Here is a 45,173-nt window from a genome sequence, read left to right on the forward strand (position 1 = left end):
TTGCTCGGCGCGATTGGTGCACCACTGTCCTATTACGGCGGCGCGCAGATTGCTGGCGTCGGCCTGCCCTACGGCACCTGGCAAAGCCTGCTGCTGATCGGCGCCATCTGGGCGCTGGCGATGCCCGTGCTGCACGGCTTCGCCAAGCTCTATCGCAGCCAGTACGAACAGAGCCTGCGCGCACGCCAGTCGGTGTAACAAACAGGCTCAGCGTAGGGCTGGATGGATAAAACGCCAGCCACCCTACGTCGGCAGCAGACGCCGCAATAACACCGATGACGTACACTGCGCGGCATGAGTCAGAACATCCCCCATACCCAACTCGCGGACGAACCCGCAGTCAGCTGCAGCAACTGCGCGGCCTGCTGCTGTCAGCTGGAAGTCATGCTAATCACCGACACCGGCGTACCGCCGCGCTATATCGACACCGATGACTGGGGCGGCGAAGTGATGCTGCGTTTGGACGACGGCTGGTGCGCCGCGCTGGATCGCGACAGCATGCGCTGCACCATCTACGAAGTACGCCCACTGATCTGCCGCGAATTTGAAACCGCCTCGCCTGAATGTCTGGACGAGCGCAAGGGCATGAGCAGCATCTACCGCTAGCGGTATTTCCGTTACAACGCCCGCACCGCCTGCCAATCCAGCCCAAAACGCGTCAGGTATTTGCGCAGCCGATCCGCATCGTTGGGCTGGCTTTTGCCCTGGCGCGATTGGGCGAACAACTGACGACCGGCATCCGACAGGCTGGCAGCCTCGCGACAGAGCGCCACCACTCCCGGCAATTGCAACTGATCGAATAGATCCAGCGTCTGCCAGCGCTCGCCCAGCAGGCGTTCCAATTCCTGTTGAATGCCTGTCTTGGCCAGCCCTTTACCGCTCCAGGCGCGTTGCAGGCGGAGGATTTCATCCTCCACCTGAGCCTCGTCGATCCGCCCGCTGTCGGCCAGAGTCGCCATGCGGGTGATCGAGGCCGACAACTCGCGGAAGTTGCCGCTCCAGGCTGCCTCACGGCTGGCGGCGAAGGCCAGGTAACGCTGCCGCGCCTGCAAATTGAAGCGCACCTGGCGGCCCTGCTCGCGGGCATAACGCTCCAGCTCGAACTCCAGGTTCGGCTCGATATCCTCCCGCCGCCCGGCCAAACCCGGCAGTTCGAAGGTCCAGAGGTTGATACGGGCGAACAGGTCCTCGCGAAACAGACCTTGCTGCACCCGCTCGCGTAGGTCGCGGTGAGTGCCGGCGATCAGCAGAAAGTCGCTCTCCACCTCCTTGTCGCTGCCCAGGGGAAAGAAGCGCTTCTCCTCAATGGCCTTGAGCAGCATCGCCTGTTCGTCCGGCCCCAGCTCGCCGATCTCATCGAGAAACAGCATGCCGCCATCGGCCGAGCGTAACAGCCCTTCGCGCGCCGTCTGCGCGCCGGTGAACGCGCCTTTGCTATGACCAAACAGCGCGGACATAGCGCCGTCGCCGCGCAAGGTGGCGCAGTTGACCTCGACGAAACGCCCCTGCAACAGGTGCCGGGCGCGCTTGAGCTCATAGATGCGCCGGGCCAGAAACGACTTGCCCGAACCTGTCGGCCCGACCAGCAGCATCGGCGCCCGCGAGCGCACCGCCACCCGCTCGATCTGCTCGATGCTGCGGTTGAACGCCGGATTGCGCGTGGCGATGCCGGATTTGAGGAAGGCCAGAGTTTCCTGCTGCTCACGGCGAAAGCGCGTGGCGATGCCGTCGTAGCGTGACAGGTCGAGGTCGATCAGGGTGCAAGTGCCGCTGTGGGTGGTTTCTTCCGCGCGGCGCCCCGGCGAGGTCTGTGCCAGGCGCGCCGGCAGGTAGCGCGCCTCGGTCAGGAGGAACCAGCAGATCTGCGCGACGTGGGTGCCGGTGGTGATATGCACCAGGTACTCCTCACGCTCGGTATCGAAGGCATAGCTGCTGACGAACTCGTGCAGGGCGCCGTAGACCTCCTGAAAATCCCAGGGATCGCGCAAGGCCATGGCATGCAAACACACCTCGGTTTCCGGCGAGACCGCGACGATATCGTCGCGTATGCGCCCAGCCAGGCCGGCATCGCGGGGGCTGTGGATCAATTCGAGGCGGTCGATCAGCAAATCCTGCTGCTGGCACAGGCCGACGCTAGGCCGCCACTTGCTCCAGCGATTGGCACCCTTGCCGACCCTATCCAGGGTGGCACCGACAAAGCCGATGGCGACGGTTTTCTTAACGAACATTCTTATACCAAAAGATAAATAGCGATATCCAAATATAGCAATACGGGAAATAAAGCCTGAACAGATTTTATCGATCGCTTAATAATAAAAATATTTACCTTATAAATTAATGACTTATAAAAATATTCCGAAAACCTGAATATTCTGGCACGCCCCTCGCTATATCCCTCTCGACCACAGCGCCAGGCAGGCCAACGGGTCGGGAGTCATATCCCGCCGGTGCGGGGATCCACCTTCGGGTTCGGGTGCCCCGTATGCCGCCACCGCAACGCTCGGTCACTGGCTTGGTAGCTCAGTTTGGTAGAGCTCTCTTCTCCGGAAGAACGGTCGCAGGTTCGAGTCCTGCCCAGCCATTCGATAGCTCAACTGGTAGAGCAGTCTTCTTCGGAAGACGGGTCGCGGGTTCGACTCCCGCTCGATTACTGCCCTTCAACCGGCAGTTAAGCAACAACACAGCAGTACCCGTTGGCGTGGCAGAGCTTTTCGCTGCCGCCGCCGATCCGCCCAGCCCCGTGCTCGGGCGGCGGGCAGAGTCAACGTCGGGCCAAGGCAGGCCACACGACCAGGACGGTCGCGACCCACGCTCACCCCGCTGCCCCAGCACGGAAGCCCGACGGATCGGCGAACGCCGACACCAATATCGATAAAAAGCGAAAAAGGAATTAACGATGAACATGCTCAAACGCTTTGTGGTGAAAAAGAACGAACGCGCCCTGCTATACGCCGAAGGCGATTTCCAGGCCATCCTGGAGCCCGGCCTGTACCGCCGTTTCGATCCGCGCAACCGCCTGAGCGTTGAAGTTTTCAGCCTGAACTGCCCGCGCTTCGAGCACCGGTTGGCCGGTTACCTGCGTAAAGAGCAGCCGGCATTGGTCGAGCGCTGCTTCGAGCGTTTCGATACCGCCGAGCACGAGGCAGGTCTGCGCTATGAAGACGGCATGCTGGTGGAAATATTGCCGCCCGGCAGCCGTCGCCTGTACTGGAATGGCCAGAACGAACAGCGCCTGGAGCGCATCGATCTGAGCCAGGAGTACCGCCTGAAAGCCGCATTGGTCGCCCTGCTCACCCAGCCTGGTCTGCGCAGCCAAACCCTGCTGGGCCTGGATGCGGTGTTACTGACCCAGGTGCCGGCGTTCCAGGTCGGCGTGCTCAAGGTCAATGGCGAGGTGATCGAACTGTTGCCTGCCGGCCACTACGGTTTCTGGCGTTTCAACCGGCAGATCAACGTCGAGTTGGTGGATATGCGGATTCAGGCGCTGGAAGTCAGCGGCCAGGAAATCCTCACCCGCGACAAGATCAGCCTGCGTCTGAACCTGGCGGCCAACTGGCACTACAGCGACGTGTTGCTGGCCCATTCGCGCCTGGCCAAACCCCAGGAGCACCTGTACCGCGAGCTGCAATTCGGCCTGCGTGCAGCGGTGGGCACTCGCACCCTGGATGAGCTGCTGGAGAACAAGCAGTTGATCGACGAGGCAGTGAGCAGCCATCTCGCCACCAAGCTGCCGGGCTGTGGCCTGGAAGTCAGCAGCCTGGGCGTACGCGACATCATCCTGCCCGGCGAGATGAAAGCGCTGCTGGCCCAGGTGGTAGCAGCGGAGAAAGCGGCCCAGGCCAACGTGATCCGCCGCCGCGAGGAAACCTCGGCGACGCGCTCACTGCTCAACACCGCCAAGGTGATGGAAGACAACCCGACGGCATTACGCCTGAAGGAGCTGGAAACACTGGAGCGGGTGGCCGAACGCATCGACCGGATTTCCGTGTTCGGTGGTTTGGATCAGGTGCTTAACGGCCTGGTGACCCTGGCGCCGCGCTGAACCAGCCGCCTGCACTCAGTGCAGGCGGCCTGAATAAACATGCAAGGATAGGCAGCATCATGAAAAGCGGAAAACAACGCCGCCGGGAAATCAAAACGGCTCGCCTGTTGCGGGCTACCAAGGCGCAGCGAGCACTGGATCAGTACCTGCCGCTGGGCTTTAGACCGACCGAGGCGATAACGGTCAACCCAGCGCTGCTGGCGTCCTACAACAGCTACGGCGAGCCGCTATTTCTCGCCCGCGGCTGGTATCAGGATCAACCGTTTCGCTGCGTCGATTGCGATAAAGACGAAGTCTGGACCGCCGCGCAGCAGCAATGGTGGTACGAGGTGGTACAAGGCTCGGTATACGCCCATGCGGTGCGCTGCCGGCCCTGCCGCCTGATCCGCCGCCTGGCTGGCCGCGCCCAGCCAACCATTTAAATGCGCACGGCGCTTATTGAATACAGAGACAAGACCATGAAAGACACAAGTTACCAACTGCTGGAAGTCGCCAACGGCAAGCCGATCAAGCTCTGGACCCAGGGCGTGCCGGTGGAAGCCGAGGCGCAGCAGCAGCTGATCAACACCGCCAAGCTACCGTTTATCTTCAAGCACCTGGCGGTGATGCCGGATGTGCACCTGGGTAAGGGCTCGACCATCGGCAGCGTGATCCCCACCCTCGGCGCGGTGATCCCCGCTGCGGTCGGCGTGGATATCGGCTGCGGGATGATGGCCGCGCGCACCTCGCTGACCGCCAGCGATCTGCCGGATAACCTGAGCGGGCTGCGCGATGCCATCGAGCGCGCCGTGCCCCACGGCCGAACCAACACACGCGCAGGCCGCGATAAAGGCGCCTGGGAGAATGTGCCCGACGCCACCGACCAGGCCTGGGCGAATCTGGCCGGGCGTTTCAAGCTGATCACCGATAAACAGCCGCGGCTGGAGAAGACCAATAACCGCAAACACCTGGGAACCCTGGGAACCGGTAACCACTTTATCGAGGTCTGCCTGGACGAGGCCCAGCGCGTCTGGTTTATGTTGCACAGCGGTTCGCGCGGCGTGGGTAACGCCATCGGCAGCCTGTATATCGAGCTGGCCAAGGCCGATATGCGCCAGCACATCGCCAACCTGCCGGACAAGGACCTGGCCTACTTCGAAGAAGGCAGCAAGCACTATCAGGACTATGTGGAGGCCGTGGGTTGGGCCCAGGACTTCGCCCGGCAGAACCGCGAACTGATGATGCAAGCGGTGATAGCCGCAGCGCGCCAGGTAATCGGCAAGCCTTTCGAGGCCAACCTGCAGGCGGTCAACTGCCACCACAACTATGTACAGAAGGAGCGGCACTTCGGCGAAGACGTACTGATCACCCGCAAGGGCGCGGTGTCGGCGCAGAAGGGCGAACTGGGCATCATTCCCGGCTCCATGGGCGCAAAGAGCTTTATCGTCCGCGGTCTGGGCAACGAGGAAGCGTTCAGCTCCTGTAGCCACGGCGCCGGCCGGGTGATGAGCCGTACCCAGGCGAAGAAACAGTTCAGCCTGGACGACCAGATCCGCGCCACCGCCCACGTGGAATGCCGCAAGGACCTCGACGTAATCGACGAGATCCCCATGGCCTACAAGGACATCGAAAAAGTCATGCACGCCCAACGCGAGCTGGTGGAAGTGGTACACACCCTGCGCCAGGTGGTGTGCGTTAAAGGATAAGGGGTGACAGCACCCCGACTGAACAGAAGGTAACAACAGATGGACCTGCACCAACAACGCCATCCCCTCTCGGCAGAAATGCGCGAGTGGGTGTTGCGCGAACTGAAAGAAATAGAAGCACAGCATGACGTCACCGTGCTCTACGCCTGCGAGTCGGGCAGCCGCGCCTGGGGCTTTGCCTCGCCGGACAGCGACTATGACGTGCGCTTCGTCTATGTGCAGCGCCAGCCCTGGTACCTACGCGTGGACGCGCCGCGGGATGTGATCGAGCGGCCGCTGAGCGACGAGCTGGATATAGGCGGCTGGGAGCTGCGCAAGACCCTGCAACTGCTGCGCAAATCCAACCCCACGCTGCTGGAGTGGCTGGACTCACCATTGGTTTACCGCAGCGAGCCGGATGCCGCCGAGCAGTTGCGCGACCTGGCCGAGCAGTTCTACTGCCCGACCGCCGCGCGACATCACTACCTGTCGATGGCCAAAAAGAACTTCCGCGGCTACCTGCAGGATGAGCAGGTGCGCTTCAAGAAGTACCTCTATGTGCTGCGCCCGTTGCTGGCGGTGCGCTGGATCGACCAGGGCCTGGGTCGTCCGCCGATGACCTTCGCAGCGCTGCTCGACGCCACAGTCCGCGATCCTGCCCTGCTGGCGGAGATCGATGCCCTGCTGGCACTCAAGCGCCAGGTAGTGGAGTCGGCCTATGGCCCACGCCGTGCAGCGATCCATGGGTTTATCGAGCAGGCCTTGCAGCAAGCCGAAGCACAGCCGGCACTGCCCAAGGCGGGTGGCGATACGGCCGACCTCGACCGCTACCTGTGCGAGACGGTGCTGCGCTATTCGTAAGGAAGCAGCAATGCAAAAGGAAATTACCCGGTCGCTCCCAATCTGCCGACTGACCGTCAGGTTCGCTCGAAAAGCCCCCGTCGCCGTTCTGCTGCGCCGGGGGCCATCCAGATGGGTGCAATTGATTACCTGGCACCTGGATAACGATCGCCTGGAGCCAGGTCAATGGATCAAAGCCCGAATCTACGAAGACCTGTGCGATCTGTCTGAAGACGGCGAACTGTTTGTCTACTCAGCCAGAAAAGGCAGCGCCTGGACCACAAGCCATCGCGACAGGGTAGGCGAAACCTGGACCACCATCAGCCGACCACCGTTCTTCAGTGCATTGGCGCTTTGGCCAAATGGCTGCTGGGATGGCGGGGGTATGTTTACGGCCCAGAGAAGCGTGACCCTGGGCCTACCCACACCGCGCGCCCACCCGGACTATCCAGCTACGGGCATTGATGTTCACGGCTATCCGATGCCCAAATACCAACCGCAAAGCCTGTCGACGCAGATAGCCCTGCGCGACGGCTGGCAACCTCTAGCTTGCTCGACCGAAGAACTTCAGGGTTATTACTGGCGACTCCAATCGCCCTTGGAAAAGCTCGGCTGCAAGGGCTCTGTACGAATCCTCAGAACAACGACGCGCGACAAGCGTTACAAAACAACCGATCACTTCCGCGTGCTCAACGTGCATGGAGAAACCGACCTCGGCGCAGCCGATTTCGTCGACTTCGACTCTAAGGGTCGCCTGACTCAAGGGCGCTCGGGCCGCCTGCTGGTTTGCAGTGATCCCACTGGGCAGCAGTTGGAATGGCAAGAACTGGCAGATCTTTCGAGCTCAGTCCCCACCCCACTGCCACCTGCCGACTGGGCAAAACAATGGCCCGCATAACGCCCCGTGATCATGACAACTGGAGCAACAAGACCAATGAACAAGGATTTCCTCGAACTGGACGGCGCCATCGGCGGTGGCCAGGTATTGCGCAGCGCGCTAAGCCTGTCGATGGTCAGCGGGCGGCCGTTTCGGATCGTCAATATTCGCGCTCAGCGCAGCCGACCGGGTTTGTTGCGTCAGCACCTGACTGCGGTGCTGGCTGCGGCCGAGGTTTGTGGCGCTCAGGTTGAGGGTGCGCAGCTGGGTTCGATGAACCTGAGTTTTCGCCCCGGTGCTATCCAGGCCGGCGACTACAGCTTCAGCATCGGCACCGCCGGCAGTTGCACCCTGGTATTGCAGACGCTGCTGCCGGCCTTGCTGCGCGCCCCCGATAACAGCCGCCTGCGGATCAGCGGCGGCACCCACAACCCAGCCGCGCCGCCGAGCGATTTTCTCCAGCATGCCTGGTTGCCGCTGTTACGGCGCATGGGCGCCCAGCTGGAATTGACCCTGCTGCGCCATGGCTTCGCTCCGGCCGGCGGCGGGCAGTTGGAGTTGCATGTACAGCCCAGCCAACTGCAACCGCTGCACCTGGAACAACGCGGCGCGGTGCTCGACCAGCAGGCGCGCTGCCTGCTGGCCGGTGTGCCCGGCCATGTCGGTGCAAGGGAACTGGAACGTTTGGCCAAACGCCTGAAATTGCCGGAAGAGGCGCTGCATTTCGTCCACCTGCCACAAGAGCACGGCCCGGGTAACGCATTGCTGCTGGAAGTACGCTGCGAACATGTCAGCGAGCTATTCGCTGCCTTCGGTCAGCCGCGCCTGCGCGCCGAGAACGTTGCCGATCAGGTGGCGAAACAGGCCCGCGACTGGCTCGGCGGCGAGAGCGCCGTAGCCGAGCACCTGGCCGATCAGTTGCTGCTGCCCATGGCATTGGCCGGCGGCGGCAGCTTTACCACACCGCGGCGTACGGAACATCTGGATAGCAATATCCAGGTGATCGAAACCTTTATGCCGGTACGTATCCACTGCGAAACCCTCGGGCCGGAGCGGGTAGGGGTCAGTTTGCTGACTGCCTCCATAATCAACTGACAAACCAATAAAAAGCCGGATAACAATCCGGCTTTTAACAGCTCAATCCGCTAGAAACTCATGCGGTAATGCAGGCTATAACTCTCGACCCCGTCGTTAGGCTGTTTAAGCCCGGCGTTGGAGTAATGCAGGGCACGCACGCCAACTTCCTGCCCGGCGAAACGCACACCAAAACCGATGCGGTCTTCAAACTGGAAAGACGAGCCCAGGTCGTTGTCTTCCAGCTCGGTGCTGCTGAACGCGGCAATGCCGATACCAGCTTCGATATAGGGCTTGAAGCGCTGGCCGGCAAACTCGTAGACGAACACCGGGCTAAGCGAAAGACTGTGGTTGCTGGAGGCTTCGTCACCGTCCCAATAGGTGTACGCAGCATCCCAATAGCCGGTCAGGCGACCGACATCACTGACAAACCAGCTCTGGTTGAAATCGAACTGGGTGCCCAGGCGATAGGTCATGGTCGAGTCGCCCGTCTGGCCGACCGCCACGCTTAGATCCATCGCCTGCACTGCACTGACTTGCCCCCAAGCCAAGGCTGCCAACGCAGCCAGAGTCACGACTTTTCTCATGGTAATAATCCTTATCCGCCCAAGTAGAAGCTTGCTGACGCTGCTTGAGAGTATAGAAATTTTTAGCTGACGAAAAAGCCGACTTATGGCTAAACCGTTCCAGGCAGGCCACTGACCAGCGCCGCCTCGCCCCACAGCAACGGCAACACCTGCTGCATGGCAGCCGGATCACCACTCGACCAGAACTGTGCTTGCTGAGCCGGACCACTGGCCAGCAGATCATGGCTGGTCAGCAGGCGCTGGACTTGCCGCGCCACCGCTGCGCCCGTGTCGATCAGGCTGATCGAGTCCGGCACCAAACTGCGCAGCAACGGTTTGATAAAGGGGTAATGGGTGCAGCCGAGAATCAGCGTGTCGCAGTCCTCGGCCAGGAGCGGCGCGACAAAGCCCTGGAGCAACTCGCGGGTAGCATCGCTATCCAGCTCACCGGCCTCAATGCGTTCGACCAGCCCAGGACAAGGCTGAGTAATCACCCGCACATCGTTGGCAAAGCGGTCGAGCAAGGCGGCGAATTTGGCGCTTTTCAGTGTGCCGGTGGTGGCCAACACTCCGACCACACCAGATTGAGTCGCTGCCGCTGCAGGCTTGACCGCCGGCTCCATGCCCACCAAAGGCAAGTGCGGATACAGCTCACGCAGCTCGGCCACCCCGGCCACCGTGGCGGTGTTGCAGGCCAGCACCAGCGCCTTGGCCCCCTGAGCCAGAAGAAACTCGGCCAACACCCGGCAGCGCTCGCGAATAAATTCCGGGCTCTTCTCGCCGTAGGGCACATGGCCGCTGTCGGCGACATACAGCAGCGACTCATTCGGCAGCAGCGCGCGAATCTCGCGCAGCACCGACAAACCGCCGACGCCGGAGTCAAATACGCCAATCGGCGCGTTACTCACTGCTGGCCACTCCACACACGCTGCAACCCGGATCACGCTTGACCCGCAGCTCACGGAAACGACTGCCCAGCGCATCGATCAGTAGCAAGCGACCAACCAGCGGCTCACCAAACTGCGCCAGCAGCTTCAGCGCTTCCAGCGCCTGCAGACTGCCGACCAGGCCCACCAGCGGGCCGACCACGCCGGCTTCGCTGCAGGTCAGCTCGGCTTCGCTGCCGTGGCCGTAGATGCAGTGGTAGCAGGGGCTGTCATCGCGACGCGGGTCAAATACCGAGAGCTGGCCTTCCAGGCGAATCGCCGCGCCACTGACCAGCGGCACCTTGGCGGCGACACAGGCAGCGTTGACCGCCTCGCGGGTGCTGAAGTTGTCCGAGCAATCCAGCACCAGGTCCACCGCCGCCACAGCTGCTGCCAACGAGTCGCTGTCCAGGCCCTGACGATGAGCCTGCAGGCGCAGCTGCGGGTTAATCGCCAGCAGGCGCTTGCTCGCCGAATCGACCTTGCTCTGACCGATGCTGGCCGTGTCGTGGGCGATCTGTCGTTGCAGATTGGTCAGGTCGACCGTGTCGAAGTCCGCCAGATGCAACTCACCGACACCGGCGGCGGCCAGGTACAGCGCCACCGGCGAACCCAGGCCGCCGAGGCCGATGATCAGCGCACGACTGTTTTTCAGGCGCAGCTGGCCGGCGATATCGATCTGTTGCAGCAGGATCTGCCGGCTGTAGCGCAGCAGCTCCTCGTCATTCAGCATGTCCTGCGCACTCATGGCATCACTCATTATCGAAGCGTCCCAGACTGATGCGCTCATGGCCGCCGAGGTCACGCCGGCTTTCTACCGCGCTAAAGCCACGCGCGCTAAGTAGCTCACGCACAGCCGCGGCCTGATCGAAGCCATGCTCCAGCAGCAGCCAGCCGCCTGCTTCAAGATAGTCCGGGGACTGCTGGATGATCAGGCGAATATCGTCCAGCCCATCCGCGCCCGCCACCAAGGCGCTGCTCGGCTCGAAGCGCACATCGCCCTCGGCCAGATGACGGTCATCGGCGGCGATATAGGGCGGGTTGCTGACGATCAGCTGATAGCGCTGCCCGGCCAGGGCGCTAAACCAGTGGCTTGCAACAAAGCTGGCATTGGCCAGTTTGAGCCGTGCGCGGTTGCGTTCGGCCAGGGCCACCGCCTCCACCACACGATCCACACCGGTGAGCCGCCAGGCCGGGCGCTCGCTGGCCAAGGCCAGAGCAATCGCACCGGTGCCGGTGCCTAGATCGAGCAGCGCGGCAGGCGTGGCTGGCAGCAGCGCGAGCACGGTTTCCACCAGCAGCTCGGTGTCCGGGCGCGGAATCAGGGTATGCGACGCCACCTCCAGCTCCAGGCTCCAGAAGCCCTGCTGACCAAGGATATAGGCCACCGGCTCACCGGCCTGACGCCGCACCAGCGCAGCCTGATAACGCTCAAGCTGCGGCGCATCGAGTTCGCGCTCCGGCCAGGTGTGCAGATAACTGCGCGACTTGCCCAGGGCGTGGGCGAGCAACAGCTCGGCGTCCAGACGCGGGGTCGGCGAGTCGGGTAGTTCGGCGTGGTTGAGCAGGGATTCGATAGTGGCCATGGGATTTATTTCCGTAGCCCGGATGCACTCCGGGACATGCTCAAACCCGCATCAATCGCCCAGCGCGGCCAGCTGATCGGCCTGATATTCGACCAGCAGCGGCTCGATAATCGCTTCGACGCCGCCGGCAATCACTTCGTTCAGCGAATACAGGGTCAGGTTGATACGGTGATCGGTGACTCGCCCCTGCGGAAAGTTGTAGGTGCGAATGCGCTCGGAACGGTCACCGGAGCCCACCAGCAACTTGCGCGAGTCGGAAATTTCCTTGTGCGCGGCGGCTTCCTGCTGGTCTTTCAATTTGGCCGCAAGCCAGGCCATGGCCTTGGCGCGGTTCTTGTGCTGCGAACGTTCTTCCTGACACTCCACCACGGTACCGGTGGGAATGTGGGTGATGCGGATCGCCGAGTCGGTGGTGTTGACGTGCTGACCACCGGCACCGGAGCTGCGGTAGGTGTCCACGCGCAGGTCGGCCGGGTTGATATCGATGGCCATCTGCTCATCCGGCTCGGGCAGCACGGCGACGGTACAGGCCGAGGTGTGGATGCGCCCCTGGGATTCAGTTTCCGGCACACGCTGCACACGGTGCGCACCAGACTCGAACTTGAGCTTGCCATAGACGTTGTCGCCCTCGACCCGGGCAATCACTTCTTTATAACCGCCGTGCTCACCTTCGCTGGCCGACAGCACCTCAACCCGCCAGCCCTGCTTCTCGGCATAGCGCGAATACATGCGGAACAGGTCGCCGGAGAAGATCGCCGCCTCGTCGCCGCCGGTGCCGGCGCGCACTTCGAGGAATACATTACGGCCGTCGTTGGGGTCTTTCGGCAGCAACATGCGTTGCAGGCTGGCTTCCAGTTCGATCAGCTGCTCCTTAGCCTCGGCAACTTCTTCCTCGGCCATCTCGCGCATGTCCGGGTCGCTGTCTTTGAGCAGCGCCTGGGCACCTTCGAGGTCGGACTGGACTTTACGGAACGCACTGAACGCCTGGTACACCGGCTCAATCTCGGCGTACTCCTTGGAGTAGGCGCGAAACTGCGGCTGGTTACTGATCACTTCGGCATCGCCGAGCAGCGCGGTCAGCTCTTCAAAACGATCCTGCAACAGGTCGAGTTTATTGATCAGTGACGCTTTCATTGCAGACCTTTATTTATTAGCCGAACTGCTATGGGTAGAAGCAGGCGGCGCGCCCTCGTCGAGGGCAAACAGTTCTTGAGCCACGCCCAGCGCATCGACGCGGCCGTCAGCGGAGAATTTTTTCAGCTGCACGCTGGGCGCATGCAGCAGCTTGTTGGTCAGACCGCGGGCCAGCAGCGCCAGGACGTCCTCGGCCGAGCTACCGTTATTGAGCAGGCGCAAAGCCTTGTTCAGCTCCTCATCACGCAAACGCTCGGCTTGCTGACGGTAGGCCTTAAGCACATCCACCGCCGCCAGCTCGCGCAGACGCTGCATAAAGTCGCGGGCGCCAACGCTGACCAGCTCTTCGGCGGCCTGAGCGGCGCCCTGGCGGCTTTTGAGGTTTTCCGCGATCACCTCATGCAGGTCATCGACGGTGTAGAGGTAAACGTCGTCCAACTCGCCGACTTCCGGCTCGATATCGCGCGGCACGGCGATGTCGACCATAAAGATCGGCTTGTGCTTGCGCTGCTTCAGTGCGCGCTCGACCGCGCCCTTGCCGAGAATCGGCAGCTGGCTGGCAGTGGAGCTGATAACAATATCGCTGTTAACCAGCTCATCGGGGATTTCCGAGAGCAGCACGGCGTGGGCGCCGAATTGTTCGGCCAGACTGCTGGCGCGCTCCAAGGTGCGATTGGCGACTACGATGCGCTTGATACCCTGATCGTGCAGATGGCGAGCGACCAGGCTGATGGTTTCACCCGCGCCGATCAGCAGCGCCTGGCTGCGGTGCAGGTCAGCGAAAATCTGCTTAGCCAGGCTGACTGCGGCAAAAGCCACGGATACCGGGTTTTCGCCAATCGCGGTATCAGTGCGCACGGTCTTGGCGGTGCTGAAGGTGGCCTGAAACAGGCGGCCGAGCAGCGGGCCGAGGGTGCCGGCCTCACGGGCTACGGCAAAGGCCGATTTCATCTGCCCGAGAATCTGCGGCTCGCCCAACACCATCGAGTCCAGCCCCGAAGCTACGCGCATCATATGACGCACAGCTTCGTCATCGGCATGGATATAGGCACAAGCGCGCAGTTCTTCGAGGCTTAGCCGGTGATAGGCAGCCAACCAGGCCAGCACTTCATCGGCGCTCAGGTCATCCTGTTCGAGGTACAGCTCACTGCGATTGCAGGTCGAAAGAATCGCCGCCTCGCGACTGCTGGTGCGCTGACACAGCTGCTGCAATGCCTCAACCAACTGCTCAGGAGTGAAAGCCACGCGTTCGCGGACGTCCACCGAGGCGGTCTTGTGGTTGATACCGAGGGCAATAAAGGCCATGCACGTCGCTGACAGGGAGTGGAAGCCGGCAATTGTCCTACTTCGGCAAAGCGAGAACAACCACTGCGGCCTATTGTCCCAATAGCCAGGTTTATCTCTTAATCCGCATCATTACAGCCCATGGGCTTGCCCCAGCGCTTGTGTCATGATGCCCAAACCGCAGGTTGGCCACATACTCTTCCTATGAATAGATCCTTCGCGTTGCTGACTGCCGCTGCCTTTTTAAGTGGCTGCCAGACCTTTGCTCCCTCTGCCCCGGATGGCACGCCACCGGTGGAAGACCCCGCTGTTGTTGCTGCAGAAACCCAGCCGCAGGTTTACCGCAACTTCAGCCAGGAAACCCTGCTGTCGCTGCTGGTCGCGGAACTGGCCGGCCAACGCAACCGCTTCGACATTGCCCTGGAAAACTATGTAGAGCAGGCCAATGCCACCCAGGATGCCGGCGTCGCCGAGCGTGGCTTTCGTATAGCCGAGTACCTGGGGGCCGAGCAGCCCGCGCTGGAAACCAGCCTGCTGTGGGCCAAGACCGCACCCGAAAATATCGACGCGCAGCGCGCAGCTGCCGTGCAACTAGCGCGCGCCGGTCGCTATGACGAGTCCATGACCTTTATGGAGCAGGTGCTGCAGCGTCAGGGCGATACGCATTTCGACTTCCTCGCCCTGTCCGCCGCTGAAACCGACCCGGATACCCGCGCCGGCCTGCTGCAGAGCTTTGATCGTTTGCAGGCCAAATATCCGGACAATAGCCAGCTGCAATTTGGCAAAGCCCTGTTGCTGCAACAAGACGGCCGCCCGCAGGAAGCCCTGGAACTGTTGGAGCAACAACCCAGCAAAGATCGCCCCATCGCGTCGATCCTGCTGCACGCGCGTCTGCTGCAAAGCCTTGAGCGCAACGACGACGCCCTGCCGCTGCTGGAAAAAGGCATCGAGCAGCACCCGGACGACAAACGTCTGCGCCTGACCTACGCCCGCCTGCTGGTGGCAGAAGATCGTCTGGATGAAGCCAAGGGCGAGTTTGCCTCGCTGCTGCAGCAACACCCCAACGACGACGACCTGCGTTTCTCCCTGGCGCTGGTCTGCCTGGAAGCCAAAGCCTGGGAAGAGGCGATTGTCTACCTAGAAGAGCTGGTCGAGCGCGGTAGCCATGTCGAAGCGGCGCACTACAACCTGGCTCGCGCCTATGAAGAACTCGGCGACACCCCCAGCGCGCTGATCGAATACGCCATGGTCGGCCCTGGCAACGACTACCTGCCCGCCCAGGCTCGGCAGAGCGATTTGCTGTTCAAGGAGCAACGCGCCGAAGAGGCCTCCGAACGCCTGCGCCAGGCCCGCGAAAGCCAGCCTGACTACGCCATCCAGCTTTACCTGATCGAGGCCGAGGCCTGGTCCAAGCAGCAGGACACCGAGCGCGCCTGGAAGCTGATCCAGCAAGCCCTGGAGCAGTTCCCGGAAGACCTCAACCTGCTCTACACCCGCGCCATGCTCGCGGAAAAACGCGACAATCTGGCCCTGCTGGAGCAAGACCTGCGCTTTATTCTCGAGCGCGAACCGGACAACGCCATGGCCCTCAACGCTCTGGGCTACACCCTGGCCGACCGCACCACGCGTTACGCCGAAGCCAAACAGCTGATCGAGCAAGCGCACCAGCTCAATCCGGAAGACCCGGCGATTCTCGACAGCCTCGGCTGGGTAAATTACCGCCTGGGCAATCTGGACGAGGCAGAACGCCTACTGCGTCAAGCGCTGCAGGAATTCCCCGACCACGAAGTAGCCGCCCATCTGGGTGAAGTACTGTGGGCTCAGGGCAAACAGAAAGAAGCGCGCAAACTCTGGCGTGAAGCTCTGAAACAGCAACCCGACAGCACAATCCTGCGCAGCACCCTGTTGCGCCTGACCGGAGCAGAGACACTCTGATGTTTGCGCGCCACCTGATAGTTTTCAGCCTGATCACATTATTGGCCGGCTGCGCCGGCCTGACCTCCCGCGAAGCCCTCGAAGGCCAGGGCGATGCGCAAAGTTGGCAAGCCCACAAGCAGCAGATCAGCAGCCTGGACGCCTGGCAGATCAACGGCAAAGTCGGCATCCGCGCACCGAAAGACTCCGGCAGCGGCACCCTGTTCTGGCTGCAGCGCCAGGATTACTACGACATCCGCCTGTCCGGTCCACTGGGTCGCGGCGCTGCACGCCTGACCGGCCGCCCTGGCGCAATCCAGCTGGAAGTCGCCAACCAGGGCCGCTACCAGGCAGAGTCACCGGAACAGCTGCTGCAAGACCAACTCGGCCTGAACCTGCCGGTATCGCACCTGCTCTGGTGGATTCGCGGCCTACCCTCCCCCGATAGCAAAAGCCGCCTGAACCTCGACAGCCAAAGCCACCTGGCGCAACTGAGTCAGGACGGCTGGCACGTCGAGTACCTGAGCTATGCCGAACAGAATGGCTTCTGGCTGCCTGAACGCATCAAGCTCAGCGGTTTCGACCTGCAAGTCACCCTGGTGATCAAGGACTGGCAACCGCGCCAGCTCGGTCAATGAGCGCCCCGGCAATACCCGCCGCTGCCGAACTGATTCTGCCGGCACCGGCCAAGCTCAACCTGATGCTGCATATCCTCGGCCGCCGCGCCGACGGCTATCACGAGCTGCAAACCCTGTTTCAGTTTCTCGACTTCGGTGACGAGCTGGGCTTTGCCCTGCGCACCGACGGTGAAATTCACCTGCATACGCCCATCGACGGCGTACCCCACGATAGCAACCTGATCGTGCGTGCCGCGCGCATGCTGCAACAGCACGCAAACTGCACCCAGGGTGCCAACATCTGGCTGGACAAGCGCCTGCCCATGGGCGGCGGCATTGGCGGCGGCAGTTCGGATGCCGCGACCACCCTACTCGGCCTCAACCATCTGTGGCAGCTGAACTACAGCGAAGATCAACTGGCCACACTGGGCCTGAGCCTCGGAGCAGACGTGCCGGTATTCGTACGCGGTCACGCCGCCTTTGCCGAAGGTGTAGGTGAAAAGCTGCAACCGGTGACCCTGAGTGAACCCTGGTTTCTTGTCGCGATTCCGCAAGTACTTGTCAGCACAGCGGAAATTTTCTCCGACCCCGAGTTGACACGGGATACGCCGCCCATTAAAGTTCGCAGCCTTCTTGAGGGGGGTGGTCGTAATGACTGCCAGCCGGTGGTCCAGAAGCGTTATCCAGAAGTTCATAACGCTTTGATCTTGTTGAACAAATTTGTTCCAACCAGATTAACCGGCACTGGAGCTTGTGTGTTTGGGAGCTTCCCAAACCAGGACGATGCTGATAAAGTCGCCCGCCAACTTCCAGCCACTTTGCCAAGTTTTATTGCCCAAGGCCGTAACATTTCGATGTTGCACCGCAAGCTCGAAACATTGGTCAGGAAGTGAATGTTCGCTCTTAGTAATTAAGAGCACAGAGTTGTACGGTAATAGGGGCGTCGCCAAGCGGTAAGGCACCAGGTTTTGATCCTGGCATGCGTTGGTTCGAATCCAGCCGCCCCTGCCATTTCCGCCCTGGAGCGGATACACAACTCAAAGCATTCGGTTACACAGGATACAGGGGCGTCGCCAAGCGGTAAGGCACCAGGTTTTGATCCTGGCATGCGTTGGTTCGAATCCAGCCGCCCCTGCCATTTCTGTACTCATCCAGGTATACCCCCAGCCGGCAGGTACTGCGCGTGTCCAAGATGATGGTTTTTACGGGGAACGCTAACCCCGATCTGGCGCGACGTATCGTACGTCAGCTGCACATTCCCCTCGGTGATGCTTCTGTCGGTAAATTTTCCGACGGCGAGATCATGATTGAAATCAACGAAAACGTCCGCGGTAAAGACGTCTTCCTGATTCAACCGACGTGCGCGCCAACCAACGACAACCTGATGGAACTGGTAGTGATGGCCGACGCCTTCCGCCGCTCCTCAGCGACCCGAATTACTGCAGTTATCCCCTACTTCGGCTATGCCCGCCAGGATCGCCGTCCGCGTTCCGCTCGCGTGGCCATCAGCGCCAAAGTTGTGGCTGACATGCTCACCGTTGTAGGTATCGACCGGGTTTTGACCGTCGACCTGCACGCGGATCAGATCCAGGGTTTCTTCGATATCCCGGTAGATAACATCTACGGTTCCCCAGTACTGGTGGACGATATCGAAGACCAGCGCTTTGAAAACCTGATGATTGTCTCCCCGGACATCGGCGGCGTAGTGCGTGCACGCGCTGTGGCCAAGTCCCTGGGTGTTGACCTGGCGATCATCGACAAGCGCCGCGAGAAAGCCAACCACTCCGAAGTGATGCATATCATCGGTGATGTTGAAGGCCGTACCTGCATCCTGGTTGACGACATGGTGGATACCGCTGGCACTCTGTGCCACGCCGCCAAAGCGCTGAAAGAACACGGCGCCTCGAAAGTCTTCGCCTACGCCACACACGCTGTACTGTCTGGCCGCGCAATCGAAAACATTGAAAAATCTGTACTCGACGAGCTGGTGGTGACTAACACCATCCCGCTGTCCGCCGCCGCGCAATCCTGTTCGCGTATTCGCCAACTGGATATCGCCCCGGTAGTCGCTGAAGCGGTCCGCCGCATCAGCAATGAAGAATCGATCAGCGCGATGTTCCGTTAATTCGGCACACGCCCTGAGCGCAAACGCCCTGCCCTGATGGCAAGGCCTTTCAACCAACCGTCCCGTCGCTGGTCGCAAGCGTAACGGACGGTTTGGTTATTTTGGAGAAGTGAAATGACTGAATTTGCCCTGAATGCCGAAGTGCGTTCCGACCTGGGGAAAGGTGCGAGCCGCCGCCTGCGTCGTAACGTTGCCATGGTTCCTGCCGTAATTTACGGTGGCGAAAAAGCACCACAATCGATCAGCCTGCTGGCCAAAGAACTGGCCAAACTGCTGGAAAACGAAGCAGCCTACAGCCACGTGCTGAGCCTGAACGTAGCCGGCAGCAACGAAAGCGTGATCATCAAAGCCCTGCAGCGCCATCCAGCCAAAGGCTACGTGCTGCACGCTGACTTCGTTCGCGTAGTCGCTGGCCAGAAGCTGACCGCTATCGTACCTCTGCACTTCCTCAACCAGGAAACCTCGGTTGGCGTTAAGCAGCAAGGTGGCGAAGTTTCCCACGTACTGTCTGAAGTAGAAGTTTCCTGCCTGCCGAAAGACCTGCCGGAATTCATCGAAGTCGACATGGCTGCCGTTGAAATCGGTCAGATCGTTCACCTGGCTGATCTGAAACTGCCAAAAGGCGTTGAGCTGGTTGCACTGGCTCACGGTAACGACCTGGCAGTGGCTAACATCCACGCCTCGCGCGTTGTTAAAGATGCAGAAGAAGGCGCTGCCGAGTAAACCTCGCAGCGTCGGAAACCAGCCCGGCATGCGATTCTGCCGGGCTATTTCCACAAAAGGGCTCCTGACATGACTGCCGTACAACTGATCGTTGGCCTGGGTAACCCCGGCCCTGAATACGACCAGACCCGGCATAATGCAGGAGCCCTTTTCGTTGAGCGCCTGGCCGACAGCCAACGCATCAACCTAAGCCTCGACAAAAAGTATTTTGGCCTGGTTGGCAAATTCAGCCATCAGGGCCGCGATGTTCGCCTATTGATCCCCACCACCTTTATGAATCGCAGCGGCCAGGCCGTAGCGACATTGGCGAATTTCTTCCGCATTCCTGCAGAAGCCATTCTGGTGGCCCACGACGAGCTCGACATGCCGCCAGGCGTCGCCAAACTCAAACAGGGTGGCGGGCACGGCGGGCATAACGGACTGCGCGACATCATCGCCCAGCTCGGCAATCAAAATAATTTTTACCGCCTGCGGCTTGGCATCGGCCATCCCGGGCACAGCAGCATGGTCTCCAACTTCGTCCTCGGCCGCGCACCACGCAGCGAACAGGAACTGCTGGATACCAGCATCGACTTTGCCCTAGGCACCCTGCCAGAAATACTCGCAGGCGACTGGAGCAAGGCCATGCACAAGCTGCACAGCCAGAAAGCTACCTCCTAACTCTTTACCGCCATTCGCGCGAGGGACACACCATGGGATTCAACTGCGGCATCGTCGGCCTACCCAACGTCGGCAAGTCCACCCTGTTCAACGCCCTCACCAAATCCGGTATTGCGGCCGAGAACTTTCCGTTCTGCACCATCGAGCCGAACAGCGGCATCGTGCCGATGCCCGACCCACGCCTCGCGGCGCTGGCGGCCATCGTCAACCCCAAGCGCATCCTGCCGACCACCATGGAATTCGTCGATATCGCCGGCCTGGTTGCCGGCGCATCGAAAGGTGAAGGCCTGGGCAACAAATTCCTCGCCAATATCCGCGAAACCGATGCCATCGCCCACGTAGTGCGCTGCTTCGAAGACGAAAATGTCATTCACGTCGCCAACAGCGTCGACCCCAAGCGCGACATCGAGATCATCGACTTGGAACTGATCTTTGCCGACCTCGACAGCTGCGAGAAGCAACTGCAGAAAGTCACCCGCAACGCCAAGGGCGGTGACAAAGAGGCAGTCGTGCAGAAAGGCCTGCTCGAGCAGCTGATCAGCCACTTCAGCGAAGGCAAGCCCGCACGCAGCCTGATGAAGAACATGAGCACCGACGAAAAAGCGGTGATCCGTGGCTTCCATCTGCTTACCACCAAGCCAGTGATGTACATCGCCAACGTCGCTGAAGACGGCTTTGAGAACAACCCGCTGCTTGACGTCGTGCGCGCCATCGCCGACGAAGAAGGCGCGATCGTGGTGCCGGTGTGCAACAAGATCGAAGCGGAAATCGCCGAGCTCGACGACGGCGAAGAGAAAGACATGTTCCTCGAAGCCCTGGGCCTCGAAGAACCCGGCCTTAACCGCGTGATCCGCGCCGGCTACGAAATGCTTCACCTGCAGACCTACTTCACCGCAGGCGTCGAAGAAGTCCGCGCCTGGACCGTCCGCGTCGGCGCCACCGCCCCGCAGGCCGCTGGCGTGATCCACACCGACTTCGAAAAAGGATTCATCCGCGCCGAAGTCATCGCCTACAACGACTTCATCCAATACAAGGGCGAAGCTGGCACCAAAGAAGCCGGCAAATGGCGCCTGGAAGGCAAGGACTACATCGTTAAAGACGGCGACGTCATGCATTTCCGCTTTAACGTGTAAGCGATTGATCGCGCGCAGAAATTTTCACTCAACAGGGTTGACACCCAACCCCAAGACGCGAATAATGCGCGCCACTCGGCTACGTAGCTCAGCTGGTTAGAGCATAGCATTCATAATGCTGGGGTCCGGGGTTCAAGTCCCTGCGTAGCCACCAAACAAAACAAGGGTTTACCGAAAGGTAAGCCCTTTTTGTTTTCCTGGCGCCCCACAGTGCTCCTTTCTTGTCTTATTAGTCTCAGCTCAAGAGAGCAGCGCAATACCAGCCCCGCCCCTGCCTCCAAGTTAGCCAAACGCATGCTCAATAGAAGCTCATAGGCTCGCTATAGCGAAAGGCTTACACGCAGTGGCTGCAATCGCCTCTGTTAGCGCTTGCCTCTTGAACCTAATCTAAATACATCAAGTGAGCGCAGGACGTGCTCAGGATCATGGATGATCGACCATTGCCTCGGAGGCTGCTGACAGGACGCCAGGATGGTCTTGAAGAAACCCGCTTCGGCGGGTTTTTTGTTGCCTTGTGAAAAAGACTGTTGATTCTGATACTCCGTAGTCTTCCTAGACATCCGCAGCTGACCGGTTTATGCCCGTACCTTTTAGATTTGTATTGGCGAAGTCAGATGCAATACCGCCCGGCGCGTCATCCGCTCACTCAACGACTTCTCACTCGCCCCTGAGTGCCCAGCAACAATCCCACAAAGATCAGCGCGGCGCCGAGCCAGTGGTAGCTTTGCAAGCCCTCCCCCAGCAGTAGCCAACCCAGTACAGCGGTAAACACCGGCATCAGGTAGTTGGAGAGTGCTGCCTTGGCGGCGCCGAGTACTCGGATGGCGTGGTTCCAGGCGAGGTAGGCGAGCAGTGAGGCGAGGATCGCGGTGTAGCCGATGGCCGCCAGGTTGTGTAGCGTCACGCTGAAGTGTGCACCCTGGGCCAGTTCATACAGGTAGAACGGCAGAATCAGCGGTACGCCCAGCAGCATCAGCACGCCGAGCAGGGCCAGTGGCGGAATTGGCAGCAGATGAGCGGACCAGCGCCGTAGCAGCAATGAGTAGAGTGCCCAGTCGGCCACTGCCAGCAGCATGATCAGGTCACCCTGATTGAATGCCAGGCCACTGATGCTGGCCCAACTGCCTTTGCTGATCAGCACCAGCAAGCCGCCTGCGGCCACCGCCATGCCCCACCAGGCACGGCGGTGCGGCCACTCACCGAGCAGCAGGCCGGCGCCGATAAAGGTCATCAGCGGCAGGCAGGTGTTGACCAGGGTGATATTGATCGCAGCAGTGGTTTGCGCGGCGGCGTACAGCAGGCTGTTGTAGCCCGCGATGCCGAGGCCGGCGAGCACTAGCAAGCGCCAGCCGGCGGCGCGCAGTGCCGCGCGGTGTTGCCACAGCGGCTTGGCCACGAAGGGCAGCAGCAGAACCAGCGCCAGGCTCCAGCGCCAGAATGACAGGGCAAACGGCGGGATTTCGCCAGCAAACGCCCTGGCCACCAGAGCATTACCGGACCAGCACAGCGTCGCCAGTAGTAGGCCAGCCAGCGCGACACGCACAGAGGACTGCATGCCTTAGCTCTGGCCGAGGGGACGCAGGCGGTATTGCGGCGGCAGCTGCTCCATGCCGCTGACAGTGACGTTGAGGTTCTTCCAGCGGCCGTCCTTGATGCCGTAGATGCAGCCATGCACCGCCAGCGGCTGGCCGCGATGCCAGGCGTTCTGCACGATAGTGGTGTGGCTGACGTTGGCCACCTGCTGGATCACGTTGAGCTCGCAGAGGCGATCGACCTGCTCTTCCTCACTGGGCAATTGCCCCAGGTGTTCGCGGTGCTCGTAGTAGAGGTCACGAATGCTGCGCAGCCAGCCATCGATCAGGCCGAGCTGGCCGTCCTGCATCGAGGCGCGCACGCCGCCGCAGCCATAGTGGCCGGTGACCAGGATATGTTTGACCTTGAGCACATCGACCGCGTACTGGATCACCGACAGGCAGTTGAGGTCGGTGTGCAGCACCACGTTGGCAACATTGCGGTGCACAAATAGATCGCCCGGCAACAGGCCGACAATCTCGTTGGCCGGCACCCGCGCATCGGAGCAACCGATCCACAAGTATTCCGGCACCTGCTGCTTGGCCAGTTTGGCGAAGAACTCGGGATCTTCCTCTTTGATCGCCTCAGCCCAACGCGCGTTGTTGTCGAATAGGTGCTGTAGATCGCTCATGCTTCACTCCCGGATTCGTCGATGCGCACCATAGGAGCGCTACGGGCTTTTGACAAGCGCGGGTTAGCCGCCGTCACAGCAAACGGACGGCAGCGGGCTTGATCAGGCGCGGCGACGCAGCAACCAGAAAATCAGCAGCACGCCCGCCAACAGCACCAGGCTCACGCCCCATTGCAGCGGCCCGGCATAACGGTACAGCTCGGCAGGTTTCAGACTGGACACACGCAGCATGCGCTGCTCGGCGGCCGCGCCCTGGGTCGGGATATCGGCCAGGCCGTCGCCGTCCAGGTCCGGCATGCTGCGAATATGGTCAAGCAGCCCCTGCCACTCTTTGTATTCCTGCACCCCGGGCTGCTGCAGATCGGCATCGATGATCGCGTCCTTAATTGCCGCCAGCGGCCGGCCTTCGACATCCTTGGGCTGTACGCTGAGCAGGCCCTTGGTCAGGTCGCTGACCAACCAGGTAAAGCTGCCGACATAACTGGTGGCGCCGATGCTGTAGAGGCGCTGATCGGCCAGGTCCAACGGCGTATAGCCCTTGATCGGATCGCCCAGTTCAATCCGGCTTACCCGATCAAACGGCACACGCCAGGGGTTGTAGCTGAAGCGCAGGCCCGACACGCGCGGGTAATAGCTTTTGCTTTCGCGCACCTGATAGGCCAGCAGCAGCACTTCAAGCAGATTTTTCAGCTCCTGCCCGCTGACGTACACCTTGATCAGCGGATAACCCGGCGCATCATCCAGCTCGCCAACACCTAGCGGAGCAATGCGAAACAGATCAGACACCGCCTGCACACCATGCCGCCCCATGATCATGTTGTCGCGAATGGTGCCGTTACCGGTGAATGACACATCGCTGCCCGTGGCCTGGCGCAGGGCATCGGTAACCAGATTGCCGAGAATAGGGTCGTCATGGGCGCGGGTCAGGGTTTTGTCGACCTTGGCCAGCGGCTGATCGAAGGTGTAACCCTTGGGCGCCAGCATCTGTGCGCTGACCACCTGTTTGAAATCCTCGACCTTGGCGGTGATCGCGGCGCTGCCGGCAATCTGGTCATTGATCGGATGCAGTTGATAGTCGACAACCTGTGGTTTGCCGTCCGCCGGCAAACGCATGCGCAGCTCGCCCAGGTGCTGGATCTCTGAACCGGCCTGCATTACCGGCGTGCGACCGCCCACCAGTAGCGGTTGCGCCAGCGCGGTGTGCGAGTGGCCACCGACGACGATATCGATGCCCGGCACCTGCTCGACTAGCTCAACTTCCTCACCGCGCCAGCTGCCATCCTCCTGCTGCACCACGCCCATATGCGAAAGCAGAATCACCACTTCGGCGCCCTCCTCGCGCAACTTGGCGACCATGGCCTGGGCGGTCGTGACAGGGTCGGCAAACACCGCCGGTTTGATCATCGGGCTGACCGCCACGGCGTTGTTGCCGAGCAGGCCGAACAGGCCAAAACGAATGCCGCCCTTGTCGATCAGCTTGTATGGCGCAATGCGCCCGGCCTCGTAGTGCGCTTGCAGGCTGTCGTCTTCTTTGTGCGCGGGATCGAAGCCGAGGTTGCTCGAAAGCAGCGGCATCAGCGCAGCGCCTTTGACCTTGTGCGCCGAGCTGATCATCGCGGCCAAGCCGGCCGGACGAAAATCGAATTCGTGGTTACCCAAGGTCGCAGCGTCGTAGCCCAATTCGGTCATCAGGCGCAGCTCGCCGCCGGTTTCGCGGGTTACGGTGTGAAACAGCGTGCCCATGCTGAAGTCGCCACCATCAAGCAGCAGCACCGGTTGTTCACCGGCAGCGGTACGGCGTTGTTCCAGCAAGGTAGCCAAGCGCGCGACACCGCCGACGGTGTCGTCATCGCCGGTGGTGGCGGGGGAATATTCGTTGTTCGGGCCAAAGCCGAGCAGGCGTGATTGCCAGTCGTTGGTGTGCAGGATGGTAAAGCTGCGTTCGGCACTGAGGGCCTGAGCGGCGGTGAATAGGCAGAACACCGCGAGCAACGAAGCAGACAGGCGCATGACAAATCCTTAGGGCAATGGGCCGAATACCGCTGCAGCTGAGGCAGCGCGCGCCAGTATGCGACAAGCCCTGCGTCAGGTCAGCGGCGAATAGCGCCGCGCGCGGTAGCCAATCGTGTCAGCACCCGAGCTCTAATCAAACAGCGGGCAGACCATCACCAGGGCGTCTTCGCGGCCGCCGACGGCAGGGTAGTAGTCGCGGCGCCGGCCGACTTCGTTAAAGCCGTAGCGCTCATACAGGCGATAAGCCACCTGGTTGCTCGCGCGCACTTCCAGAAAGCAATCATTGGCGCCCTGCTGCTGGGCCTGCTGCATCAGGTGTTCGAGCAGCTTGAGGCCCAGTCCACGGCCCTGGCTTTCCGCCTTGACGGTGATATTGAGCAGGTGCGCTTCATCCATGATGATCTGGATCACGCCGTGGCCGACCTGCTGCTCGCCCTCGAACATCACCCAGCAGTTGTAGGAGTTCAGGCTGTCGGTAAAAATGCCGCGCGTCCAGGGATGGCTGAAGGCGGCGTATTCAATTTTCAGCACCGCGTCGATATCCGTCGCAGTCATCGGGCGGAAGCTGATTGCATCACTCATTCGGGTTGACTCGGCAAGCAGTAGAAACCTCGACCCGCAGGCCGGGAAACGATGTATTCAATGGTTGGCCAACCAGCGCTGACGGACGCGACGCATGGCCTGCCACAGCTCACGCTTGCGCTCGGGCTCATCCATCAGCAACTCCAGACCCGGTAGCGCCCAGGCAGCGCCCAGTCCCTCGACCTGCAACTCACGGTTATAAGCGTCGGCAGTGGCCTCACCGGCGAAGCGAATAGCCGGCAAACCCACCAACCACAGGCAACTGCAGGGCTCCTGCTCTTCCAGCCGCGCGCCAACAAAGCTCTGCACATATTCCAGCGCCGCTTGCGGGCCCTGGTCGATCTGCCCCCGCACCAGCAGCGGCCAGCGCACCGGCTCACCAATCAATTGCGGGCTGTCCGGCAGGCCGGCGGCGCGCAGCAGATCCTTGAGCAACAAATAAGCCGGGTCGCGGCCCTGCAGTGGCTCGCCAGTAGGCAATTCCACCAGCACCGCACAGGCGCCAGCACGCAGCAATTGCAGGGCAAAGCGCGGCGGCGCGACGGACGTTGGCTGGGGCGTTACCTGCGCTTCGGCGTCAGCTGCAACGGCTTCAACCTTGGCCATGCGCCCCTGAGGCGCCGGACGCGGCACTTCGATCTTGGGCCGGGCAACTGGCGCGACAACGGAGGTTTCGGCAAGCGGCGGCTCGTAGGCCGGCGCTGCTTCAGCCACCGACTGTGGCACTGCTGTGGCTGCCTCGGGTTCGGGTTCAGGCTCAACGAGCGGTTGCAGCAGCTCCGGGCGTGAGGGCGCGGCAAACGGCAGCTCCACGCGCGGCAGCCAACTGGCTACCTGCATGGCGCTCAGGTAGGCACGCCGGCGCAGTTCTGCAATCAAACGTCAGCCGCCTGTGGATGGGCTTTTTGCCCGGCCTGCATCAGGTTCAGCGCATTGATATAGGCCTTGGCCGATGCCACCAGAATGTCGGTATCGGCGCCATTACCGTTGACGATGCGCCCGCCCTTCTCCAGACGCACGGTCACCTCGCCTTGCGAATCGGTGCCCTGGGTGATGGCGTTGACCGAGTACAGCTGCAGGGTGGACTGAGAACTGGCGATCGACTCAATGGCCTTGAAGGTCGCATCCACCGGCCCCGAACCTTGCGCGTGGCCGTTGTGCTCGGCGCCGTCGACGCTGACAACCACCTGGGCTTGCGGCACTTCGCCGGTCTTGCTGGCGACATCCAGGGTCACCAGCTTGAAGTGCTCTGGCGCTTCCTCAGCCAGGGTATCGGAGACCAGGGCCTGCAGGTCTTCATCGAAGATTTCGTGTTTCTTGTCCGCCAGCGCCTTGAAGCGGGCGAAGGCCGCGTTCAGTTCGGCTTCGCCGGCCAGGGCGATGCCCAGCTCATCCAGACGCGAGCGAAAGGCGGCGCGCCCGGAGTGCTTGCCCATGACCATCTTGTTGGCGTTCCAGCCGACCGACTGCGCGGACATAATTTCATAGGTTTCGCGGTGCTTGAGCACGCCGTCCTGGTGAATGCCCGACTCGTGGGCGAAGGCGTTGGCGCCGACGATGGCCTTGTTCGGCTGCACCGGGAAACCGGTGATGCCGGAGACCATACGCGAGGTGCTGAGGATATGCGGGGTGTCGATACGCGTGTGCACGCCGAGCAGGTCTTCGCGGGTCTTGATCGCCATGACGATCTCTTCCAGCGCGGCGTTACCGGCGCGCTCGCCGAGGCCGTTGATGGTGCACTCGACCTGACGGGCTCCGGCCACTACGGCAGCCAGGGAGTTGGCCACGGCCAGGCCCAGGTCGTTGTGGCAATGCACGGAGAACACTGCCTTATCGGCGTTGGGCACGCGGTTGAGCAACTGGCGAATGGTCTCGGCGTACTGGTGCGGAATCGCATAACCGACGGTATCCGGGATATTGATAGTGCGAGCGCCAGCATCGATGGCCGCTTCGATAATGCGGCAGAGGAAATCGATCTCCGAACGGCCGGCATCCTCGCAGGAAAACTCGACATCGCTGCACAGGTTGCGCGCACGCTTGACCGCGTGCACGGCCTGCTCGACCACCTGATCCGGCTGCATGCGCAGCTTGTATTGCATATGAATCGGGCTGGTGGCAATAAAGGTGTGAATGCGCCCGGAGTTGGCGCCTTTCAGTGCTTCGGCGGCGCGGTCGATATCGGCATCCAGCGCCCGCGATAGGCTGCACACGGTGCTGTCCTTAATGCTATCGGCAATCGCCTTGACCGCGGCGAAGTCGCCGGGGCTGGCGATGGCAAAACCGGCCTCGATCACGTCGACGCGCAAGCGCTCCAGGGCCTTGGCGATGCGCAGCTTTTCTTCACCGGTCATGGACGCGCCGGGGCTCTGCTCACCGTCACGCAGGGTGGTATCGAAAATAATGACGCGGTCGTTGCTGCTCATGCTGGTTTCCTCACGGAGTCGCCGTAGCACGCACCCGACATTGGGGCGCGTGTCGATAAGGGTTGATTGTCGCGTGAAATGCCACGGGCGGGAAGCGCGGCGCGCATCGCGGCTAAAGCCCCTCCCACGGGCCAGAAAGCAAAACGCCCACCAAAATGGCGGGCGTTGAGCTGACTGAGCGAGCTAGAGTCCGGCTAGAGACAGCCGATCAAAGCGCCTGGTCCCAGGGACGATCACCGTCCTTGTCTTTGATACGCGTCGGCAGCCCCATTACATCGAGCAGCTTGAGGAACGGCTCGGCCGGCAGCTGTTCAACGTTGGCCATGCGCGCCACATCCCAATCGCCACGAGCGACCAGCAGTGCAGCTGCGACCGGCGGTACGCCTGCGGTATAGGAAATACCCTGGCTGTCGGTTTCCACAAACGCGTCCTTGTGGTCGGCGACGTTGTAGATAAACAGCTCGGCCGGTTTGCCATCCTTGGTGCCTTTGACCAGATCGCCAATGCAAGTCTTGCCGCTGTAGCCCGGCGCCAGCGAGGCTGGGTCCGGCAGTACGGCCTTGACCACTTTCAGTGGCACAACTTCGAGGCCTTCGGCGGTTTTCACCGGTTGCTCGGAGAGCAGGCCGAGGTTTTTCAGTACGGTAAACACATTGATGTAGTGCTCACCGAAGCTCATCCAGAAACGCACGTTTGGTACGTTCAGGTGCTTGGACAGGGAATGCACTTCGTCATGCCCGGTCAGGTACAGATTCTGCTCGCCGACCACTGGCAGGTCGTCGGTGCGTTTGACTTCAAACATGCTATTGCTGGTCCACTGGCTGTTCTGCCAGCTCCAGACTTGGCCGGTGAATTCACGGAAATTAATTTCCGGGTCGAAATTGGTGGCGAAGTACTTGCCGTGGGAACCGGCGTTGACGTCGAGGATGTCGATCGACTCGATGCTGTCGAAGTACTGCTGCTGCGCCAATGCGGCATAGGAATTGACCACGCCCGGGTCGAAACCGACGCCAAGGATCGCGGTGATGCCTTTGTCCTGGCATTCGGCCAGGTGCTTCCACTCATAGTTACCGTACCAAGGCGGCGTTTCGCAGACCTTGCCCGGTTCTTCGTGGATGGCGGTGTCGAGGTAGGCGGCGCCGGTATCGATGCAGGCGCGCAGCACCGACATATTGAGGAAGGCCGAACCCACGTTGATAACGATCTGCGATTCGGTTTCACGAATCAGCGTCTTGGTTGCTTCAATATCCAGCGCATTCAGGGCATAAGCCTGGATTTCGGCCGGCTGCTTCAAGCTGCCCTTGGCCTTTACGCTGTCGATGATGGCCTGGCATTTGGAGATGTTGCGCGACGCGATAGCAATACGACCGAGTTCGTCGTTGTGCTGCGCGCACTTGTGGGCCACCACCTTGGCGACACCTCCTGCACCAATGATCAGAACATTCTTCTTCAATTTCTTTATCTCTCCTTTAACCGCCAGCTGTCAGGACAGGCTGGACAGGTAATCGTCAAAGCCAAACTCGCGAACCACCTCGACGCTGCCGTCGAGTTGCTTCACCACGATGGACGGCATTTTCAGGCCGTTGAACCAGTTTTTCTTGACCATGGTGTAACCCGCTGCGTCGATAAACGACAGACGATCGCCGATGGCCAGCGGACGATCGAATTGGTACTCACCGAAGATGTCACCTGCCAGACACGACTTGCCGCACACCATGTAGGTGTATTCGCCGTTGCAGGGGTCCATCTTGGCGTTGAGCCGGTAGATCAACAGATCGAGCATGTGTGCTTCGATGGAGCTGTCGACCACGGCCAGATGTTTGCCGTTGTACAGGGTGTCGAGCACCGTGACTTCCAGAGAGGAGCTCAGGGTGATCGCCGCTTCGCCCGGCTCGAGATACACCTGCACGCCGAAGCGCTCGGAGAAGGCCTTGAGCCGTGCGCAGAACTGATCGAGCGGATAGTCATCACCGGTGAAGTGAATGCCGCCACCGAGGCTGACCCACTCGACCTGTTCAAGCAGGTGGCCGAAACGCTCTTCAATAGTGGTCAGCATCTGGTCGAACAGCTCGAAGCTGCCGTTCTCACAGTTGTTGTGGAACATAAAGCCGCTGACCTTATCCATCACCGCAGCGATCTTTTCCGGGTCCCACTCGCCGAGGCGGCTGAATGGGCGCGCCGGGTCGGCCAGCAGGTAATCCGAGCTGCTCACCTGCGGATTGACGCGCAGGCCGCGCACCTTGCCGGCGGAGGCTTCGGCGAAGCGCTCGAGCTGGCCGATGGAGTTGAAGATGATCTTGTCGCAGTTGGCGAGCATCTCGTCGATTTCATCATCCGCCCAGGCCACGCTGTAGGCGTGGGTTTCACCGGCGAACTTCTGCCGACCGAGCTTGAGCTCGTACAGCGAGGACGAAGTGGTGCCGTCCATGTATTGCTGCATCAGGTCGAATACCGACCAGGTGGCAAAGCACTTGAGCGCCAACAGCGCCTTGGCACCGGAGTGCTCGCGCACGTAGGCGATCTTCTCCAGGTTGCCCAGCAGCTTTTGCTTGTCGATGAGGTAGTACGGCGTCTTGATCATCTGCGTGTCTGTGCCCCGAGTGCTATGCAAGGTCGGCCGGCAGGCAATCAGCAAAGCTGACCCCTCCCCGAAAAGTGGAGGCGAATTGTGCCGACAACCGGCACATATCGAAAGAGCAACGGGGATATTTCCTCGATTCAGCGACCATTGGCAACGACTGGGCGGCCAACGTGAAGCAACCGGCGCGCTCTATAACGCGCCAGCAGAATGACCAACAAGGATGACAGGGGCATGACGGCAGACAGGTGCGCGAAGCGCCAGCGCGGCGCTTACTCTGCGAGTCAGTTGATCGGCGTCGCCGTCAGGTTGGCGCGGATATCGGCGTTCTGCAGTTTGACCCCGTACATCGAAGTCACTGCACCGCCGGTGGGATGGACGTGCTGAATCCGGTCGATATTCACTTCCTTGAAGTGCACCCGACCGTTGACCGCAAAGCCCAGCGGATCGGGACTGACCGGCGTACAGCCGGAGGCCGTCTTGTTGCAGACTTTGGTCGGCGCCACATCGAGGTTGAGGTCGACGTTGAAGCCATAGGCGTTGGCGTTCGGGTTGCTCGGGTTGCCGTCGGAGGTATGGAAGTTATCCACCACCAGCTGGCTACCCGTGCCGTTCACCCCGTTGACCCGCCCGGTTTCGATGATGATCTGGTTACGCTTCTCGTTGCTCGATACGGCGTTGGCCGGATTGCCGGAACCATCGCGCACAAAGACGTTCTTCAGCTTGACCGAAATACCTTCATCGCCACGATCTTCCCAGCGCCCGCCGCTGGCCACGCACGCCGCCGAAGAGCCGCCACTGCCGCCCACGCACAGTGCGCCGGCACCGCCCGAGCTGATGGCCAGGGTCGAGCCCTGCTCATAGCGTTTGAGCACCAGGCGGCCAATGCTGCTGCCGGTTAGGCGGTCGCCCCAGCGCACATTGGCAACATCCAGCTTCGACCAGTAGGTGCCTTTGCGCAGCTCGACGCCGTTGTTGCTGATATCCAGCGAGCCTTCACGATAATGCATTTCATAGCTGCTGCCCGACAGCCACAGGCCGCGACCGTTTTCATCCACGGTGATCGCCGCATTGGCCTCGGTGATATAGAAGTCGGCGTTATAACGCAGGCCATCGCCCACGGCGCCACCGGCGCGCAGAGTGACCTGGCCATTGAGGGTGAAATCATAGGCCGGGAAGATTTCCATCAGCACCAGCAGCTCGGTGCCGCCCTGCAGTGGCGCGTCGGCGCTGCCGACCCGCAAACCATCGAAGCTGTAGCTGCCGACGATGTTCTTCAGCCCCAGACGCATGCCATCGAAGTGGCCGTTATAGCCTCCACTGTTTATGTCGCTGTTGCTGCCGGCATAGCAGCCCGCGCTGACACCGGCCGCGCAGCTCTTGGTCAGATCGAAACTGAACTGGCCTGTGCCGTGGGTGCGCAAGCCGCTGAACCACATGGTGTTGCCGTTATCGGTCAGCGCCAGCGAACTGTTGACCATATTCCAGCTGAGGTCGGCACTGATGCCCTTCTGCCCGGAGTTGGGGTCGCCGCCCGGGCGCAGTTTCAACCAGTTCTGCCGCGCGCCCTGATCGAGAAAATTCAGATCCACCGCCAGGCCGCCGAGCTTCTGATTGCTCGGATTACCCATGATCAGGCCGCCCAGGGTGGCGTTGAACTTGAGGTCCTGAAAGGCGATTTTGGCGTAGCTGCCAGCGCCGTCCTGCTCCAGATCCAGGGTCAGCCCCGCGTTGCTGATCAGGCTGCCGGCGAAGTTCTCGGCGCGCAGCACGCCTTCGTCCTGATACTGGAACAGGCTGTTGGCGATGGTGATATTCGGTTTGATCCGCAAGCCTTCGCCACTAGCGCCGCCACCAGCAATGCTAACGCTGCCGCCTAAGCGCAGGTCCATATCCAGCTTGCCGAAACTGCGCTGCGCATCGACATCGCGCAGATCAGGACTGCCCGGCGTCACCGCCACACCTGGAGTCGGGTCGCCATGGGCCAGATCGAGGCCGATACCGGCAATCGAGCCGACAAAGCGTGAGGTACCCAGGTCCAGTTTGATCTCCTGGCCACTGCCGCCGCTGACGATATCCAGATAGGCGTTGTTCAGATAGGTATCGAACGACAGGCCTTTGACGATCAGGTCAAAGCCATTGTCGCGGTAATAAAACGTTGCTGCGCTCAGCGACAGCTGGCTGTCATCCACGCTAAAACCGCTAACGCCGCTGGCCCCACCACCGCTCAGCTTGAGGCTGGCGCCGAGGGTGAAGAAGGCGCGAAAGGCACCAAAGCTTTTGCTGCTACCGGCCAGTTCGATGTTATCCACGCTTAGCACCTGAGCACTGCCGCTGTGCTGCACCTGCAGCTGATCACCGACCACATCGAGCGTGGTGGTCGAGCTGCTGCCGGCAACCTGCGGCGTGCTGCTGACGCCTTTCAGGCTGAGGGTCTGACCATCTTGGCTGTAATCCACACTGCCGGCCGACCAGCCTGCGCCTGTGGTTTGCAGGCTGATGCCATCGCGCCCGCTGACGGACGACAGCGCCTGATCATCCAGCGCCTGCATGGCCTGCGTCAGTGGACTCAGAAGTGCGAGCAATAACAGCGAATGACGGTGCATGGCCCTGCTCCTCAGTTCTGCGGAAAGATCAGCACGTTGCCCTGCATACGGATGGTGCCGTCGATCTTCGCCGAGAAGATATTGGTCTGCTGATACGACGGATTACCGCCATTGGCCACGCTCAAGGACTTGTTCTGCCAGCCGCCCTGGTTAGCCACACCAAAGGCAAAACTGCCGTCCTTGAACTTCACCTCATTGGGCAAGCCGAACTCCAGCACATCCTGATTAAAGGCTGCGCCATCACCGTTAAAGCCACTATTGATGGTGCGCGTACGTAGGGTCAGGCCCTCAAAACTGAACACGCCCTTGAGGTTATCCAGCACATACCAGCCGCCCTCTGCCTCGGTCAGTACCGCGATCCGCAATCCGCAGTGTTCAGGCGCGGTCGCGCCAGGGGTCGCACAACTGCGCTGAGTAGCGGCCCAAGTAGCCGGATTATTGTTCAGCGGAATGCTCCAGAGCACGCCACCATCCTTGTTGATACTGAGCTCTCCAGATAGGTAAACCCCACCCTGACCATTTAACTCACTGAGGGTCGCGTCATCTAGCGGTTGCATGTCAGCCAGGACAGGCAGAGACAGGCATAGCAGGCAGCTGGCAAGTGCTTTCGCTTTAGAGATCACGGCTGGTCACCTTCAAGTAGTTGAAGCTAAAACCACGGATCTCACTCTGGCCAAAGTTATAGCCGCCAGTCGGTACCTGCCCATAACCTGGCCGGGTACCACCGAAGTTGAGGTTGCCAATGACAATGTTGGTACGTGGGGCATTGGCGTAGAAATCATCGGCGCGGCTTTTGCCAATACCACTGAGGGTGGTCACGTTGGCACCAGGATTATTCGGATCACGCACCGGGTTAGGCAGTTCAAGAGCGAATTGGCCATTGCTTGCAACATCGAATAACAGCGGCTGACTCTTGCCGTAGCCAAGGGAAACATTGGCATAGGCGTTGGTCAGGTAAACAGTGCGGGCGGCCTGTTCGGCAACAGTCACACAATTACTCGCCCCAGCGGCACAAGACATCATTTCCAGAGTCTTGGCGTAAATATTCAAACGCGCCTCGCCCACCAACTGTGCACGACTGCTATCGCCCCACAACCGCAAATAAGAACCGTCCATCACCAGCTCGGCCACATCGATATTCAACACATCCACCCGATTCGGAGCCACTTTGAAATCGAAGCGAACCCCCAGGTCAACCCGCTCGGAAGCACGACTGGAGCACCGGCTACCCGCAGCCGCATAACCATCGATACAGGCTTGACCGCCGGCTCCGTTAATCATTGCTGGGAAAGCCAACTCCAACACCGACAGGTTATTGGGTGTGGTCTGCACGAATGCACCATCGTCACGCAAGCTGCGCAAGTCCTCGCCCTTTACTAATCCGACGGTAAAAGGCTGGCTAAGTCGGCCAATGCTGGCCGGATTCAACAGTGCGCCTTTGTTACTGCCGCTTGCGCCGAGATAGAACTCTTTGACCGAGATGGGTACGTTCTGCCCTGAGCCGTTGTTAATGTCATTGATAGTGATGGTGGCCTGACTGGCATCAAACAAAATGCCCTCAAGGGCAAAACCGATACCAGCCCCCTGTACTTCGGACAGTTCGCTATCCTCCAGCGCAACCATGTCCGCCTGCACCAGGCCGATGAACGAAAAACCCAACACAAGTAACAAGTAGTTCATGACTAGCACCCCCGGTCAGCCGTACCGAAACAGGTGTCCTGGCGAGGAATGCCATTGAAGGCTTCCTGAAAACTGGTATTGATCGCGGCGGTACCATCGGCGTTACGCGGGATATTCATAAAAGCCCCAGCCAATGCAGTGATGAACTTGCTGGCATCCTGCTGATCACGCCATTGCACGTTCTGACTCTGCATAGAGAGAAAAACCCCCTTGGCAGCACTGACAAACTGTTGATTGTTATTGGCGTTCAACGTCCCGATAGGAAAGCTGCCGTAGTTAGCCAGTGGGAAACAGGTGGTCGTGCTCAACAACTCACAGTTACTGGAAGAAAACAGGCTGAGCAGAAAATTATCGAACCCCGAGCCTGCTGGAATTGAGAGCTTTTGCCCATCGATCATACCGATCATGGTCGCACGCACAGGATCAGCATCCCCCCCCCCGTTAACCAACTGGGCCTGAGCACTGAAATTGCTGTCGGCATAGGCCCCTCCGACCAAGCCTCTAGCCCCGGCACAAATCAGGTCATACCAAGCACAGCTCATTTGAGTGGCCAGATAACTGCCCTTGCCATACAGGTCAACGGCGATATTGCCGGTGACACGATTAATATCACCAGACAGATAGCCTTGAGCCTCACTAAACCCGAGCCGCACGCCCACTACCTTGTTGCCCGAATATGCCAATTCAAGGAAAGGGTTTTTAATCAGGAATGGGTTCACTTGGCCAGTCACATCGTTAACCGTACCTAAGGCAAAGTTATTGATATCTATATCTGCTGTATTCGCCGCCTCACCGGCTCTCGGGTACAGGCCCAGTTGCATTTTCTTGATATTCAACTGGGTGGCCATGTCCATACCGAAATTAATTCGGGTGAAATCAATGCCGTTGGCACTGTCTGTGGTCAGGTTGATAAAGGCCTGACCGGTCACCTCCGACAGCTCGCGATCTTCCAGCTCGACCATTCCTGCGTGGGCAGTGCTGCTGATTAATCCAGCACAGATCAAGGCGAGCGCAGTTTTGGCAAAACCAAGGGTCGGACGCATGGCTGATTCCCTGTCGTTCTTATTTGAATGGCCGAGCCCTGCGGACTCCACGCCTTGATTAGCACTATAAAAAGTCGGCCGGCTAAACGTGCCGACCCATAGTCGAGAAATCCCCAAAAATCCGCCCCTACTCCACAGCAGAGCGCCGCCACGCTGTTACCCATCACCACAACCAGGGTTACACGCACGCAGGCAACTCCGAACAGACGATGACTGACACTCAAGCCTTGGCCACGGCTTGCAGTACAATCGGCGTTTTTTGCGAAAAGCCCGCGGAGCGGATGCCCCGATGATTGATCCCAAGCGCGTACTGCGCGCCCTTGCCGAACACTGGACGTTGCTGGAACCGCTGTGCGAGCGTTTCGATGCCGGCACCCTGAGCCTGGTGGAGCTGCGCAACCAGCTGGCCGCACAGTTGCCCGAAGGCACGCCAACCGATGTCACCGCCCTGCTCGACCAGTGGATTCGCCTGGATATCCTAGTGCCGGTGGCCAAGAGCCCGAATCGCTTCGAGCTGAACGCGCAGATTCACGACTTCCTCGCCTACCTGCGCCGCGAACACCGCCTGGGCCTGTGCCTGGAAATCGAAGCCTATCTGCGCCATCTGGAGCGCCTGGCCGGCTATATCAAGGACGCTTTCGAGGTGCGCGACGCCGCCGACCTGGCGCGCCAGCTGCGTTTGCTGGATATGCGTGTGCGCGATGTATTGAAGAAGCTGGCCAACGACGAGCAGGCCCTGGTCGCCGTAGCCGATCGCGCCAAGACATCAGATAGGCAAATCCCCCTGCGTCAGCGCTACGCCGAGGTGCTGGCCACCTGGGACGAATACGTTGAACCGATGATCCAGCTGGTGGCCGCCGACGGCGCCTTCGAGCAAGGCGTCTACCGCGTCGAACATGTGCTGCTGCGCCTGCTGGGCGAACAGCAGCGCCTCGGCCAGCTGGTGGATGACGACCTGCTGCTGCGCACCCACGCGCGCATCCTGGAAATGCAGACCACCGCCCAGCTGACCCTGCGCCGCGCCCGCGAACTGCTGCTGCCGCTGCGCGAGGAAGCGCGCCGGCATAACGCCGTGACCCGTGGCGCGGCCCTGGCCCTGGCGGCGATCCGCAAGAAGGGCCTGGACGCCGTACCGCAGGCGTCCCTGCCGCTGTTCAGTCGCCCGCAAAGCACCTTTCTCGGCACCGCATCGCAGGTCGAGGCCTATGTCTATGCCCTGGCCCGTTTCGAGCCCAAGCCGGCGCAGTTTCCCAAGGCGCATGCCAGCCGCAAAGGCGAAGCCCCGCGCGCGCCACGCACAGCGCGGGAGATGATCGAACGTTGCGAACAGGCCCTGCCGCTGCCGGATCTGATGGTCTGGCTGCTGGAACAGGAACCCGAAGGCGCCACCGACGAATTGCTCTACTGGTTCTCGCGCCTGTCCCGCGATGGCCGTTTCCAACGCGAGCGCCTGGAGCGCCGCGACTACCTCACCCGCGAGCATCAGGTCAGCCTGAGCTCCTTTGCCCTGATCAAGCCGGCCGGGACCACCGTATGAATATCGACCTGAAAGAACTGACCCAGCTCGCCCCGATCTTCCGTGAGCTGTTCAAGGGCTACCACATCAGCCGCAGCAACCCGGAGCTCTACAGCCAGCTGGCCGGCCAGCAGGACCAGTACCGCGGCCTGTTCAAGGCCCTGGGCTATGAGCTGACCTGCGACAGCCGCGGCTTCTACTATTTCGTCCCCGAGCAGATGGGCGCCCAGGTCAACAAGACCGCTCAGCGCCTGGCGCTGTTCACCTTTATTCTGGTTGAACACCTCGCCGACCAGGGCCGCGACCCACTGGCGGTGCTCGACGGCGGCAGCCTGGGCCGTGACGAGCTGCCGGCTCTACTGGAGAAGTACCGTGACCTGTTTCTGCAGGCCGAAGTCACCACCCAGGAAGAGTTGGAAGAAAAGGTCATGCGCCGCCTGACCCAACTGGGTTTTGCCAGCGAAGACAACGGCATCTACCGCTTCCTCGCGCCGATGCACCGCTTCCTCGATGTCTGCCTCTCCGTACAGCAGGACCGCGATCTGGCGGCGACGCTGCACAGCGCCCTACCGCTGCCGGCGCCAGTACTGCTGGATGATGAGGCCGAAGACGAAATCATCAGCCTCGCTGAAGACGATGCCGACGAATCCGAAGAAGACGCCCTGGCCCGCGCCATGGCCGAAGAACGTGACGCCCAGGAGACCCTCGCATGAGCCAGGAACGCTACGGCATCCGCCGCTTCGCCCTACTGAATACCGCCGGTTACAGCCTCGGCCTGTTCCCCCTGGAAAACCCGCTGTCGGTGTACGGGGCCAACAACCTGGGTAAATCCGCCTCGATCAACGCCCTGCAGTTCCCGATTCTCGCGCGCATGTCGGACATGAGCTTCGGCAAGTACAGCCTGGAGCAGTCGCGCAAGTTCTACTTCGCCAGCGACACCAGCTATATCCTCGTCGAAGTCGTACTGCCCCACGGCCCCCACGTAATCGGCGTGGCCGGGCGCGGCCCAGGCGGCGGCTTCGGCCACCAGTTCTTCGCCTACCAGGGCACCCTGGACCTGGAGCACTACCAGAAGAACGGCACCTGCCTGCGTCAACGCGAGCTGTTCAACGCTCTGGAACGCGAAGGCATCAAGGCCTACGAGCTCAAACCCGAGGAGCTGCGCCGCCTGCTGGTCGGCGGGCATACCTCGATTCCGCTGGACCTCACTCTGATCCCGCTGCGCTCCACCAGCGAGCAAAGTCTGAAGACCTTCCGCGCGCTATTTATCAACCTGCTGCATATGCGCGAAATCACCGCCGCCAAGCTTAAGCAGCTGTTCCTCGACGCCTTCGAACACAGCCTGCGTTCGGGCAGCGTCGACTATATCGCTGCCACCGAAGAAGCCTTCCGCGATGTGCGGCGCATGGAGCAGGACTACCAGGCGCTGGTTACCGCCGGCCCCTTGATCGAAGCCCTGGCCGCCGGTGTGGCCCAGCGCGAACTGCTGCGCGGCAAGCTGCATCGCCTCTCGCCGCTGCTCGACTCGCTGCTCGGCACCTGGCAGGACTACGCCGGCGCACGCCGCGAAGAGCTGGTGATTCAGGCCGAACACTACCGTGGCGAGCAAGACGGCCTGCAGCACGAGCAACGTGGCGGCACCCAGGAGCTGATGCGTATGGAGCGCGAAATCAGCGAAATCCAGCGCTGGCTCGGCGAGCTGTCGGTACTGAAAAACCGCTTTGCCCTGGTCAACGATGCCAAGGTGCTGGAAGAGCAGCTGCTGGCCGCCAAGGATGCCCACGACGAGCTGGCCGGCGCCCTGGCGCAGTCGCGGCAGTTCTCCGCCGAGGATCTGGATGAGCGCCTGCGCGATCTGGAAAAACGCCTGAAATCGGTGAAGCAACAACTCGAACACGCCGACAACAACAGCTACTCACGCCTGCGCGAAGAATTCAGCCAGCAGGACGTCGACCGCCTGATGCGCCTGTTCAATGGCCAGCTGTTCAGCCTGCCACTCGGCGAGAAAGGCATTCAGGTGGCCGAGGGTGATGCCTGGGTCAAATCCCTGGAAGCCATCCTCGACGGCTTCAAGGGCGAACACTTCGAAGTGCCCGGCCTGACTATCGACCTCTCGCATATCGAGCCCCCAGCCCTGCAGGCCCTGGCTGACCGCGCGGCCCTGCGCGACCAGAAGGACCGCCTCGACCGCGAATACAAACAGCTGAAAACCCAGCAGGCGGTAGCCTCCGACCGCGCCGCGAGCAAGGCCCAGGCCGAGCAGTTCTACCAGGCCGTGCTGGATGCGCAGAAAGCCCTGGAAGACTTCCGCCGCAGCCAGACCCTGGCCGTGGAAGAGCCGCAGAAACTGGAGCAGCTGGCGCAGCTGGAGGCCGCTCAGGACGAACTCAAGCGCGCATCCGATGCCTTTACCGAGCGCGTGCAGCAGCTCTCCGCCAAGCTGCAACTGGTGGGCCGTCAGCTCGCCGATCTGGAAGCCAAGGAACGCACCCTGGAAGATGCCCTGCGTCGCCGCCAGCTGCTGCCGGCCAACCTGCCGTTCGGCACACCCTTTACCGACCCGGTGGACGACAGCCTCGACAACCTGCTGCCATTGCTCAACGACTATCAGGACGCTTGGCAGGGTCTGCAGCGTGTAGACGGGCAGATCGAGGCGCTGTACGCCCAGGTACGCCTCAAGGGCGTGGCCAAATTCGACAGCGAAGATGACGTCGAACGCCGCCTGCACCTGCTGGTCAACGCCTATGCCCACCGCCAGGACGAAGCCATCACCCTGGCCAAGGCGCGCCGCGCCGCGGTCACCGATATCGCACGCACCCTGCGCAATATCCGCAGCGACTACGACAACCTGGAACACCAGCTGGCGCTGTTCAACCGCGAGATCAACAAGCGTCAGGTGTCCAACCTGGAAAGCTTCCGCATCGTCCTCGCACCGAACAAGGACGCGCTTAAGCATATCGACCAGATCATCCACAGCGCCGGCCAGTATGAAGAAGGCGAAACCCTCTCGGTGTTCGACCTGCAGCAGAGCAGCGAGCAGGACAGCAAGAACGAGGAAGCCAAGGATTATCTGTCGCGCCTGGTTGCCGCCAACCATAACCAGCTGGGTTTGAAGGATCTGTTCGAATTGGCCTTCGAGATCACCAAGGTGCACGGCCAGCCGGTGATCCACACCGATATCGATGGCGCAGCATCGAACGGCACCACCATGACCATCAAGGCGCTGACCAACATGTACCTGTTGCTGCACCTGATGGACCGCGACCAGGCCGGCAAGGTGCGTTTGCCTTACTACCTGGACGAAGCAGCAGATATCGACGAGAAGAACCAGCAGGCGCTGATCGAAACCAGCCTGCAGCTGGGCTTTGTGCCGATCCTGGCGTCGGTGAAGCCGCAAGTCTCGGCCCACGTAGCCATCGACCTGGAAGGCGGTAGCGGGCCAAATGGCATCTATATCGACGAAGCGGATTGGAAATATATCCAGCGTCGCGACAGCGCCAAGAACAAGGCTGAAACCACAACCACAACCACAACCACAACCACAGCAACCGAGCCAGCCTAACGCTGGCTCACCCGCCATAAAGCACAAGGGCCGCAATTGCGGCCCTTGTCGGTTATTTCTCCAGCGCTATCTTCGGCGCCCAGCGTAACCACTCTTCACTCACCTCATCATGCAGGGCAAAGGTCTGCCCCGCCTGCGCCGGCCCACCCATCTGCGGGTTATCCGGTGAGGCGAAGGCGATACCGCCCTCCAGCAGAGCTTCCAGCGATTCGGTGCGCACCTTCACGCCACTGAACAACCCTGCATCCACCCCGATGCCACTGGCATTCCAGAAGCGGCTGCCGCTGCGTACCAGCGGCGCATAGCGCGGCTCGATCAGCACATGAATCAGCACCCGATCCGAGGTCGGACCAAGTTCAAAATCAGTCACCTTACCCACTGGCACTTCACGGTAACTGACCACCACACCCGGCTTGATCGAACCGCGCCGCGCCGCACTCAACACCAGACGCAGACCTTGCTCACGGGTATTGGCTTTAGGCGGTGCTGCGGCGGCAGTAAAGCTCATCTGCGCAGCGCCCTTCTGATTCGAGGGCTGTACTTCCAGGTACTGGCCGGTGACCAAAGTTTCCAGGTTGGCGGCACGGGTCAGGCTGACCTCGGGCTTGACCACCCAGAACTGCGTGCCTACACGGGCAATCTGCTGCGTCGCCTGGGTAATCCGCGCATACAGAATCACCGCCTGCAGATCATCCGTCAGCTCGATGCGCTCCACCTTGCCCACTTCCAGCCCCTTGTAGCGAATAGCCGTACCTGGGCTCAGCCCATCGCCACTGGGTACACGAATAGTCAGCTCAACGCCTTTCTGCAGCGCCATTTCCTGGCTGCTGTGCAAACTAAAGCGCTCGACCCGCTTATTGCTTCTGGGTGCATTAGGATTCGGTGTTTCAAAGGCGATGCCGCCCGCCAGCAAGGTTTGCAATGACTCGCTCTTGACCTCAACGCCGGACAGCCCGCCCTTCAAGGTAATGCCGCTGGCATTCCAGAAGCGCGTGCTGCTGTTCACCAGATGCGCATGCTCAGGCTCGATGTGCACGCCAAACGCGACCTGCTTGTCGTCACGCGACAACTGGAAACTCTGCACCGTGCCGACCTTGACCTGCTTGAACAAGATAGGGCTGCCCACTTCCAGAGAGCCGCGCGTGTCGCTGAACAACACCAAGTGCAAGCCAGGGGCAGATAGGTCGAGCGGTGGAGCTTTGGCTCTGGCGACAAAATCACGCAACGGTGGGTTGCCGGCATCACCTGGCCGAATAGCGATGTAGTTGCCCTTAACCAGCGCCTCCAGGCCGGTTATTCCGGCCAGGGAAATCGACGGCTTGACCACCCAGAAGTCGGTGCCTTCAACCAGGTAGTCTTCGGTACGTGGGTCCAGCATCAACTCCACCCGTGCACCGCTGAGATCCTGATCAACCTTGAAGGTCTTCATATGGCCGACCTGAATGCCCTTGTACATCACCGGCGTGCGCCCAGGCTCCAGGCCTTCAAACTCATGCAGCTTGAGCGATACGCGAATGCCGGCCTGGGCGCTGTCAAAGTCCTCGTATAGGCGAAATGGCAGAGTCGGATCGGTCGGCGGGCTGTCCTTGCGATGCTCCGGCGTGGCGAAGGCAATCCCGCCAGCAACGATGCTTGCCAGTGATTCGGTACGCACTGTCACACCTGACAGCCCCGCATCGATAGACACGCCGCTGGCATTCCAGAAGCGCGTATGTTTGCGCACCAGGGAGGCAAACTGCGGCTCGATGAACACCTTAACTTCGATCAGATTTTGATCTTCAACCAGGGCATAACTCTTCACTCGACCCACCTGGATCTGCTTGTAAAACACCGGACTGTCACGATTGAGCGAGCCAAGACGCTCGGCCTTAAGAGTCAGGTGCAATCCAGGCGCGGTGTCAGCCAAAGGCGGCGGCTCGGTCAGCGCAGTGAATTTACGCGTAGGTTCGCCGTCACCTGGGCTGGCGGTGATGTAGTTACCCGACACCAGGGTTTCCAGACCCGTGATACCGGCCAGCGAAACGCTCGGTTTGACCAGCCAGAAGCGTGTATTGGTGCGCAGGTGCTGCTCAACTCGCTTATCCATCTCCAGAGTGGCGCGCACACCGCGCCGCTCGCCGCTGTCATCCAGCTCCAGGCCTATGACCTTACCGATGGGCATGCCCTTGAAGATCACCTCGGTCTTGCCCGGCTGAATGCCATCACCGCTGGCAAACATCACCTGAATCTCGATACCGGCTTCGTTGTAGGCACGCCAACCCAGCCAACCACCGATAAGCAATGCAATCAGTGGCAAGACCCAAATAGCCGACCAATTCGAAGCTGGACGCGCTTTAGCCAACGGCAAATCATTCATGGTGGTCATCCGAGTCCGTGTTATCCCAAATCAAGCGGGGGTCAAAGGTTAAAGCGGCCAGCATGGTCAACACCACCACACTGGCAAACGCGGTAGCGCCATAGCCGGGAACAATACTCGCCAAACTGCCGAAATTAACTACCGCCACCAATATCGCGATGACGAAAATATCCAGCATCGACCAGCGCCCAATCCATTCAATAAAGCGGTACATCAACACGCGCTGACGCGCTGACATCGGCTGATGTCGCTGTACTGAGTACAGCAGTAGAGCAATACCGACCAATTTGAAGGTCGGCACCACAATGCTGGCGATAAACACCACCGCGGCAATCGGCAGCATGCCGTAGTTCACCAACTCGATAACGCCCGACATGATGGTGTCGGACTGCCCCTTGCCTAACGCGTTGACCGTCATGATCGGCAACAGGTTGGCCGGGATATACAGCACCGCAGCCGTCAGCAACAACGCCCAAGTGCGCACCAGACTATTGGGCCGGCGCGCATGCACATGCCCACCGCAGCGCGTACAAAACTGCTCGCCATGCTCGCTCTGCATGGGGTTGAGCTGGTGGCACTCATGGCAAATCAGCAGCCCTGCATCAATCGCCCGCATGCTCATCCTCCCCCGACAAGGCCTCCCATATCTGGTGGGGCGACATCGTCACTTCTAACCAGATCTGGACCAGTAATAGTGCGACAAAACACAGCATCCCTAGACCAATGCTCAACTCGGCCAGATCGACCAACTTCACAATGGCCACCAGGATACCCATCAGATAAACCTCGAGCATGCCCCACTCACGCATATGGTGATAAATGCGATACAGCAGCAGGCCATAACTGCGGCCAATATCCAGTCGAATACTCAGTAGCACAGCGAACTGGCATAACAACTTGAGCAACGGCACCGCCATGCTGCAGAGGAATACCACCACAGCCACGCTCTGCATGCCGCTGTTATACAGGCCGAGCACACCTGTCCAGACGGTGTCCTTAGTGACCTGCCCCAGTAGATTGAGCTGCATGATCGGCAGGAAATTAGCCGGTATGTACAACAACAAAGCGGCAATCACCAACGCCATGCTGCGTCGCACGACCTGCGCGCGATGGGTATACAGCTCATAACCACAGCGCGGGCATTCAACTCGCTCACCCGCGCCAGCCTCAGGTTTGCGCAACAATAGATCGCACTCATGACAGGCAATCAGCTGCTTAAGCTCAAGCTCGGAATGTGGCTCAGAGAGTGCCGGACCGGCCATAGAAAGAACCCTGATAGAAATACGCTTTGCATCATAGCCATGCGCTGTTTAGTTGCCTATCAAAGGCTCACCTGCTTGGTTTTTTTTCGCAGCGCAAAGTAAAACCCCCGACCGTTTTCACGATCGGGGGTTTTGGTATAGGTGCTTGACGATGACCTACTCTCACATGGGGAAACCCCACACT

40 protein-coding genes and 4 tRNA genes (1 of these 44 only partly in view) are annotated in these 45,173 nt (G+C 60.7%); 22 read left to right on the plus strand and 22 right to left on the minus strand.

Annotated features, from left to right (window positions below; all coding sequences use genetic code 11):
- On the plus strand, window positions 1–198 hold the end of the coding sequence (locus ACQ4LH_RS11090) for a DUF2878 domain-containing protein (RefSeq protein WP_430697221.1). Its footprint begins 330 nt before the window's first position; 198 of the gene's 528 nt are visible here — the last part of the coding sequence; its start codon lies beyond the left edge, outside the window; the stop codon is at window positions 196–198.
- Between the two features lie 96 nt (window positions 199–294).
- Window positions 295–606: a YkgJ family cysteine cluster protein gene (locus ACQ4LH_RS11095; RefSeq protein WP_275963423.1), complete on the plus strand. Its 312-nt coding sequence runs from the start codon at window positions 295–297 to the stop codon at window positions 604–606.
- Between the two features lie 11 nt (window positions 607–617).
- On the opposite strand, the gene rtcR is transcribed toward ACQ4LH_RS11095, so the two are convergent.
- Complete coding sequence (gene rtcR, locus ACQ4LH_RS11100) at window positions 618–2,228, minus strand: RNA repair transcriptional activator RtcR (RefSeq protein ID WP_430697222.1); 1,611 nt, start codon at window positions 2,226–2,228, stop codon at window positions 618–620.
- A gap of 281 nt (window positions 2,229–2,509) precedes the next feature.
- On the opposite strand from rtcR, the gene ACQ4LH_RS11105 reads away from it, so the two are divergent.
- The 7 genes from ACQ4LH_RS11105 (at window position 2,510) to rtcA (ending at window position 8,518) form a co-directional block, all read left to right on the plus strand.
- A tRNA-OTHER gene (locus ACQ4LH_RS11105) sits at window positions 2,510–2,581 on the plus strand.
- Window positions 2,582–2,896: 315 nt separating this feature from the next.
- A complete protein-coding gene (locus tag ACQ4LH_RS11110; protein ID WP_430697223.1) occupies window positions 2,897–4,042 on the plus strand; it encodes a slipin family protein in 1,146 nt (381 codons plus the stop codon).
- A 59-nt stretch (window positions 4,043–4,101) separates the two neighbouring features.
- Window positions 4,102–4,464: a zinc-ribbon domain containing protein gene (locus ACQ4LH_RS11115; protein WP_430697224.1), complete on the plus strand. Its 363-nt coding sequence runs from the start codon at window positions 4,102–4,104 to the stop codon at window positions 4,462–4,464.
- Between the two features lie 36 nt (window positions 4,465–4,500).
- The gene (locus tag ACQ4LH_RS11120; protein ID WP_430697225.1) at window positions 4,501–5,727 is read left to right on the plus strand and encodes an RtcB family protein; all 1,227 of its coding nucleotides are present in this window, start codon (window positions 4,501–4,503) and stop codon (window positions 5,725–5,727) included.
- A gap of 39 nt (window positions 5,728–5,766) precedes the next feature.
- Window positions 5,767–6,567, plus strand: coding sequence for a nucleotidyltransferase domain-containing protein (locus ACQ4LH_RS11125; RefSeq protein ID WP_430697226.1), 801 nt, complete (start codon window positions 5,767–5,769; stop codon window positions 6,565–6,567).
- 10 nt (window positions 6,568–6,577) lie between these two features.
- A complete protein-coding gene (locus ACQ4LH_RS11130) occupies window positions 6,578–7,444 on the plus strand; it encodes a hypothetical protein (RefSeq protein ID WP_430697227.1) in 867 nt (288 codons plus the stop codon).
- A 36-nt stretch (window positions 7,445–7,480) separates the two neighbouring features.
- Window positions 7,481–8,518: an RNA 3'-terminal phosphate cyclase gene (rtcA, locus tag ACQ4LH_RS11135; protein ID WP_430697228.1), complete on the plus strand. Its 1,038-nt coding sequence runs from the start codon at window positions 7,481–7,483 to the stop codon at window positions 8,516–8,518.
- A 50-nt stretch (window positions 8,519–8,568) separates the two neighbouring features.
- Here the strand turns inward: rtcA and ACQ4LH_RS11140 are convergent, their stop codons facing one another.
- The 6 genes from ACQ4LH_RS11140 to hemA all read right to left on the minus strand — a co-directional run bounded on the left by ACQ4LH_RS11140 (window position 8,569) and on the right by hemA (window position 14,014).
- A complete protein-coding gene (locus ACQ4LH_RS11140) occupies window positions 8,569–9,084 on the minus strand; it encodes an acyloxyacyl hydrolase (protein ID WP_430697229.1) in 516 nt (171 codons plus the stop codon).
- A gap of 89 nt (window positions 9,085–9,173) precedes the next feature.
- A complete protein-coding gene (gene murI, locus ACQ4LH_RS11145; protein WP_430697230.1) occupies window positions 9,174–9,971 on the minus strand; it encodes a glutamate racemase in 798 nt (265 codons plus the stop codon).
- Window positions 9,964–10,722 carry a molybdopterin-synthase adenylyltransferase MoeB gene (locus ACQ4LH_RS11150; protein ID WP_430697265.1) on the minus strand — a complete coding sequence of 253 codons (759 nt, stop codon included), beginning with the start codon at window positions 10,720–10,722 and terminating at the stop codon, window positions 9,964–9,966. The genes murI and ACQ4LH_RS11150 overlap by 8 nt, the downstream gene beginning before the upstream one ends.
- A 19-nt stretch (window positions 10,723–10,741) precedes the next feature.
- The gene (gene prmC, locus ACQ4LH_RS11155; protein ID WP_430697231.1) at window positions 10,742–11,575 is read right to left on the minus strand and encodes a peptide chain release factor N(5)-glutamine methyltransferase; all 834 of its coding nucleotides are present in this window, start codon (window positions 11,573–11,575) and stop codon (window positions 10,742–10,744) included.
- Window positions 11,576–11,626: 51 nt separating this feature from the next.
- On the minus strand, window positions 11,627–12,709 hold the full coding sequence (gene prfA / locus ACQ4LH_RS11160; protein WP_304866499.1) for a peptide chain release factor 1: 1,083 nt from the start codon (window positions 12,707–12,709) through the stop codon (window positions 11,627–11,629).
- 9 nt (window positions 12,710–12,718) lie between these two features.
- Entirely contained in the window at window positions 12,719–14,014 is a 1,296-nt protein-coding gene (gene hemA, locus ACQ4LH_RS11165) for a glutamyl-tRNA reductase (RefSeq protein ID WP_430697232.1), read from the minus strand.
- Window positions 14,015–14,197: 183 nt separating this feature from the next.
- On the opposite strand from hemA, the gene ACQ4LH_RS11170 reads away from it, so the two are divergent.
- From ACQ4LH_RS11170 to ACQ4LH_RS11215, 10 genes are all read left to right on the plus strand, one after another.
- On the plus strand, window positions 14,198–15,928 hold the full coding sequence (locus ACQ4LH_RS11170) for a tetratricopeptide repeat protein (protein WP_430697233.1): 1,731 nt from the start codon (window positions 14,198–14,200) through the stop codon (window positions 15,926–15,928).
- A complete protein-coding gene (gene lolB / locus ACQ4LH_RS11175; RefSeq protein ID WP_430697235.1) occupies window positions 15,928–16,545 on the plus strand; it encodes a lipoprotein insertase outer membrane protein LolB in 618 nt (205 codons plus the stop codon). The genes ACQ4LH_RS11170 and lolB overlap by 1 nt, the downstream gene beginning before the upstream one ends.
- Window positions 16,542–17,417, plus strand: coding sequence for a 4-(cytidine 5'-diphospho)-2-C-methyl-D-erythritol kinase (gene ispE / locus ACQ4LH_RS11180; RefSeq protein WP_430697236.1), 876 nt, complete (start codon window positions 16,542–16,544; stop codon window positions 17,415–17,417). Before lolB ends, ispE begins: the two co-directional genes overlap by 4 nt.
- Before the next feature lie 43 nt (window positions 17,418–17,460).
- A tRNA-Gln gene (locus ACQ4LH_RS11185) sits at window positions 17,461–17,535 on the plus strand.
- 52 nt (window positions 17,536–17,587) lie between these two features.
- A tRNA-Gln gene (locus ACQ4LH_RS11190) sits at window positions 17,588–17,662 on the plus strand.
- A gap of 45 nt (window positions 17,663–17,707) precedes the next feature.
- The gene (locus ACQ4LH_RS11195) at window positions 17,708–18,649 is read left to right on the plus strand and encodes a ribose-phosphate pyrophosphokinase (RefSeq protein ID WP_090251437.1); all 942 of its coding nucleotides are present in this window, start codon (window positions 17,708–17,710) and stop codon (window positions 18,647–18,649) included.
- A 114-nt stretch (window positions 18,650–18,763) separates the two neighbouring features.
- Window positions 18,764–19,372 (plus strand): 50S ribosomal protein L25/general stress protein Ctc, encoded by a 609-nt coding sequence (locus tag ACQ4LH_RS11200; RefSeq protein WP_275963432.1) that lies wholly within the window; start codon window positions 18,764–18,766, stop codon window positions 19,370–19,372.
- 69 nt (window positions 19,373–19,441) lie between these two features.
- Window positions 19,442–20,032 (plus strand): aminoacyl-tRNA hydrolase, encoded by a 591-nt coding sequence (gene pth, locus ACQ4LH_RS11205; RefSeq protein ID WP_430697237.1) that lies wholly within the window; start codon window positions 19,442–19,444, stop codon window positions 20,030–20,032.
- 32 nt (window positions 20,033–20,064) lie between these two features.
- Window positions 20,065–21,165 carry a redox-regulated ATPase YchF gene (gene ychF / locus ACQ4LH_RS11210; protein ID WP_430697238.1) on the plus strand — a complete coding sequence of 367 codons (1,101 nt, stop codon included), beginning with the start codon at window positions 20,065–20,067 and terminating at the stop codon, window positions 21,163–21,165.
- A gap of 77 nt (window positions 21,166–21,242) precedes the next feature.
- Window positions 21,243–21,319 (plus strand) — tRNA-Met (locus ACQ4LH_RS11215).
- Between the two features lie 492 nt (window positions 21,320–21,811).
- Here ACQ4LH_RS11215 and ACQ4LH_RS11220 read toward each other — a convergent pair.
- From ACQ4LH_RS11220 to ACQ4LH_RS11275, 12 genes are all read right to left on the minus strand, one after another.
- A complete protein-coding gene (locus ACQ4LH_RS11220) occupies window positions 21,812–22,720 on the minus strand; it encodes a DMT family transporter (RefSeq protein ID WP_430697239.1) in 909 nt (302 codons plus the stop codon).
- A 3-nt stretch (window positions 22,721–22,723) separates the two neighbouring features.
- A complete protein-coding gene (gene can / locus ACQ4LH_RS11225) occupies window positions 22,724–23,368 on the minus strand; it encodes a carbonate dehydratase (RefSeq protein WP_430697240.1) in 645 nt (214 codons plus the stop codon).
- Window positions 23,369–23,470: 102 nt separating this feature from the next.
- Window positions 23,471–25,378, minus strand: a complete 1,908-nt coding sequence (locus ACQ4LH_RS11230; protein WP_430697241.1) for a bifunctional metallophosphatase/5'-nucleotidase — start codon at window positions 25,376–25,378, stop codon at window positions 23,471–23,473.
- 132 nt (window positions 25,379–25,510) lie between these two features.
- Complete coding sequence (gene rimI, locus ACQ4LH_RS11235; RefSeq protein WP_430697242.1) at window positions 25,511–25,963, minus strand: ribosomal protein S18-alanine N-acetyltransferase; 453 nt, start codon at window positions 25,961–25,963, stop codon at window positions 25,511–25,513.
- A 57-nt stretch (window positions 25,964–26,020) separates the two neighbouring features.
- Window positions 26,021–26,842, minus strand: coding sequence for an energy transducer TonB (locus tag ACQ4LH_RS11240; protein WP_430697243.1), 822 nt, complete (start codon window positions 26,840–26,842; stop codon window positions 26,021–26,023).
- Window positions 26,839–28,386, minus strand: coding sequence for a 2-isopropylmalate synthase (locus ACQ4LH_RS11245; protein WP_430697244.1), 1,548 nt, complete (start codon window positions 28,384–28,386; stop codon window positions 26,839–26,841). The genes ACQ4LH_RS11240 and ACQ4LH_RS11245 overlap by 4 nt, the downstream gene beginning before the upstream one ends.
- Before the next feature lie 208 nt (window positions 28,387–28,594).
- Window positions 28,595–29,839, minus strand: a complete 1,245-nt coding sequence (locus tag ACQ4LH_RS11250) for a saccharopine dehydrogenase family protein (RefSeq protein ID WP_430697245.1) — start codon at window positions 29,837–29,839, stop codon at window positions 28,595–28,597.
- Window positions 29,840–29,869: 30 nt separating this feature from the next.
- Complete coding sequence (locus ACQ4LH_RS11255) at window positions 29,870–30,967, minus strand: carboxynorspermidine decarboxylase (RefSeq protein WP_430697246.1); 1,098 nt, start codon at window positions 30,965–30,967, stop codon at window positions 29,870–29,872.
- Window positions 30,968–31,248: 281 nt separating this feature from the next.
- The gene (locus ACQ4LH_RS11260) at window positions 31,249–33,570 is read right to left on the minus strand and encodes a DUF6160 family protein (protein WP_430697247.1); all 2,322 of its coding nucleotides are present in this window, start codon (window positions 33,568–33,570) and stop codon (window positions 31,249–31,251) included.
- Between the two features lie 11 nt (window positions 33,571–33,581).
- Window positions 33,582–34,193, minus strand: coding sequence for a DUF6160 family protein (locus ACQ4LH_RS11265; protein WP_430697248.1), 612 nt, complete (start codon window positions 34,191–34,193; stop codon window positions 33,582–33,584).
- Window positions 34,183–35,250: a hypothetical protein gene (locus ACQ4LH_RS11270; RefSeq protein ID WP_430697249.1), complete on the minus strand. Its 1,068-nt coding sequence runs from the start codon at window positions 35,248–35,250 to the stop codon at window positions 34,183–34,185. The genes ACQ4LH_RS11265 and ACQ4LH_RS11270 overlap by 11 nt, the downstream gene beginning before the upstream one ends.
- 2 nt (window positions 35,251–35,252) lie before the next feature.
- Window positions 35,253–36,293, minus strand: coding sequence for a DUF6160 family protein (locus ACQ4LH_RS11275; RefSeq protein WP_430697250.1), 1,041 nt, complete (start codon window positions 36,291–36,293; stop codon window positions 35,253–35,255).
- A 289-nt stretch (window positions 36,294–36,582) separates the two neighbouring features.
- On the opposite strand from ACQ4LH_RS11275, the gene mksB reads away from it, so the two are divergent.
- The 3 genes from mksB to mksF are packed head-to-tail and all read left to right on the plus strand — an operon-like array spanning window position 36,583 to window position 41,371.
- Window positions 36,583–37,830, plus strand: a complete 1,248-nt coding sequence (mksB, locus tag ACQ4LH_RS11280) for an Mks condensin complex protein MksB (RefSeq protein ID WP_430697251.1) — start codon at window positions 36,583–36,585, stop codon at window positions 37,828–37,830.
- Window positions 37,827–38,522, plus strand: a complete 696-nt coding sequence (gene mksE / locus ACQ4LH_RS11285; protein ID WP_430697252.1) for an Mks condensin complex protein MksE — start codon at window positions 37,827–37,829, stop codon at window positions 38,520–38,522. The genes mksB and mksE overlap by 4 nt, the downstream gene beginning before the upstream one ends.
- Window positions 38,519–41,371 carry an Mks condensin complex protein MksF gene (gene mksF / locus ACQ4LH_RS11290; RefSeq protein WP_430697253.1) on the plus strand — a complete coding sequence of 951 codons (2,853 nt, stop codon included), beginning with the start codon at window positions 38,519–38,521 and terminating at the stop codon, window positions 41,369–41,371. Before mksE ends, mksF begins: the two co-directional genes overlap by 4 nt.
- A 52-nt stretch (window positions 41,372–41,423) precedes the next feature.
- Here mksF and ACQ4LH_RS11295 read toward each other — a convergent pair whose 3' ends face one another.
- The 3 genes from ACQ4LH_RS11295 to ACQ4LH_RS11305 are packed head-to-tail and all read right to left on the minus strand — an operon-like array spanning window position 41,424 to window position 44,989.
- Window positions 41,424–43,727: an MlaD family protein gene (locus tag ACQ4LH_RS11295; RefSeq protein ID WP_430697254.1), complete on the minus strand. Its 2,304-nt coding sequence runs from the start codon at window positions 43,725–43,727 to the stop codon at window positions 41,424–41,426.
- Window positions 43,720–44,343: a paraquat-inducible protein A gene (locus ACQ4LH_RS11300; RefSeq protein ID WP_430697255.1), complete on the minus strand. Its 624-nt coding sequence runs from the start codon at window positions 44,341–44,343 to the stop codon at window positions 43,720–43,722. Before ACQ4LH_RS11300 ends, ACQ4LH_RS11295 begins: the two co-directional genes overlap by 8 nt.
- A complete protein-coding gene (locus tag ACQ4LH_RS11305) occupies window positions 44,330–44,989 on the minus strand; it encodes a paraquat-inducible protein A (RefSeq protein WP_430697256.1) in 660 nt (219 codons plus the stop codon). The genes ACQ4LH_RS11300 and ACQ4LH_RS11305 overlap by 14 nt, the downstream gene beginning before the upstream one ends.
- Window positions 44,990–45,173: the final 184 nt, after the last annotated feature.

This window comes from Pseudomonas peli (genome assembly GCF_050563605.1).
Taxonomy (GTDB): domain Bacteria; phylum Pseudomonadota; class Gammaproteobacteria; order Pseudomonadales; family Pseudomonadaceae; genus Aquipseudomonas; species Aquipseudomonas peli_A.

What these genes read in the sequence shown, in the direction of transcription:
- ACQ4LH_RS11095 (WP_275963423.1), top strand. Translation starts at nt 295, where the DNA reads ATGAGTCAGAACATCCCCCATACCCAACTCGCGGACGAACCCGCAGTC.
- rtcR (WP_430697222.1), bottom strand. Translation starts at nt 2,228, where the DNA reads ATGTTCGTTAAGAAAACCGTCGCCATCGGCTTTGTCGGTGCCACCCTG.
- ACQ4LH_RS11110 (WP_430697223.1), top strand. Translation starts at nt 2,897, where the DNA reads ATGAACATGCTCAAACGCTTTGTGGTGAAAAAGAACGAACGCGCCCTG.
- ACQ4LH_RS11115 (WP_430697224.1), top strand. Translation starts at nt 4,102, where the DNA reads ATGAAAAGCGGAAAACAACGCCGCCGGGAAATCAAAACGGCTCGCCTG.
- ACQ4LH_RS11120 (WP_430697225.1), top strand. Translation starts at nt 4,501, where the DNA reads ATGAAAGACACAAGTTACCAACTGCTGGAAGTCGCCAACGGCAAGCCG.
- ACQ4LH_RS11125 (WP_430697226.1), top strand. Translation starts at nt 5,767, where the DNA reads ATGGACCTGCACCAACAACGCCATCCCCTCTCGGCAGAAATGCGCGAG.
- ACQ4LH_RS11130 (WP_430697227.1), top strand. Translation starts at nt 6,578, where the DNA reads ATGCAAAAGGAAATTACCCGGTCGCTCCCAATCTGCCGACTGACCGTC.
- rtcA (WP_430697228.1), top strand. Translation starts at nt 7,481, where the DNA reads ATGAACAAGGATTTCCTCGAACTGGACGGCGCCATCGGCGGTGGCCAG.
- ACQ4LH_RS11140 (WP_430697229.1), bottom strand. Translation starts at nt 9,084, where the DNA reads ATGAGAAAAGTCGTGACTCTGGCTGCGTTGGCAGCCTTGGCTTGGGGG.
- ACQ4LH_RS11150 (WP_430697265.1), bottom strand. Translation starts at nt 10,722, where the DNA reads ATGCTGAATGACGAGGAGCTGCTGCGCTACAGCCGGCAGATCCTGCTG.
- prmC (WP_430697231.1), bottom strand. Translation starts at nt 11,575, where the DNA reads ATGGCCACTATCGAATCCCTGCTCAACCACGCCGAACTACCCGACTCG.
- prfA (WP_304866499.1), bottom strand. Translation starts at nt 12,709, where the DNA reads ATGAAAGCGTCACTGATCAATAAACTCGACCTGTTGCAGGATCGTTTT.
- hemA (WP_430697232.1), bottom strand. Translation starts at nt 14,014, where the DNA reads ATGGCCTTTATTGCCCTCGGTATCAACCACAAGACCGCCTCGGTGGAC.
- ACQ4LH_RS11170 (WP_430697233.1), top strand. Translation starts at nt 14,198, where the DNA reads ATGAATAGATCCTTCGCGTTGCTGACTGCCGCTGCCTTTTTAAGTGGC.
- lolB (WP_430697235.1), top strand. Translation starts at nt 15,928, where the DNA reads ATGTTTGCGCGCCACCTGATAGTTTTCAGCCTGATCACATTATTGGCC.
- ispE (WP_430697236.1), top strand. Translation starts at nt 16,542, where the DNA reads ATGAGCGCCCCGGCAATACCCGCCGCTGCCGAACTGATTCTGCCGGCA.
- ACQ4LH_RS11200 (WP_275963432.1), top strand. Translation starts at nt 18,764, where the DNA reads ATGACTGAATTTGCCCTGAATGCCGAAGTGCGTTCCGACCTGGGGAAA.
- pth (WP_430697237.1), top strand. Translation starts at nt 19,442, where the DNA reads ATGACTGCCGTACAACTGATCGTTGGCCTGGGTAACCCCGGCCCTGAA.
- ychF (WP_430697238.1), top strand. Translation starts at nt 20,065, where the DNA reads ATGGGATTCAACTGCGGCATCGTCGGCCTACCCAACGTCGGCAAGTCC.
- ACQ4LH_RS11220 (WP_430697239.1), bottom strand. Translation starts at nt 22,720, where the DNA reads ATGCAGTCCTCTGTGCGTGTCGCGCTGGCTGGCCTACTACTGGCGACG.
- can (WP_430697240.1), bottom strand. Translation starts at nt 23,368, where the DNA reads ATGAGCGATCTACAGCACCTATTCGACAACAACGCGCGTTGGGCTGAG.
- ACQ4LH_RS11230 (WP_430697241.1), bottom strand. Translation starts at nt 25,378, where the DNA reads ATGCGCCTGTCTGCTTCGTTGCTCGCGGTGTTCTGCCTATTCACCGCC.
- rimI (WP_430697242.1), bottom strand. Translation starts at nt 25,963, where the DNA reads ATGAGTGATGCAATCAGCTTCCGCCCGATGACTGCGACGGATATCGAC.
- ACQ4LH_RS11245 (WP_430697244.1), bottom strand. Translation starts at nt 28,386, where the DNA reads ATGAGCAGCAACGACCGCGTCATTATTTTCGATACCACCCTGCGTGAC.
- ACQ4LH_RS11255 (WP_430697246.1), bottom strand. Translation starts at nt 30,967, where the DNA reads ATGATCAAGACGCCGTACTACCTCATCGACAAGCAAAAGCTGCTGGGC.
- ACQ4LH_RS11260 (WP_430697247.1), bottom strand. Translation starts at nt 33,570, where the DNA reads ATGCACCGTCATTCGCTGTTATTGCTCGCACTTCTGAGTCCACTGACG.
- ACQ4LH_RS11270 (WP_430697249.1), bottom strand. Translation starts at nt 35,250, where the DNA reads ATGAACTACTTGTTACTTGTGTTGGGTTTTTCGTTCATCGGCCTGGTG.
- ACQ4LH_RS11275 (WP_430697250.1), bottom strand. Translation starts at nt 36,293, where the DNA reads ATGCGTCCGACCCTTGGTTTTGCCAAAACTGCGCTCGCCTTGATCTGT.
- mksB (WP_430697251.1), top strand. Translation starts at nt 36,583, where the DNA reads ATGATTGATCCCAAGCGCGTACTGCGCGCCCTTGCCGAACACTGGACG.
- mksE (WP_430697252.1), top strand. Translation starts at nt 37,827, where the DNA reads ATGAATATCGACCTGAAAGAACTGACCCAGCTCGCCCCGATCTTCCGT.
- mksF (WP_430697253.1), top strand. Translation starts at nt 38,519, where the DNA reads ATGAGCCAGGAACGCTACGGCATCCGCCGCTTCGCCCTACTGAATACC.
- ACQ4LH_RS11295 (WP_430697254.1), bottom strand. Translation starts at nt 43,727, where the DNA reads ATGAATGATTTGCCGTTGGCTAAAGCGCGTCCAGCTTCGAATTGGTCG.
- ACQ4LH_RS11300 (WP_430697255.1), bottom strand. Translation starts at nt 44,343, where the DNA reads ATGCGGGCGATTGATGCAGGGCTGCTGATTTGCCATGAGTGCCACCAG.
- ACQ4LH_RS11305 (WP_430697256.1), bottom strand. Translation starts at nt 44,989, where the DNA reads ATGGCCGGTCCGGCACTCTCTGAGCCACATTCCGAGCTTGAGCTTAAG.